A 53,079-nucleotide genomic window follows, 5' to 3' on the forward strand; every position below is an offset into this window, starting at 1 on the left:
GATCGTCGAGACGCCGATCCAGGACCTGTCGATGGACGACATCGCCGCGGAGGCCGGCATCTCGCGCGGACTACTGTTCCACTACTTCCCGACCAAGACCGACTTCTACCTCGCCTGCATCGCGGCGGCCGGTCGCCGGATCCTGCGCAACACGGCTCCCGACGAGTCGCTGGCGGGGGAGGCGCAGGTCGAGATGACCACGCGCCTGATGATCGAGCAGATCGACCGCCGGCGCCGGTCCTACCTCGCGCTCGTCCACGGGCACGGGGTCGCCGACCCGCGGGTCAGCGAGGTGATGGACTCCGTGCGCGACGTCAGCACGGACCGCGTCGTGGCGGCGCTCGGCGTGCCGGAGTCGCAGCGCTCCTCGACCAGGATCGTCGTGCACGCCTGGTGGGCCTACACGGAGGACCGGGCGCTCACCTGGTCGGCTGTGCCGCCAGACGAGCGCCCGGTCCCGTTGTCGCAGCTGGTGGAGGAGTGCGTCGCCGCGCTCCACTCCCTGCTGCGGATCAGCTCCTGATCAGCTCCTGATCATCGGCGCGTCACTTCGTGGCGCGCGCTTTCACCGCGAAGCGCAGCCGGTCGTCGAGCGGCTTGCCCGCGCAGGCCAGCACCGTGTTGCGCCCGCAGCGGAAGCGGGTCGAGGCGTTGACCAGCGTCACCGACACCGCGGCGACCTTGCGGTTGTCGAAGGGCACCCTGGTGGTGCCGTCGCCGCGCCGGTTGAGCTTGACCAGCTTGACCTTGCGCTTGCCGTCGAGACGGTGGACGACCACCACGGCGGCCGGCGAGGTGCGCTTGTCCGGGCCTGTGATGCGCAGCGCGAGCTTCCACTTCTTGCCGTCGAGGCCCTTGCCGGGGCCGTAGACGTAGGACGCGGAGGCCAGGTGGTCGATCTTGGTGCCGAACCGCTTGGCGCGCTTGCGCTTGCTCAGCAGCTTGGCGCCGCGGACCTTGGGGCCGGGATACTCGGCGCCCTCGGGGAAGTTGGCGGCGGGCGTGAGGTTGCCGGCGGCGAACAGGGCGTAGTTCTTGGTGAAGCCACCCTTGCGCTTGAGCACCTTCTGCAGGGCCTGGAGGCTGTACTTCTTGCCGTCCTTCTTCAGGCTGCCGGCCTGCTTCCAGGTCTTGAGCATCAGCCCGTTGCCGTAGCGCGAGGTGAGGTACTCCCAGAACACCCAGTTGCCGTACTGGAACCCGTTGGTGCGGCTGAAGGCGTCGAGCGGGATGTTGGGGGCGTAGATCTGGCTGACCGGGAGGTACTGGCGGTTGTCGTTGACCGCGGTCGCGATCCGCTCCTCCATCCAGGTCGCCGTGGACTCCATCATCCACGGGTCCTCGGCGTAGTCGTAGGCGTACTGGACGGCGTGGAAGAACTCGTGGCCTGCCGTGACGGTCAGGTTGTCCAGCGGCGTCCCGTTGGGGAACTGCGACGCGGCGAAGTCGTTGTCGAGCACGCAGTAGCCCGACGCGGTGCGCTTCTTGGCCCGCTTCTCGCCGGCGCAGAAGCCGTAGAGGGAGCCGCCGAGGTCCTTGAGGTAGACGTCGAACTGCGGGCCGCCGCCCCTGCTGCCGTCGGTCACCGGCGCGCGGAAGCCCATCTGGTCGACGATGGTCGACCACACCGAGTCCATCACCGCGAGGTTCTGGGCCGGCCAGTCGGGCGACGGCGGGGCGTCGATCCCGGTCGGGACGTAGTGGACGCAGATGCGGGTGTTGCACAGCGGCGCTGCCTCGGCCTCGGTGTAGCCGAACCCCTGGGGGTCGGTGACGCCGTCGGTCGGGCGCGCGAGGAGCGCGTCGGCCTGCCGACGCTGGTCGCCCTCGAGCTGGGTGCGCTTCATCCAGAGGTCGCGCAGCACCAGGGTCGCCGACGGGTCGCCCGCCCGGGCGTCGCCGGCGAGCACGCGGCGAGCGGTCGCGAGGGTCTCGGAGGCGGTGGGCTCGAGGTCCTCCTCCAGCACGGGCAGGGCCGGCTCCGGAGTGAGCTCGAACAGGTCAGAGGGGTCGAGGACCCCGGATGTGCCGGGCGTGCTGCCCGGACGGTCGTTGGCGGCCGCGACGGCCGGAGCGCCGAGCGCCCCGCCCACCAGTGCGATGGCCACAGCGGTGGTGACGAATCTGCGCATGGTTCCCCTCGTGTCGATCATGTCGTGCCCGACCCTAACCCCGCCGCGCCCCGACGAGGGTGTCGACGGGCGGGTGTGGCCGGGGGTCTCGGCGGCTCAGAGGTCGGCTCAGAGGTCGGCTCAGAGGTCGGCTCAGAGGTCGGCTCAGAGGTCGGCGATGTGCTCGATGATGGCCGTGGTGGAGATGGCGGGCGTGCGGGGCAGGTAGACGACCTCGCAGACGTCGGCCAGGTCGTCGAACCTCCCGGCCCAGTCGTCGCCCATCACCAGCACGTCGGCGCCGTGCTCGAGGAGGTAGTCACGCTTCTGCTCGAGGCTCTCCTCGACGAACACCTCGTCGACGACCTTGAGCGCCCCGACGATCGCGAGGCGCTCGCGCTGGCTGAAGATCGGCGCACGACCCTTCTTGCGCTCGTTGAGCGCGTCGGCGGAGACGCCGACGACCAGTCGCTCGCCGAGCTCGGCGGCACGCTCGAGCACGCGCAGGTGTCCGACATGGAACACGTCGAACGTGCCGAAGGTGATCACGGTGCGAGGCATGCGCGGCATTCTGGCACGCGGTGCGTGACGGGTGGTGGGGGAGGATGGCCCGCATGGTCGCCACCTCCGCCACCTCGCCGGCCGGCTCGTCCCCGAGCCCCCCGCCGATCACGCTGATCACCCCCGACCCGGGCGCCGACGAGGCCCGGCGACGAGGGCTGCGCCGGATGCGCACGGTCGCGGTCGGGCTGCTGCTGCTCGCCGCCTGCGTCTACGTCGCGACTCTCGGTCGCGACGGCTTCTGGGGGTTCGTCAACGCCGGCGCGGAGGCGTCGATGGTCGGCGCGATCGCCGACTGGTTCGCCGTGACCGCGCTGTTCAAGCACCCCCTGGGGCTGCCGATCCCGCACACCGCCCTCGTGCCCAAGCGCAAGGACGAGCTGGGCAGGGGGCTCCAGGAGTTCGTCGGGGAGAACTTCCTCCAGGAGGACATCATCCGCGAGCGGGTGGCCGCCGCGACGATCTCGGCGCGGGTGGGCGCATGGCTGGGGGACCCCGCCCACGCGCGCCGCGTGGTCGACGAGGCCGCCGAGGTGGCGGTGATCGCCCTCGGGAAGGTGCGCGACGACCACGTCGCCGACCTGGTCAGCCAGGCGCTCGTCCCGCGGTTCCGCGACGAGCCGATCTCGCCGCTGCTGGGCACGACCCTGATGGAGGTGCTGCGCGACGACCTGCACCACGGGCTGGTCGACCTCGCCGTCGACGAGCTGCACACCTGGCTGCGCGACAACCCCGACACGTTCATCCGGGTGCTGGAGGAGAGGGCGCCCTGGTGGGCGCCGCCCCGGCTCAACGACGTCGTCACCTCGCGGATGCACGTGCAGGCGATGGCCTGGCTGGAGGACATCCGCGACGACCCGCACCACCGGGCCCGCGAGGCACTCGACTCGATGCTCGGCCAGCTCGCCCACGACCTGCTCAACGACGAGGAGACGGTGCGCCGCACGGAGGCCCTCAAGGAGCGCCTGCTCGAGCACCCCCAGGTCGTCACGACGGCGATCTCGCTGTGGAAGGCGATGCGCTCGGCGCTGCTCGGCTCCATCCGCGACCCCGAGGGCGCCGTGCGCCAGCGGGTGCTCGAGGAGCTCGGCGTGTTCGCCGAGCGGCTGCGCGACGACGCGGCACTGCGCGAGCGGCTCGACCGCGTCGCGGCCGACCTCACGGTCTTCGCGGTCGAGCGCTACGGCGCCGAGGTGACGACGGTCATCACCTCGACGATCGAGCGGTGGGACGGCAAGGAGGCGGCGCGGCGCATCGAGCTGCACGTCGGGCGCGACCTCCAGTTCATCCGCATCAACGGCACGATCGTCGGCGGCCTCGTGGGCGTCGTGATCCACGCGGTGAGCCTGGCGGTGCACTGACCGGACCACCGACGCCCCACCCGCGGTCGGCGGGGGGTCAGCGCCGGCAGGGCTTCATGACCGGCATGACCCGCGAGCGGCTCTGGTGCGCACGGGCGTACGCGTCGTCGAAGTGTGCGAGGTACTGGTCGTGCAGCCACCGGTTGCCCACCACGCGCAGCATGACCTCGTCGTTGTAGAGCAGGCCGCCGCAGGTGGTGTTGGAGGTGCCGGTCACCACGAGGTGCGTGGTCCTGCCCCGGAAGCGCGCGTGCGCGACGAGCATCTTGTCGTGGGTGAGGACGGTGCGGACCCGGCCGTCGGGGATGTCGCCGCTGGGCAGCGCGCGCTGCACCCAGTTCTCCACCGTGTCGCGCGAGGTCACGATCCGCACCCGGCAGCCGCGGGCGGAGAGCCGGGCCAGCTGGGCGCGCACGTCGGCGCGCTGGATCACCGCGATCATCGCCGACACGTCGCGGGCGCCCGGGGTGCACCGGAGGGACCTGAGCGTCGAGAGGAGCAGGTCGCTGCGGTTGGGGTAGACGGCCGCCGTGACGTCGCCGCTGGACCACACCTTGCGTCGGTCGTCCCAGCGCTCGCCGTCCACCGTCAGCCGCTGGGCCTGCAGCCGGGCGAAGTAGTCGACGCCGAAGGCGTGGAGCCCGGGGTCGTCGATCTTGATGAACGAGTTGTACTGGCGGTACTGACGGTCCTCGAGGTTGGCCGAGGACGTGATGAAGGACTGCACCCCGCCGATGTCGGTCAGGAAGAACTTCAGGTGCTGCACGTCCTGGCTGTCGGGGAAGGGTCCCGGGGCGCGCCACGGGAGGCAGGCGCCCTTGCAGATGGTCACGTTGCGGATCGCGGGGTCCTGCTGCTCGAGCGTCTCGATCAGCCGGCGGCCCTGCTTGTTGAGCCGCAGGTCGTCGTCGCCGACGAGCAGCACCGTCGCGCCGCGCCGCTGCGCGGCCAGGATCGCGTCGGTCGGCGGCTTGATGTCCCACCGGAACATCGCGATGCGGATCGTGTCACCCGGGCCCGCGGTGTCGAAGAGCCGGCTGGGCCGGTCGAGCACGGTCGGGTCGCGCGGCACGGTCGGCGGCGAGGTGAAGCACACCTCGATGCCGCCCTCGGCCCGGCACCCGCTCTGCCCGGGCGCGGCGACCGGGCGCTCGCCCGGGGCCGGTGCGGTGCTGGCCGGTGCGGTGCTGGCGGGTGCGGTGCTGGCGGGTGCGGTGAGCGCCAGGAGCGGCGCGAGCAGGCACGACAGGATCCCTGCCACCAGTCCCACACGTCGCACCACCCGCACACCTTGGCACGGAACGCGCCCGGGCTGGTTCACTGGCCTCATGTCGCCCGAGTCGCCGTCGTCCCCGTCCGCACAGCCCGAGCCGGTCGACGTGCCGATCCGCGACGAGTCGATCCGGCTCGGTCAGTTCCTCAAGCTGGCCAACCTCGTCGAGAGCGGTGCCGATGCCAAGCCGGTGCTCGCCGACGGCGCGGTGCTCGTCAACGGGGAGGTCGAGACGCGCCGGGGCCGCCAGCTCGCCCCCGGCGACGTGGTCGCGTTGGGCGGGCAGGCGGCCCGGGTCGCCACCGGAGAGGTCGAGATCGACGTCCCCTGGTGACGTCCCCTGTGACGTCCCCCGCGGTCGTCTCCGGTAGCGGGCTACTTCACCTCGCGCGCCAGCACCCGCCAGGTGCCGACGGCCAGGGGCAGCAGCACCCACACGCCGACCCCGGTGCCGAGCTGCGCCCAGTCGCGGGCGGTGATGTCCCCACTCAGCAGGGGGCGGGTGACAGCGTTCAGGTCGAGCCACGCGCCGACGCCGGAGAGCGAGCCGACGACCTGGGTGACGATGGTCCACGCGGTCGGCAGGACGAGCACCGTCACGATGGCGACCGGTGTGTTGAGGAACAGCAGCCCGAACGCGACGCCCTGCAGGACGAAGATCAGGAGGGCCAGGACGAGCTTGCCGGCGGCGCCCGCCCCGAGGTCCCAGGTGCCGCCGCTGGCCAGATTGGCGAGCGCGGCCGCGGCGAAGGCGACGGCCATGACGACGAGCCCGAGCACCAGTGCGCCCAGCGCCTTGGCGAGCACGACGCGCCCGCGGCGCGGCTCCAGGGTGAAGGTGACCAGGCCGGTGCGCTGGGACCACTCGGCGGTGGCGGCCATGATGCCGATCACCGGGAGCAGCATCGCGAGCGGCTGGATGGCGATCTGCACGAGGTCGGTGAACGACGCGTCGTCCGTCGGGCCCCAGATCACGAACGCGCCCAGGATCAGCACGGTCAGCGCGGCCATCACGATGACCATCCACCGGCCGGCGCGGGTGTCCACCATCTTGCGCACCTCGGCGTGCAGGGTGCGCGAGAACGGCACGCCGGGGCGGCCGGCCAGCGGCGTCGGGTCGCCCGGTCGGCCGGTGGACCCGTCGCCGACGGCGGGGGTGGTGGTGGCGGTGTCGGTGCTCATGCTGCGTCTCCTTCACGAGAGGTGGCGGCGGTGAGGTCGAGGAACATCTCCTCCAGGCCGTCCGAGCCGCCGCTGCGCAGCTCGAGGAGCACGACGGACTCGCGGGCGGCGATCTCGCCGACCACCCGGGGCTCGGCGTCGACGACGAGGCCGGCGCCGGTCCGCGTCACGTCGACCCCGTCGTCCTGCAGGAGCCGGGCCAGTCGGTCGTCGTCGGTCGAGGTGACCGAGGTGCCGCCGCGCCGGAGGAGCTCGTCCTTGGAGCCCATCGCCACGATCCGCCCGCGGCCGATCATCACCAGGTCGTCGGCGACGACCTGCACCTCGTGGAGCAGGTGGCTCGAGAGCAGCACCGTCCCGCCACCGTCGGCGAAGCGGCGCAGCAGGCCGCATCCAGTGGATGCCCTGCGGGTCGAGCCCGTTGGCCGGCTCGTCGAGGACGAGCACCTGCGGCTCGCCGAGCAGCGCGGCGGCGAGGCCGAGGCGCTGGCGCATGCCGAGGGAGTAGTTGCGCACCCGGCGGCCGGCCTCCTCGTCGGTCAGCCCCACGAGGGCGAGGGCCTCCTCGACGCGGGCCTTGGAGACGCCGAGCGAGATCGCGGCGACCCGCAGCACCTCGCGGCCGGTCCGGCCGGGGTGCTGGGCGGACGCGTCGAGCATGACGCCGACCTGGCGTCCGGGGTTGTGGAGGTCGCGGTAGGGGCGACCGAGGATGGTGGCGCGTCCGGACGTGGCCGGCGTGAGGCCCGTCATCATCCGCATGGCGGTGGACTTGCCGGCCCCGTTGGGTCCGAGGAAGCCGACGACGCTGCCCGGGCGGACCTCGAACGAGATGTCGTCCACGGCGGTGAACCCGCCGTAGCGCTTGGTGAGGTTCTCGACTCTGATCATGGGCCCAGTCTTGCGGACCGAAGGCGTCCGTCGGGGAGGACCCTGTCGGGCGGTGTTCACCGAGCTGGGCGTCGAGGACCGGGTGCAGGTCGCGATCCCGGTCCACGACGCCCAGGCTGGGTGAGCGGTCGGGGGCTCAGCGCACGTCGAGCAGGTCGACCACGAAGATCAGCGTCTCGCCCGGCTTGATGGCACCGGGGGCGCCGCGGTCGCCGTAACCCAGGTGCGGCGGGATGACCAGGCGGCGGCGGCCGCCGACCTTCATGCCCTGCACGCCGGTGTCCCAGCCGGAGATGACCTGGCCGATGCCGAGGCGGAACTCCAGCGGCGTGCCGCGGTTGTAGGACGCGTCGAACTCCTCGCCCGTGGAGTGGGCGACGCCGACGTAGTGCACGGAGACGGTGGAGCCGGCTGTGGCCTCGGCACCCTCTCCCTCGACGAGGTCGGTGACCTCCAGGTCGGCGGGCGCGTCGCCCATGTGGGGGTCGACGTCGGGCTTCTCGCTCACGATCTCTCCATTCGAGTCAGGCAGGTGGGTCAGGTCTGGTGGACGTAGCTGTCGAGCTGGTCGCGCTCGAACTCGAGCTCACCGATCCGGCTCTTGACCACGTCACCGATGCTGATGATGCCGGTGAGCCGTCCGGAGTCCACCACCGGGACGTGCCGGACGCGGTGCTCGGTCATGGTCTGCATCAGCTCGGTGAGCCCGTCGTCGGCCGTGCACGTGCGCACGTCGGCGGTCATGATCGAGCTGACGGTGCTCTCCAGCACGCCGGAGTCGTCGTGCAGGCGGCGTACGACGTCGCGCTCGCTGACGATGCCCGCCACGTGCTCGCCGTCCTCGCTCACCACCAGGGCGCCGACGTTGTGCTCGGCCAGCAGGGCCACCAGCTCGCGCACGGAGGCGTCGGGGCCGATCGTCACGACCTCCTGGCTGCCCTTGCCCTGGATGACGTCCTTGATCTTCATGGTCTCGACCTCTCGTCCGGCAGAACGGGTGAGAGGTCACCGTAGCCAAGCCCGGCACCGAGGGACAGGGGTGCCGCGTCCCCGTCAGTCGAGCACCGGCGGCGCCTGCCGGGTGCGCAGGGTGCTGACCGAGCCGGGCCCGCGACGGGGCACGTCGGGGTCGGTGTCGTCGTCCGCCGCGCCCAGGAACGACAGGGCGGCGTCGTGGAGGTGGCCGTTGGAGGCCAGCGCGTTGCCGCCCCACGGCCCGTCGGTGCCGTCGAGCGAGGTGAACCGGCCGCCCGCCTCGCGCACGATGACGTCGAGGGCGGCCATGTCGTAGAGCTCGAGCTCCGGCTCGGCCGCCAGGTCGACGGCCCCCTCGGCGAGCAGCATGTAGGACCAGAAGTCGCCGTAGGCGCGGGTGCGCCAGCAGCGCCGGGAGAGGGAGACGAAGTCGTCGAGGCGGTCGCGCTCGTCCCAGCCCGACAGCGAGGAGTAGCTGAGCGACGCGTCCTCGAGGCGTCGCACGTCGGACACCTCGCACCGCGTGGCCTTGAGCAGGGAGCGGCCCGTCCACGCGCCGTTGCCCGCCGAGGCCCACCACCGGCGCTGCAGCTGGGGCGCGGAGACCACGCCGAGCACGACCTCGTCGTCGATGGCGAGCGCGATCAGGGTCGCCCAGACCGGCACGCCGCGCACGAAGTTCTTCGTGCCGTCGATCGGGTCCACGATCCACCGCCGCTGTCCGTGCCCGGTCGTGCCCTGCTCCTCGCCGACCACGGCGTCGCGCGAGCGGACCCGCGAGAGGGTGCGCCGGATCCCCTCCTCGACGGCCCGGTCGGCGTCGGTGACCGGGGTCAGGTCGGGCTTGCTCATGACGTGGAGGTCGAGGGCCTTGAAGCGGGACTGGGTCAGCGAGTCCGCGTCGTCGGCCAGGACGTGGGCCAGGCGCAGGTCGTCGGTGTGATCGGTCGAGCCGGTGCGGGGCATGTTCACAGGCTATTCCCAGCCTCGCGCCCTAGCCTGCACCCCATGGAGCTCAACGGGGTGCCGCTGCACCCGCTCGTCGTCCACGCCGTCGTCGTGCTCGGGCCGCTGGCCGCCCTGACGGGACTGGCGTACGCCGCCGTGCCGCGGTGGCGCTGGCTGCTGCGGTGGCCGCTCGTGGTCCTCGCGGTCGTGGTGGCCGGCGCGGCGCTCCTCGCGGTGCAGGCCGGGGAGGACCTGCTGGCGTCGCGCCCCGAGCTCGCGCCCATCGTGGCCGACCACGAGGATGCGGGGGGGATGCTGCGCAACGTGGTCCTCGGCTACGTCGTGGTCGCCGGACTCGCCGCCTGGGCCCTGGGCGGCGCCTCGGCGCTCGCCTCCGGCCGGGGTGCCCGCGAGACCCGCTTCGGCGTCCCGGTGGCGGTGCTGCTCGTCGCCGCGTCGGTGGCCGTCCTCGTCACGGTCTACCTCGCCGGGGACTCCGGCACGACGGCGGTCTGGGGCTAGGCGCTCCGGTCCGGCGCCGGGCGCTCACCAGTCGGTGGAGGCCTCACGGGCGGCGAGCAGCCGCCGGAACGACTCCACCCGGTCGGGGTCGGCCTCGCCCGCCGCGATCGCCTCGTCGAGGCCGCACTCCGGCTCGTCGCCGCCGTGGGTGCAGCCGCGCGGGCACGTCTCGGTCATCTCGTCGAGGTCGGGGAACGCCTCGATGAGGTTCTCCGGCCGCACGTGGGCGAGCCCGAAGGACCGGATGCCGGGGGTGTCGATGATCCAGCCGTCGCCGTCGGGCAGCTCGAGCAGGTAGGCGCTGGTCGAGGTGTGGCGCCCGCGGCCGGTCACGGCGTTGACGATGCCGACCTCGCGGCCGGCGTCGGGGATCAGCGCGTTGACCAGGGTGGACTTGCCGACGCCGCTGTGGCCCACCAGCACGCTCGTGCGCCCCCTCAGCCGCTCGCGCAGCTCGGTGAGGTCGCCGGCGCCCTCGCCCTTGAGCTGGGTCACCACCCACGGCACCCCCAGCGACCGGTAGGTCGAGAGCAGCGTCTCGGGGTCGGCCAGGTCGGCCTTGGTCAGGCACAGCAGCGGCGCCATCCCGGCGTCGTAGGCCGCCACCAGCGCACGGTCGATCAGCCGCGGGCGCGGCTCGGGGTCGGCCAGGGCGGTCACGACGACCAGCTGGTCGGCGTTGGAGACGATGACCCGCTCGACCGGGTCGTCGTCGTCGGCCGTGCGGCGCAGCGTGGTGGTGCGCTCGACCACCTCGACGATGCGGGCCAGCGACCCGTCGGCGCCACTGGTGTCGCCGACGACCCGCACCCGGTCGCCCACCACGACGCCCTTGCGTCCGAGCGGGCGCGACTTCATCGCCATCGCGCGGTGGCCGTCGACGAGCAGCGTGAAGCGGCCGCGGTCGACGGTGACCACCCGGGCCTCGACGGCGTCGTCGTAGGTGGGCCGGTCCTTGGTGCGGGGACGGGTGCGGCGCCGTGGCCGCTCGTAGTGCTCGTGGTCGTGCTCGGAGTAGCGACCCGTCACGAGCTCGCCCCGACGCCGCTCGGGGCGGCGCCCACGGCCCGGCTCCAGGCCCCGGCGAAGTCGGGGAAGGTCTTGGAGGTGGTGGCGATGTCCTCCACGAGCACGTCGTCCACGGCGAGGCCGAGGATGACGCCGGCGTGGGCCATGCGATGGTCGGCATAGGTGCGGAACGTGCCGCCGTGCAGGGGCGCCGGCCGGATGGTCAGTCCGTCCTCGCGCTCGGTCACGTCGGCCCCGAGCCGGCCGAGCTCGGCGGCGAGCGCGGCGATCCGGTCGGTCTCGTGGCCGCGGATGTGCGCGACGCCGCGCAGGTGGGAGGGCGAGTCGGCCAGCGCGCAGAGGGCGGCCACGGCGGGAGTCAGCTCGCCGACGTCGTGCAGGTCGAGGTCGACACCCGAGAGCCGCGGCGGCCCGACCACGGTGAGGCCGTTGTCGCCGAGGGCGACGTCGCAGCCCATCAGCGTGAGGATCTCGCGCAGCTCGTCGCCTGGCTGCGTGGTCGAGGAAGGCCAGTCGGTGACGGTCACGCGGCCTCCGGTCGCGGCCGCGAGGGCGAGGAACGGCGCGGCGTTGGAGAGGTCGGGCTCGATGTCGTGGTCGACCGCCCGCACCGGGCCGGGGGAGACCGCCCAGCGGTTGGCGTCGCCGTCGTCGACCTCGACACCGTGGCGGCGCAGCATCTGCACGGTCATCTCGATGTGGGGCAGCGACGGCACGGGCTTGCCGACGTGGCGCACGTCGACACCGTGCTCGTAGCGGGCGCCGGCGAGCAGCAGGGCGGATACGAACTGCGACGAGGCGCTGGCGTCGATGGTGACCGTGCCGCCGGGCACCGATCCCGTGCCCGCCACCGCGAAGGGCAGCGCTCCCCGGCCGCCGTCGTCGACCCGCACCCCGAGCGCGCCCAGCGCCGCGAGCATCGGGCCGACGGGGCGCTGCCGCATGTGCGGGTCGCCGTCGAAGCGCACCGTGCCGCGCGCCAGGCCGGCGATCGGCGGCACGAAGCGCATCACCGTGCCGGCCAGGCCGCAGTCGACGTCGGCGTCGCGGTCCCAGGGGGCGGGGGAGACGGCCCAGTCGCCCGAGCCGGGGCCGCTGGTGTCGTGGACCTCCGTGCCGAGCGCGGTGAGCGCGCCCACCATGAGCAGGGTGTCGCGCGAGCGCAGCGGACGTCGTACGACGCTGGGGCCGTCGGCGATCGCCGCGAGCACGAGCGCGCGGTTGGTCAGCGACTTGCTGCCGGGCAGCGACACGACCCGGTCGACGGGGGCGTGGGGGCGCGGGGCCGGCCAGAGCTCACTCACCCGCGCACCCTATCGAGAGCTCAGGTCAACTGGGCCCTGGCGAGCTTGGCCTCGCGGCGGGCGTTCTTGGCGACGTGCCGGGCCTCGCGGCGCACGTCGGACGCGGCGCGCCGGGCCCGCCAGGCCAGCCCGGGCCTGCCCTCGGTGTCGACCGCGGCCAGCAGGAGGCCACCGAGGACGGAGGTGTTCTTGAAGAACTGCAGGCGCTGGGCGTTCTTGGCCTGCGGCTCGGTCTCGTTCCAGAAGGCGTGCCCCGCCAGCGTGGTCGGCACGAGCGAGGCCGCGAGCACGGTCGCGCTCAGGCGCGGCGCCCGGCCGGTGGCGAGGGCGGCGGCGGCGACGATCTGGGCGCCGGCGTTGATCCGGACCAGCGTGGCCGGGTCGGTGGGGATCGGCGCGCCGGGCGCGACCTGCTCCACGACCGGCACGACCTGGTCGACCACCTTCTTGGCCCTCTGAGCGTGCCCCTCGGTGTTGCGGAGGGCGTTGATGCCGCCAGCGACGAAGATCGTGGCCAACATGGGGCGTGCGAGCAACCGGGTGATCGTCATGCGCCCTGTCTACACGATGTCCTCGCGGCGCTGCCGCGCCCGCAGGGGTGCGCCGGTGCCGCGCGGTGCCACTCGCGCCGTGCCACTGAGGCCGACGCCCGGCTCCCCTAGGGTGGGCCACGTGTGTGGTCGCTATGCGTCGTCCCGGAGCGCCGACGACCTCGTCGAGGAGTTCGAGGTCGTCGAGAGCCGCATCGCTGCTCCCTTGGCGGCCGACTACAACGTCGCGCCCACCAAGGAGGTCTACGCCGTCGTCGAGCGGCCGCCGTCGCGCGACTCCGACGAGCCCCCGCAGCGCCAGCTGCGGGTCCTCACCTGGGGCCTGGTGCCGTCGTGGGCGAAGGACCCCTCCATCGGCAACCGGATGATCAACGCGCGGATGGAGACGGTGGCGGACAAGCCGGCCTACCGCAAGGCGTTCGCGTCCCGTCGCGCGCTGCTGCCCGCCGACGGCTACTTCGAGTGGTATCCCACCTCGCGCACCGACGCGAAGGGCAAGCCGGTCAAGCAGCCGTTCTTCATCCGTCCCAAGGACGGCGGGGTGCTCGCGATGGCGGGGCTCTACGAGATCTGGCGCGACCCGTCGAGGGCCGAGGACGACCCCGACCGCTTCCGCTGGACCTGCACGGTGCTGACCACGGAGGCAGAGGACTCGCTCGGGCACATCCACGACCGGATGCCGCTGATGGTGGAGCGCGAGCGCTGGCACGAGTGGCTCGACCCGACGACGCCGGGCGACACCTCCCTCCTGGTGCCGGCCGCACCGGGCCGCCTCGAGGCCTACGCCGTGCCGAGGCTGGTCAGCAACGTGCGCAACAACGGCCCCGAGCTGATCGAGCCGCTGCCCCTGGAGGACGAGTGAAGAAGGCCTCCGTCCGCACCGTCGCCACCCCGCACGGGGAGGGCCGCCTCCACACCCGGCGCGCCAACCGGCCGATCGCCACCCTCCTGCTCAGTCATGGCGCCGGCGGGGGCGTGGACGCCCGCGACCTGTGGGCCCTGGCCGACGCGCTGCCCGCGCAGGGCTTCTCCGTCGTGCTGTTCGAGCAGCCGTGGCGCGTCGCGGGGCGCAAGATCGCCACCGCACCGCCGACCCTCGACGTCGCGCTGACGTGCGCCGCCGACGCGATGCGGGTGCGTACGCCCCTCGTGGTCGGCGGACGCTCCGCCGGCGCCCGCTCGGCGGCCCGCACGGCCCGCTCGCTCGGCGCCAGCGGCTGCCTGGCGCTGTCGTTCCCGCTCCACGCGCCCGGTCGCGCCGAGCCCACCCGCCTCCCCGAGCTGCGGTCCGTCGGCCTGCCGACGCTCGTGGTGCAGGGCGAGCGCGACGCGATGGGGCGGCCCGAGGAGTTCCCCGGCGACCTCGGCGGGCTCGACCTGGTCGTGGTCCCGGGGGCCGATCACGGGCTCAAGGTCCCCGCGCGGGGTGACATCAGCCAGGACGAGGCGATGGGCATCGTGGTCGAGTCGACCCTGGAGTGGCTGGTGCGCGAGATCGTCGGGAATCCCCGGGCGGGGTGAGGTGTTGGGTCGGTGTGACTGCGACGACCCTGGATCCACCCACGGCGGTACTCTGGGACGCGATGACTGAATCGCTCCGGGACGAGACGTCCCCCCCTGTCGAGATCGCCGTCGAGGACGAGAGCTCCGACGAGCGCACCACGCGCTTCGAGCGCGATGCGCTGCCCTACCTGGACCAGCTCTACGGCGCGGCGATGCGGATGACCCGCAACCCCGCCGACGCCGAGGACCTCGTGCAGGAGACCTTCGCCAAGGCCTACAGCGCCTTCCACCAGTTCAAGCCGGGCACCAATCTCAAGGCCTGGCTCTACCGCATCCTCACCAACACCTACATCAACACCTACCGCAAGAAGCAGCGGCAGCCGCAGCAGTCGATGTCGGAGGACGTGGAGGACTGGCAGCTCGCCCGCGCGGAGTCGCACTCCTCGACCGGGTTGCGGTCGGCCGAGATGGAGGCGCTCGAGCACCTGCCCGACTCGGAGGTCAAGGACGCCCTGCAGCGCCTTCCCGAGGAGTTCCGCCTCGCGGTCTACCTCGCCGACGTCGAGGGATTCCCCTACAAGGAGATCGCGGAGATCATGGACACGCCCATCGGCACCGTGATGTCCCGCCTGCACCGCGGTCGTCGCCAGCTCCGCGACATGCTGGCCGACTACGTGCGGACCAACGACCTCCTGCCGGCGTCCACGGTGCCCGGACCGGGAGAGGGGAGCAAGGCGTGAGCAGCCACGAGCACCACGGCCCCGACGACAGCGACGACGACTGCGTCGACTACATCGAGCGCATCGTCTACCTCCTCGACAACGAGCTCGACCAGGCCGACTGCACCGTCGTCGAGATGCACCTGCGCGAGTGCGGTCCCTGCCTCGAGCGCTACGACCTCCAGCGTGCGGTCAAGCAGCTCGTCGCGCGGTCGTGCTCGGAGTCGGCGCCGGAGTCGCTGCGCGACCGCGTACGACTGCAGCTGCACCAGGTCCACGTCCGGATCACGGACGCCGGCGCCTGAGCCGACAGGCCCCGAGGCCGACCCGATTCGCCGCCTCCGGGCGGATTTGAGACACTGCTCCGAGCACCGACTCCAGGAGGACCACCATGGGCAAGACCGGACGCAAGCGCCGCGCTCGCAAGAAGAAGGGCGCGAACCACGGCAAGCGCCCCAACGCCTGACGCGCACCCGCGCCGTCATCTCGTAGAAGTCCCCGCTGCGGCGGGGACTTTTGCACGTCCGGGCACGGGCCGGGTGGCTTGTACGGTGGCGAGATGAGCGAGAAGACGATGCGCGATCGGATGCTCGCCGGCGAGCCCTACATCGCCGACGACCCCGTCCTGGCCGAGGAGTCCCGGCGCGCCCAGCTGCTGGCCCACCGGATCAACACGCTGAGCCCGAACGACACGGTGGGGCGTCGCGAGCTGCTGGAGGAGCTGTTCGAGGGCTTCGGGGAGGGCAGCCAGCTGCGCCCGCCCCTGCACTGCGACTTCGGCTACCAGACGACGATCGGCGCCCGCACCTTCATCAACTGGGGCGTGGTGCTCCTCGACGTCGCGCGGATCACGATCGGCGACGACGTGCAGATCGGCCCCCACGTCCAGCTGCTCACCGCCACGCACCCGATCGAGCCCGGCCCGCGGCGCGACAAGTGGGAGGCCGCGGAGCCCATCACGATCGGCGACAACGTCTGGCTCGGCGGCGGGGTGATCGTGTGCCCCGGAGTGACGATCGGGGCAGACACGGTCGTCGGGGCGGGGTCGGTCGTGACCCGCGACCTGCCCTCCGGAGTCGTCGCGGTGGGCTCTCCGGCCCGGGTGGTCCGCGAGCTCTGACGGGCGCCGTCGGCCTCGGTCGGTGTGTCCCGGGTGGCCACCCCGGACGTGCAGGCTCAACGCACGAAGTCGATGTAGCGGGACTGCGAGTCCGTGATCCGGGGTGGCCGGTCGCCTCCGCCGAGGAGCATCGTCGCACCAGCCCATTGACCTGCCGCAGCACTTCTGTTTCACTAGGTTCATAGGAAAGCAGAGGTGGTCCGCATGTTCGTCTTCCGGCTCGACAGCGGCTCGGGGGTCCCGCCGTACCTCCAGCTCGTCCACCAGGTCCGGCAGGCCGTCCTCCTGGGATACCTGAAGGACGGCGACCAGCTGCCGATGATCCGTGAGGCGGTCGAGCAGCTCGCCATCAATCCCAACACCGTCTCCAAGGCCTACCGGCAGCTGGAGCAGGAGGGCCTGGTCTCCGCGAAGCCCGGCGTCGGCACGTTCGTGACCGGCGCGCCGCGGACCACGATCGCTCCGGCACGCTACGCGGCCCTGCGCCGCGGTCTCGAGCGTTGGCTCGTGGACGCTGAGCAGGCGGGGCTGGACGACGAAGGGGTCGCGGCGCTGATCGCCGTCGTCCGCCGGGAGCTGGCCGAGGAGGGCGCGGCATGAACGCGGCGCTGGTGACGTCGGGGCTCGGCAAGAGCTACAGCGGGACCTGGGCGCTGCGGGACTGCGAGCTGGACCTCCCCACGGGTGGCGTGATCGCGCTGGTCGGCCCCAACGGGGCCGGCAAGACGACGTTGCTCCAGCTGGCGGCCGGCCTGATCCGGCCGACGACCGGATCGATCGCACTGTTCGGCGAGCTGGCGCCGGCCGAGTCGCCCCGGGCGCTGTCCCAGCTGGGCTTCGTCGCCCAGGACCATCCGCTCTACCGACGCTTCCGCATCCGGGACCTGCTGCGCATGGGCAGGGGCCTCAACGAGACGTGGGACCAGGAGCTGGCCGAGCGCCGGCTCGCCGACCACGGCATCCCGATCGATCGGCCCGCCGGTCGGCTCTCCGGTGGCCAGCAGGCGCAGGTGGCACTGGCGTTGGCCCTCGCCAAGCGGCCACGGCTGTTGATCCTGGACGAGCCGGTGGCCAGCCTCGACCCGCTCGCGCGACGAGAGTTCATGCAGACGCTGATGGCGAGCGTCGCGGACGGCGAGATGACCGTTCTGCTGTCCTCGCACAACGTCGGCGAGCTCGAGCGGGTGTGTGATCACCTGGTGCTGGTCGCGGACGGCTGTGTGCAGCTCGCCGGCGAGATCGACGACCTCCTCGCCCGCCACAAGGTGCTGACCGGGCCCGGTGCGGACGTGCCCGCTTGGCCGGGCGTGGTCCACGTCGACCGCGGCGACCGCCACGCCCACGTCCTCGCCCGCGTCGATCCCTCCCTGCCGATGCTGGGGTGGCAGGCGCACCCGGTCGGCCTCGAGGAGCTCGTGCTCGGCTACCTCCGGCGCGCGTTGTCCGAGCATCCCCAGTCCGGTGCGAAGGAGCTCGTGCCATGACCTGGCTGGTCTGGCGACAGCATCGCGGTGAGCTGGTCGGCGCGCTCGTCGTGCTGGGGGCGCTCGGCCTGCTGCTGCTGATGCACGGGCTGCCGATGCACCGTGCCTTCGACCGCGACGGCATCGCCGCCTGCAACGCGTTGATCACGTCGTCGAACCGCACCCCCGACTGTCTCGATGACGTGATCGCCTTCGAGGCCAGGTACGCCACCCTTCCCCAGGTCTTCGCCAACTGGTTGCCGCTGTCGCCGGCACTCGTCGGCATGCTCGTCGGCGCGCCACTGCTCGCCCGGGAGTACGAGCAGCGCACCTGGCAGCTGGTCTGGACGCAGGGGGTGACCCGGACCCGGTGGCTCGTCGTCAAGCTCGCCGCGGTGCTCACCGGCACGGTCATGGTCGCCGTGGCCTTCGCCGCCGGCCTGAGCTGGTGGATGGCGCCGACGGCAAGCGGAGGGTTCGAGACCGACGTGTTCAACCACACCGTGCTGGTGCTCCCGGGCTACGTGCTGGTGTCGGTCGCGATCGGCATCCTCGCCGGCGCCGTCGTCAAGCGAACCCTGTTCGCGGCGGCGCTCGTCGTGCCGGCCTACCTGGCGGTCCGGCTGTTCATCGAGTTCGTCCTGCGCCCCCGCTACCGGGAGCCGCTCGTGACGAGCGTCCCCGCCGACCTCGTCGGAGGCTGGGTCGTCCGGGGGACCCCGATGGTCACTGACGACGCCGAGCTGCGAGGGGGTCCCATCGGCCCCGGCTCGATCCGGCTGCTGGAGCCGGTCGGCTACCACCCGGCGGATCGGTTCTGGGCCTTCCAGCTCATCGAGACCGGGATCCTCCTCGCGGTCACGGTCGCGCTGCTCGTCATCACCTGGCGGCTCGTGCTCGGACGCCGGAGCGCAGCGGTGAGCGCCCCGGCAGACTCGGAACCGGCGCTCAGCTCCCGCCCCTGAACCCGTGCCACGACCCACGTGGCCGAGCGGACCCGTCGACCGGATGGGATGGCACGGCGACGTCCCAGGCCGACGTACTGAATCGTGCGGTCGTCAGAGGCGCGAGAGGAACCGCTCGGCGTCGACGACGACGCGGGTGATCTCGCCGGCCGCGAGCACCTTGCCGGTGGTGGTGTCGCGGGCGCTGACGGTGAAGCGGTGCAGCCGGCCGTCCGCGTAGGCGCTGGAGGCGCTGACCTCCACCTCGGCGCCGACGGGGCTGGCCGCGAGGTGCTCGACCTGCACCCGCGTGCCCACGCTGGTGGACCCCTCGTCGAGCGCGGGGTCGAGGCTGGCGCAGGTGGCGGCCTCCAGCCAGGCGAGCAGCCGCGGGGTGCCGAGCACGGGGAGGGACCCGCTGCCCACCGCGGCTGCGGTGTCGTCGTCGGTGACGGTGTAGGTCAGCGTGGCGGGCGCGAGGTCGGGCATGGGCAGGCCTTCCGGGGAACGTGAGGTCGGTGCGGCAACCTGAGGAGCACACACACGTCTACCAGACATGAGCGCGAGGACCGCAGGGGTGGGGATGGGGATGGAGCCGTCCGTGGACATCACCGAGCTCTACGCCGCCCACCGACTCGGCCTGGTGCGGCTCGCCGTGCTCCTCGTCGACGACCTCGCGTCCGCGGAGGACGTCGTGCAGGACGCCTTCGCCGCGCTCGCCCGTCGCCCCGACGCGGTCCGGGACCCGTCGAGGGCGCTGGCCTACCTGCGGGTCTCGGTCGTCAACACCGCCCGTTCGGCGCTGCGCCGGCGGCGTACGGCGCGGGCGTACTCGCCACCGCACGATCCCTCGCCGCCGACGCCGGAGGACAGCGCCGTGCTGGCGGAGGAGCACCGCGAGGTCATCGAGGCGTTGCAGCGGCTCGCCCCGCGGCAGCGGGAGGTCCTGGTGCTGCGCTACTGGTCCAACCTGTCGGAGGCGGAGATCGCCCGGACGCTGGACATCAGCCCGGGCACCGTGAAGTCGACCGCCAGCCGTGCGCTGGTCGCGCTCGAGAAGGCCATGACGTCCGCCCACGACCTGGGGGAGGAGCAGCGATGAGCACCACACCCGGCGCCGGTCCCGCCATCGAGGACCGGCTGCGCGCCGCCCTGGCCGCTCGCGCCGAGCTGGTCCGCCCCGAGGACCTCGCGCCACCCGCCCCGGTGGCGCCGCTGCGCCCGCACTGGCGCTCGCCGTGGGTGCTGCTGGCCACGGCCGCCGCGGTGCTGCTCGTGCTGGGCATCGTCGTCCAGGGCCTCGGCCGCGACACCCGGTCCGACGACGTCGCGCCGAGGCCTGATGCGCCGGAGGTGGAGCTGCCCGCCGACGTCGGGCGCGACTGGAAGGCCGACGACCTGTCGAGCCCGGCCCGGCTCGACCTCGACGGCGACGGCTCCCGCGAGAAGGTCGTCTTCCTGTCCGAACGGTCCGAGGACTTCGACGGCCGGGTCCGGATGCAGACCACGCTCAGCAGCACCGGCCAGGAGGCCTACGGCATCGCCGAGCTCGGCTCCACCATCGGCACCACTGCCCTCGAGCCCGTCGACGCCGACGGCGACGGCGACCAGGAGCTGGTGCTCTACTACGACGACCTCGGCGAGGGCGGCCCCGGAGGGCTGGGCCACCCGCTGGTCTTCGACCTGCGCGCCGGGCTGCTCGTGCAGGCGGTGCCCGAGGAGCCCGACCTGCTGGTGCGCGGCTACGTCCCCGTCGGGGGGAGCGAGACCGAGCACTACCGGATGGTCCACCTCCACGACTACTGGATCGAGGACGGCACGCTGTGGTCGAGCCGGTCGGTCGACGCGTACGCCGAGGGCGGCATGAGCCTGCTGCGGCCCGAGACCATCGTGGTCGACGCGTGGCGGTGGGGCCTCGACGACGACGGGGTGCTCCGGGCGACGGAGGCGGGGTGCCTGCGGATGGGTCTCGCGCCGCCGTCGTCGGATCGGCCGTGCGGCGACGACACGGAGGACGCGCTGCCCGACCTGGCCCCTGCGTCGCAGGACACCTTCGGGCCGGGGGAGGGCGCCGCCTTCGACATCGGCTACCGCTTCACCGCCCGCATCGAGGCAGGCGCCCCCCCGGTGCTCGTCGTCGAGGGGGGCGAGGGCACCGCACGCCACCGGCTCGACGTGGCCGACCCGCGCGTCTCGACGGTGCAGCCGGCCTCGGTCCTGTCCGACGGTGCCGCGTTGGTGGTGACCTCGGCCTCGGACCCGTCGCGGGTCCAGGTCGTGGTGCAGGACGGCGACCGGCTGCGTGTCCTCGTGCCGACCGGCGAGATCGCGCTCACCGCCGACGGCACCCGCACGTGGCTGACCACCGACGGTGACCTCGTCTCGACCGTCGAGGGCGAGGACGGCACCTGGGGGGCGTGGCGGTGGCAGATGGTCTCCGGCACCGAGATGGCCGCGCTGCCGTGGGTGACCGTCTGCCTCGACGACGTCGACGACCCGACGACGGCCCGCTCCTGCTGAGGCCTCAGAGCGGCTTGGTGAAGGCGAGCAGGTCCACGCCGGGCCGCGGCGACCAGTCGCGGCCCGGGTCACGGGCGTAGCCCCGGCGCTCGTAGACGCGGTGCGCCGCCGACATGACCGCCAGCGACGACAGCACCATGGACGTGGCACCGTCCTCGCGGGCGCGGTCCTCGCACAGGCGGGCGAGCGCCGTGCCGACCCCGCGGCCCTGCGCGGCCGGGGCGACCGCCAGCATCCGGAACTCACCCTCGTCGTCACGCGCGATCTCGCGCCAGCGCGACCCGAGCGGGCAGTAGGTCACGTTGCCGAGCACCTGGTCGCCGTCGAGCGCCACCCACACCTCGGCCTGCTCGTCGCGGGTGGCCACGTCGTGCAGGCGGCGGCGGTAGTCGTCGCCGGCGCGGGCGAGGAACGGCCCGTAGGCCGCCACGCACACGTCGCCGGCGGCGGACGTCTCCGGGCGGTGGATCCTGCGCAGCTCCAGCCCGGTCACCGACGCAGCCTCAGATGCCGAAGGTGTTGCGCGGGTAGGCCGCGTCGACGTCGGTGATGACGTTGACGAGGTAGGGCACGCCGGAGGCGTACGCCCGGTCCAGCGCGGGCCCGATCTGGCGGGGGTCGGTCACGGTCTCCCCGGCGCCGCCGAGCGCCGTGACCACCTGGTCGTAGGGCGTGCGCTGGGCCAGGTCGGCGGCGACGTCGTAGCCGTAGAGCATCTGCATGGGGCCCTTCTCCAGGCCCCAGGCGGAGTTGTTGCCCATCACCATGACGACCGGCAGGTCGTGGCGGACCAGGGTGTCGACGTCCATCAGTGAGAAGCCGGCCGCGCCGTCGCCGAGCAGCAGGGTGACCTGGGCGTCGGGGCGGGCGATGCGGGCCGCGATCGCGGCGCCGAGTCCGGCGCCGAGGCAGCCGTAGGGGCCGGGGTCGAGCCAGCCGCCGGGACGCTTCGGCTCGACGTACTTGCCGGCGAACGACACGAAGTCGCCACCGTCGCCGATCACCACCGAGTCGTCCTCGAGGCGGGGCACGAGCTCGCCGTAGATCCGCGCGGGGTGGATCGGGTCGGCCTCGGCCGTGAGGAGCTGGGCGTCGCGCTCGGCGGCGGCCTTCACCTGGTCGGCGAGCTGGTCGGACCAGGCCCGCCAGTCGGGCTTGTCGCCGCGCTCGATCGCGGCCTGCAGGCCGTCGAGCACCGTGGTGAGGTCGCCCGAGACGGACGCCGCGAGGTCGGCGTGGTGGGAGACCTGGCCGGGGGAGTCGGCGATGTGGACGACCCGGGCGAACGCGCCCGTCGGGCTCTTGTCGGGCCCGCCGAAGACGCCGTAGCCGAGGCGGAAGTCGAGGGGCGTGCCCACCACGACCACGAGGTCGGCACCGGCGAGGGCGGCGCCGCGGGCCTTGGCGACGAGACTGCGGTGCCCGCCGGGGATCAGGCCGCGTCCCATGCCGTTGGTCAGCGTGGGGATGCCGAGGTCGTCGACGAAGCGGAGGGCTGCCGCCTCGGCGTGGTCGGCCCACACGTCGGTGCCCAGCACCAGCACGGGCCGCTCGGCGCGGGCGAGCAGGCGCGCGACCGTCTCGATCGCGTCGCCGTCGGGCTCGATGCGGGTGCCCTCGCCCGAGCCGACGGTGCCGGAGGCGGAGTTGAAGAACTCGTCCATCGGCACGTCGACGAAGACCGGACCGCGGTGGCTGGAGCGCGCGAGGGTGAACGCCTCGTCGATGCCGGCCGCGACCTCGCCGGCCGTCATCAGCGTGGTCGCCGCCTTCGCGACGGGCGCGATGATCGGCGGCTGGTCGAGCTCCTGGAGCGAGCCGGTGCCCCAGCGGTTCTGCGGGGCGCGACCGCCGACCACGACCATCGGCGAGCCGGCGAACTGGGCCTGCGCGATCGCGCTGATGCCGTTGGTGACGCCGGGGCCGGCGGTGAGGACGGCGAGGCCCGGCACGCGGGTGAGCTTGCCCGTGGCCTCGGCGGCGAACGCGGCGGTCTGCTCGTGGCGCACGTCGATCAGGCGCATCGGCGGGTCCTGGCCGTCCTTGTTGATCCGCACCACGCCGTCGTACATCGGGAACACGTGGGCCCCGGAGAGGGTGAACATCGTCTGGACGCCGTGGGCGCGGGCGACATGGACGGCGAGCTCGCCGCTGTGGCCGGTGATCTCGGTCATGCGAGCAGGCTAGTGGGTGGGTGCCTGCAGGTAGTGCACGTTGGTCAGGCGCAGCGCCTCGATGACCGTGAGCAGCAGGTCGGAACGCACCTCGGGCGGGTCGGGCGCCAGGGAGAGGTGGACGAACAGGGCACGGAGGTACGCCTGGGGCATCGCCGTCGTCAGGAAAGGGTCGGAGTCGCCACCCTTGCCGAACGCGTTGCCCGCCGCGGCGATGCGGTGCACCCACGGCTCGAGCGCGTCGCTGCCGAGCGTGTCGCGGCGCAGGACGCGCATCGCGGCGTGGGCCATCCGGTCGAGCTCGCCGGACGCCAGTGGCTCGTCGGCAGGCTGCCGCAGCACGCGCTCGGCGAGGACGTCGAGGAGCACCTCGTGCTCGGGCCCGCCGAGGTGGGGCGACTCGGCGAGGGCGCCGAGCGCGTCGGCGCCGTGAGCCACCGCGTGCGCCCAGCCCTTGCCCGGCACGAAGCCCCGCGTGTCGCGCTCGGCGAGGAACCACACGGCGATGCGGTCGCCCCAGTCGAGGATCCTGGCGGCCGGCAGGAGGCGGTGCGCGGTGTCGCGCTCGAGGCACTCGGCGACGATGAGCGCGCTGAAGCTGCGGCGGAAGACGGTGTCGGTGCCGGACTCGCCCAGCCCGACCGCGAGCCCCGCGACCATGCCGTCGCCGAGCCCGGCCAGCAGGTCGTCGTAGACGCCGTTGTCGATCCAGGTCGCCAGGGCGGGGTAGGCGGTGCCGTCGCGGACCTCGGCCCGGGTCGAGCCGAGCATGGTGGTCAGCTCGGCGGTGAGGTCGTCGAGCGGACGGTCCGAGGGCACCTCGAACCCGGTGGCCTGCACCTGGTTCCAGTACCCGAGCGACATGGGGGCCATCCTGCCAGCCGCCTCCCGCACCGCCCTAGTCTGGGCGGGTGCCCTCCCTCCCCGAGCTCGTGCGAGCCCACACCGACCTCGTCGAGGACGACATCGCCTGGCTCCAGCGGCTCATGGCGGACTGGCAGATCCTGGCCGACCTGTCGTTCGCCGACCTCGTGCTCTGGCTGCCGGACCGGGAGGGCAAGGGCTACTGGGCGGGCGGCCAGATGCGGCCGACCACCGGGCCGACCGCCCTCGTGGACGACGTGCTGGGCACCTTCGTCCCCGTCGGCCGGCGCCGGATGCTCGACGAGGCCTTCGGCACCGGCCGCGTCGTGCGCGAGGGCGACCCCGAGTGGCGCGACGACGTGCCGGTGCGGGTGGAGGTCATCCCGGTGCGCCGCGCGGGTCGGGTGATCGCCACCATCGCCCGCAACACCAACCTCATCGGCGTACGCACCCCGAGCCGGCTCGAGCTCAGCTATCTGCAGACCGCGTCCGACCTGACCCAGATGATCGCCGCGGGCCGCTTCCCGCTGAGCGGGCAGCGCAGCGACCACGCCGACTCGCCGCGGGTGGGCGACGGCTTCGTCCGGCTCGACGACACGGGGCGCGTCGCCTACGCCAGCCCCAACGGCCTCTCGGCCTACCGCCGCCTCGGCCTGCAGGGCGACCTCGCCGGGCTCGTCCTCACCGACCTGACCCGCGAGCTGGTGCCGGCGCGCAAGCGCCCCGACGAGGAGACGCTCAGCGCCGTGCTGGGCGGTCGCGACGGCCGGGCCACCGAGGTCGGCACCGACGAGGTGACCCTGATCGTCCGCAGCATCCCGCTGCGCCCGCAGGGCGAGCGCACCGGCGCGCTGCTGCTGGTGCGCGACGTCACCGAGCTGCGTCGCCGCGACCGCGAGCTGGTCACCAAGGACGTCACCATCCGCGAGATCCACCACCGGGTGAAGAACAACCTCCAGACCGTTGCGGCGCTGCTGCGCCTCCAGGCGCGGCGCACCCGCGCCGAGGACGCCAGGGCGGCCCTGGAGGAGGCGGTGCGCCGGGTGGGCTCCATCGCCATCGTGCACGAGACGCTGAGCCACGCCGTGGAGGAGACCGTCGACTTCGACGAGATCGCCGACCGGCTCGGCTCGATGGTCGTCGACGTCAGCGGGGTGGAGGTGCCGGTGCGCGTGGTGCGTGAGGGCTCCTTCGGCAAGCTGGCCTCGGAGGCCGCCACGCCGCTCGCGATGGTGCTCACCGAGCTGCTGCAGAACGCCGTCGAGCACGGCTACGCGGGCCAGGACCCGGCGACGCTCGAGCAGCCGGGGCGCGTGGTGGTCACGGCGCGCCGCATCACGGGCCGGCTGCACCTGGTGGTCGAGGACGACGGCCGAGGCCTGCCCGACGACTTCGACCCCGAGGCGTCCACCCAGCTCGGGCTGTCGATCGTGCGCACGCTCGTGGAGTCCGAGCTCGGCGGCGTGCTCGAGATCGGCCCCGGAAGCCGGGGCGCGCGGGTGCAGGCGGACCTGCCGGTCGACTGATCGTCCTCAGGCGGTGCGGATGCGCGCCCTGGCGTTGCGCCGCTTGAGCGCGCGGCGCTCGTCCTCGCTGAGGCCACCCCACACTCCGTGGTCCTGGCCGGCCTCGAGGGCCCACGCGAGACACTGCTCGCGTACCTCACATCGACGGCACACCTGCTTGGCCTCCTCGATCTGGAGGATCGCAGGACCGGTGTTGCCGATGGGGAAGAACAGCTCGGGGTCCTCGTCGAGGCATGCTGAGCGGCTGCGCCAATCCATGGGTCGGGGAATCCCTCTTTCACATCACGTCGGTTGCTGTTTACGGACGTTCAGCTGGCCCGGGCGCCGATGTGCGCAACGTCCAGACTCCCAACCTTTGAACGTTCCCACAACCCCCACCACCCGTCGCGTCCGTCACAACTACTGTTGTCCGGTGACCGTTACGCCCCCGCCAGGTCCCTCCCGTCCCGCGCTCGATGCCCCGCCCCCGCTCCTGGTCGCGGCGGCGCTGGTGGGGCTCGAGGCCCTCCTGCTGCTGGGCCTGGGCGTCGTCGAGCTGTTCCACCTGCGCGCCGTCCGGCTCGCCATGGGTGTCACCACCGCGGCGTTCTTCGTGGCCGGCGCGGCCGCGCTCGCCTGGTGCGCGTGGGCGCTGCGCAACGCACGCCGCTCGGCCCGCGGGCCGGTCGTGATGGCGCAGCTGATCCAGCTGGGCATGGCCTGGAACCTCCGCGACGTCTGGTCGGTCGTGCTGCCGGGAGGGCTCGCGCTGGCCGCGCTGCTGGTCATCGGCGGGCTGCTCCACCCCGCGACGACGCGGGTGCTGGAGGAGAACGACCGGCTCGACGCCTAGCTGGGATGTCTAGCCAGGCAGGCGTGGGGAGACGGATGCTCAGTCGGCCTCGAGAGAGGTGCGCAGCTGGGCGAGCGTGCGGGTCAGCAGCCGGGAGACGTGCATCTGGGAGACGCCGATCTCCTCGGCGATCTGCGACTGGGTCATGTTCTTGAAGAAGCGCAGCAGCAGGATCCGCTTCTCCCGCTCCCCGAGGCCGTCGAGCAGCGGCTTGATCGACTCGCGGATCTCGACGTGCTCGATGTTGGCGTCCTCGATCCCCAGCGTGGCGAGCATCGCGGGCGGGCCCTCGTCGTTGTCGTCGGAGGCGTCGAGGGAGAGCGTCGCGTAGGCGTGGGACGACTCGATGCCCTCCATGATCTCCTCGACCGTGCAGCCGATGACCTCGGCGAGCTCACGGGGCGTGGGGGAGCGGCCCAGCCTCTGGGTCAGCTCACCGGTCGCCCCGCCGATCTGCATCCGCAGCTCCTGGAGCCGGCGCGGCACCCGGATCGCCCAGCCCTTGTCGCGGAAGTGGCGCTTGATCTCGCCGATCACCGTCGGCGTGGCGTAGGTCGAGAACTCGACGCCGCGGTCGGTCTCGAAGCGGTCGACCGCCTTGATCAGGCCGATCGTGCCGACCTGCACGAGGTCCTCGAACGGCTCGCCGCGGTTGCGGAAGCGGCGCGCGCAGTGCTCGACCAGCGAGAGGTGCAGGTGCACCAGGTCGTCGCGTGCCGCCGCCCGCTCGGCGCTGCTCGCCTCGTCGTCGCGCATCACCGCGAAGAGCTCGGCGCTGCGCGCGCGCACGTGCTCCAGACCACGAGGCACGACGTCGTCGTCGAGCCCGTGGTCGACGGTGGCCTCGAGCCCCGTCTCGCCCCCCGTGTCCCCCGTGTCTGTGCTCATGTCAGAGCTCGGCACCTGTCATTCCCGCGCCGACCGCCGACGAGACCGTGAAGCGGACGCGGAAGCGTCCTCCCTCCGGTCCCGCCGACGCTTCCTGCGCCATCGTGTCGAGCACCTGCCAGGCGAAGCTCTCGGTGTCGAGTGGCGGGTCGTCCACCGCGTCGGCCAGCAGCTCGACGGTCATCGAGCCCCGGCCGAACCAGAAGGAGGCCACGAGGTCGGTGCCGGGGTCGGCCTCGGGGATGACGAGTGCGGTCGCCTCGCCGATGGCGATGCGGAGGTCCTCGATGTCGTCGATGGTGAAGTCGAGGCGCGCCGCGAGCCCGGCCGCGGTCGTACGCACGATCGTCGCGAACGCACTCTCCGCGGGCAGCCTCAGCTCCACGTCGGCGCGCGAATCCCCCGTGTTGTCTGCCATCTGCGTCAATGTCCCATCCTCGAGGCCGATGCTGCGCACACCCTAGCCGTGCCGCTCAGTCGAACCACGGACACACCTGGTCGCGCGTGTGCAACGCGTGGCGCTGCTCGGCGTCGCCCACGAGCGCGGGGGCTCGGGCCTCCTCCTCGGGCGGCGCCGTCGGGGGCGCCGGTCGGCCTGCCTGCGCGACCGCGTCCGTCGCTGCCGGGCGCGCTTCCCCGGTTGCTTCCTCGTCCGACAGGGGCTCGAGCTCGACGACCACGCTGTAGACCCCGCTGCCGTCGTCGCGCAGGCTCAGCCGGCCGAGCCTGCGCAGCATCGCGAGCGACGCCGGGTTGTCGCGCAGCACCTCGGTCACGATGCGGTGCACGCCCGCGGGTCGGTGCCGCATCAGCACCGAGAGGAGCGCCGTGGCCACGCCGCGGCCCTGCCACGCGTCCTTGACGGTGACCGCCAGGTCGGCGGCCTCGGAGGCGTCGGTGTAGCGCACGAGTCGCGCCAGGGCGACAGGGTCGTAGACGTCGGGACTCGTCTCCGCGCACAGCACGAGAGCGATGTGGTTGATGCCGTCGACGTCGTCGACGAGGTGCGCCAGCATGGCGTCGGACAGGTGCCGCACGGGCGCCAGGAACCTGCGGCGCTGCGACTCAGGCGACAGCGAGTCGAACTCGGCCGCGAGCGTCGCCCGGTCGGTGCGCTCGAGCGGCACGACGAACGCGTCGGTGCCGTCGCGCAGCGCGACCTGCTCGATCATCGGGCCTCCGTCCCTCGTCTCGAGCCTAGCCAGCGGCGAGAAGCCGGACGCCGCCTCGGTCCACAGGGGACCGGGGCGGCGTCGGAGGGTGCGGGTCAGGCCTCGAGGGCCCTCACTTCGTTCAGGCCTTCTTCCGCGGTCGCGACCTCGCAGGCTCGCTCGCGCTGGATGACTCGAGGGCCTTCACTTCGTTCAGGCCTTCTTCGTCTCCCAGAAGATCTCGGCGATCTCGTCGATCTTGGCGAGCAGCTCGTCGGCCTTGGCGGCGTCGAGCTCACCCTTGGTGCCCGAGGCGCCGGCCAGCTTGGTGGCCTCGTTGACCAGCGTGTGCAGCTGGGGGTACTTCTCGAAGTGCGGGGGCTTGAAGTAGTCGGTCCACAGCACCCACAGGTGGTGCTTGACGAGCTCCGAGCGCTGCTCCTTGATCAGGATGGCGCGGGTGCGGAAGTCAGGGTCGTCGTTGTCGGCGACCTTGGCGATGATCGCCTTGATCGACTCCGCCTCGATGCGGGCCTGGGCGGGGTCGTAGACGCCGCAGGGAAGGTCGCAGTGCGCGGAGACCTCGACAGTGGGGGCGAGCAGGTGGCGAAGCATCGGGTTCCTCTCGATCGGGAAGATGTGCATCTGCTGCGACACTACTCCGCGTGGAGTGGCGTCGGCAGCGGGGTCTCGCCCCGCGGGGTGGGCGGTCCGGACCCCCCTTCGGGACCGCCGTCGTGCGTGGTCGCTCGATGCTCCCGACGCTGCGCGAGGGAGACCTGCTCCTCGTCCGGCACGGCGTCCCGCCCCGCCCGGGAGACCTCGTGGTCGCCCGCTTCCCCGACGGCACCGTGGCGGTCAAGCGGGCGGTGGAGGAGCGGCGTACTCGATCGGGCGGGGCGGGCTGGTGGCTGCTGAGCGACAACCCCGCCGAGGGCGTCGACTCGCGCCACCGCGGCACCGTGCCGGAGGGCGACGTGCTGGGTGTCGTACGACTGCGGGTGTGGCCTTCCCCACGTGTGGGACGCGCGCTTCGGGGCCACTGAGCTGTGCGAGTATCGCCAGCATGGCTTCGCACCCGCACGCCGGCGACCCCGTGTTCGACCTGCACGTCGGCGGCAAGATGGAGATCGTCTCGACGGTCGCACTGACCGGTCCCGACGAGCTGTCCCTCGCCTACACCCCCGGCGTCGCCCGGGTGTGCGAGGCGATCGCCGCCGACCCGTCGATGACCCAGCACTACACGTGGGTGCCCAACACGGTCGCCGTCGTCACCGACGGCACCGCCGTCCTGGGCCTCGGTGACATCGGCCCGGCCGCCGCGATGCCGGTCATGGAGGGCAAGGCCGTGCTCTTCAAGCAGTTCGGCGGCGTCGACGCGGTGCCGATCTGCCTCGACACCACCGACGTCGAGGAGATCATCGAGACCGTCGTGCGGCTCGCCCCGAGCTTCGGCGGCATCAACCTCGAGGACATCTCGGCGCCCCGCTGCTTCGAGATCGAGGCGCGGCTCAAGGAGCGCCTCGACATCCCCGTCTTCCACGACGACCAGCACGGCACCGCCGTCGTCGCCCTGGCCGCGCTGACCAACGCGCTGCGGCTCACCGGTCGCGACGCGGCGACCGCGCGGGTGGTGGTGCAGGGAGCCGGCGCCGCCGGCGTCGCGGTCGCGCGCATCCTCCTCGAGGCCGGGATCACCGACATCGCGGTCCTCGACCGCAAGGGCGTGCTCCACTCCTCGCGCTCCGACCTCACGGAGGTCAAGGCGGCCCTCGCCCGCGACACCGCCGACCACTTCGACCGCCGCGGCACGCTCGCCGACGTGATGGCCGGAGCCGACGTCTACATCGGCGTCTCCGGTGGCCAGGTGCCCGAGGAGATCGTCGCCTCGATGGCCGACGACGCGATCATCTTCGGCCTCGCCAACCCGACGCCCGAGGTGCACCCCGACCTGGCGCACAAGTACGCCCGCGTCGTCGCCACGGGGCGCTCCGACTACCCCAACCAGATCAACAACGTGCTCGCCTTCCCCGGCATCTTCCGCGGCGCCTTCGACGTCCACGCCACCGCGATCACCGAGGGCATGAAGGTCGCCGCGGCCACGGCCCTGGCCGAGCTGGTCGGCCACGACCTGAGCGAGGAGCTGGTCATCCCGTCCCCGTTCGACCCGCGGGTGCCCGGCGCCGTGCGGCAGGCGGTCGCCGACGCGGCGAGGCGCGACGGGGTCGCCCGGCGCTGATCCGCGCTGCGGGCACTCGTCCCGGCCGCCCGCGTGCGGGACGGTTCCGGTGGGCGCGCGCTCGGGCCATGATGGGGCGATGACGACCCCTGCGGACCCCCAGGACTTCGAGGGCGTGACCTTCACCGGGACGAGCTTCAAGGGCGCGACCCTGCGCTTCTCCGACGTCAGCGGCGTGACCATGCGCGGCGTCGACGTCGACGGGCTCGACATCGACAGCCACGACCTGTTCACGGGCAGCCTGGTCGTCAACGGGGTCGACGTGGTGCCGCTGGTCGACGCCGAGCTCAACCGCCGCTTCCCGGGCCGCGAGCTGCAGAACGCCCAGACGCCCGACGGGCTCCGTGACGCGTGGGTCGCGGTGCAGGCCGCGTGGGCCGACACGGTGGCGAGCACGCCGCCCGAGCTGGTGGACGCCCACGTCGAGGACGAGTGGTCCCTCGCCCAGACGCTGCGGCACCTCGTGCTGGCGACCGACACCTGGCTGCGCGGCGCGATCCTGCGGGTGGAGCAGCCGTTCCACGAGGTCGGCCTGCTCTTCACCGGAGCCGAGGAGATGGGCGTCGACACCTCCGCCTTCCGCACCGATCCGCCCGACTACGACGAGGTCCTCGCCGTGCGCGCCGAGCGGCAGCAGCTGGTGACCGACTTCCTGGCCACGGTCACACCGGAGGTGCTCGCCGAGGAGCGCGACGACCCGTGGGGCTTCGACTGGCACCCCAGCGTCGGCGACTGCGTGCGCGTGGTCCTGGAGGAGGAGTGGGCCCACCTGCGCTACGTCCGGCGCGACCTCGAGCGGCTGGCTGAGCGGTCGGGCTGAGCGATCTGGCTGAGCGATCTGGCTGATCGCTCAGAACCCGATCGACGGCTCCGGCGCGACCAGCGTGCGCATCGCCCGGGCCAGCTCGGCGTAGGCCCCCGCGCGGTGCTCGGCGACGAGGCCGGCCCGGAGCAGCGCACCGATCCCGTGCCCCAGGTAGCCCGCTCCCAGCACGCCGATGTCGAGGGTGACGTCGGCGGGGGTGCCGGCGGGGGAGCCGGCGGGGGACGCCGTGCCGCGGCCCGCGGAGGCCGTCAGGCGCCAACGCCCGGCGTTGCCCGGCACGTGGCGGTCGGCCACCTCGACGACCACGTCGCAGTCGGCCTCGTAGGACCGCAGTGCCCACGCGGCCTCCAGGTCGACCAGGCGCACCCAGGTGCTGTCCCAGGTCTTGAGGTCACCGGTGCTGCGGTGGCCGCCGATCCAGGCCAGCAGCGGGTCGTCGAGGCCGATGCTCTCCAACCTGGTCGTCCCCATCAGGTCGAGGTCGACGACGCGGCGGGCGAGGGCGAGCCTGGCCGCGGGGTCGCCGAAGAAGGTGCCGACCACCACCGTGCCCGCGGGCCGGGCGTTGTCCCACTTGTGCTGGCGGCGCAGGCCGACGAAGCCGACGTCGGCGCCCGCGCGGCGGGCGATGAGGACGCGACGGGGCTCCCTGTCGCGCAGCTGCTCGGGCGCCTCGTGGCCCAGGAGCGAGACGTAGTCGGGGGAGCCGACGACGGTGCCGGGGAAGTGGGGTGCCGACGCCAGCTGGCAGGCGCGCATCCGCTCGGCGATGCCGGGCGCGGCCATGTCGTGGAGGTGGGTCGTCACGCCGGCGACCTCGTCCTCGAGGTGCGGCGCGGTGAACGTCGTGCCGCGGCCCAGGTCGACCTGGTGCGTCAGCACGGCGTTGCCGTAGCCGAAGCGGCCGTAGATCGCCGCCTCGCTGGCGTGCAGCACCGAGATCGCGGTGCCGGCCGCACGGGTGCGGTCGAGGTGGTCGCGGATCATCGCCGCGAGCACGCCGCGGCGCCGCGCGTCGGGGTGGACGCCGACCCAGGTGAGGCCGGCGACCGGGACGACGCTGCCGCCGGGCAGCGACATCGACATCGGCCGCACGCCGTAGATCCCGCTGTGCAGGTCGTCGGGGCCGTCGGGCAGGTCGACGACGAACCGCTGGTCCTCGGGCAGGCCGAGCCGCAGGTGCTCGGCGTCGTCGTCGGTGACCTCGCCGAACCAGACGAGCTGGTCGGTGGCCAGGTACTTCGCGGCGTCCTCGGACGGGCGTACGACAATGCTCACCGGCCCAGCCAATCTGCGCCGGTGCCGACCTGCAACCGGTTAACGGGGGTCACTCGCTAGGGTCGGTGCATGTTCGCCGTCTACGCCGAGTCCTTCTCCCCTGCCGACCCCCTGAGCGGCCTGGTGGTGGGGGAGCGGCCCGCACCGGAGGCCCCAGACGGGTGGGCCACCGTGACCGTCAGGGCCGCGAGCCTCAACCACCACGACCTGTGGTCGCTGCGCGGCATCGGACTGCGCGAGGAGGCGCTGCCGATGATCCTGGGCTGCGACGCCGCCGGCGTCGACGACGAGGGCAACGAGGTCGTGGTGCACGGGGTGATCGGCGACCCGCGCTGGACCGGCGACGAGGCCGACGACCCCGGCCGGTCGCTGCTCTCCGAGCGCCACCAGGGCACCTTCGCCGACCAGGTGGTCGTGCCGCGGCGCAACCTCGTGCCCAAGCCCGAGTCGCTGTCGTTCGAGGAGGCGGCCTGCCTGCCCACCGCGTGGCTCACCGCCTACCGCATGCTCTTCGTGCAGGGCGCCTGCAAGCCGGGCGAGACGGTGCTGGTGCAGGGTGCCGGAGGCGGCGTCGCCACCGCGCTCATCACGCTGGGCCGTGCCGGCGGCCTGCGGGTCCTCGCGACCAGCCGCGACGAGGCCAAGCGCGCACGTGCGCTGGAGGTCGGCGCCCACGAGGTCTTCGAGTCCGGCACCCGCCTGCCCGTCAAGGTCGACGCGGTCATGGAGACCGTCGGCCGGGCGACCTGGAGCCACTCGGTCCGCTCGCTGCGCCCGGGCGGCCGCATCGTCATCAGCGGCACGACGTCGGGTCCCGACGTCGACGACGCCGGTCTGACCCGCATCTTCTTCACCCAGCTCTCGGTGATCGGCTCGACGATGGGCACCCGCGGCGAGCTCGACCTGCTGGTCAAGTTCCTCCACGCCACCGGCGCCCGGCCGGTCATCGACCGCACCCTGCCCATGGAGCAGGCCCGGGAGGGGTTCGCCGCGATGGCGGACGGTGACGTCTTCGGCAAGGTCGTCTTCACGCGATGACGCGCCGGCACGTCCTCACCGGGGCGGGCTCGGGCATCGGGCTCGCGCTCGCGCACCGGCTCGTCGGGCGCGGCGACGAGCTGGTGCTCCTCGCCCGCAGCGAGGCACGTGCCGCCGAGCTCGCGCGCACCTTCCCCCAGGCCCAGCTCCTGGTCGCCGACCTGGCCGACCCGGGCACCCTCAACGGTGTCGGCCGCCTGGTCGACGGTCCCGTCGACTCGGTGGTCCACGTGGCGGGGGTGGTCGACCTGGCCCCGGTCGAGCGGCTGCGGCTGGCGGAGTGGGAGGAGCAGCTCACGGTCAACCTCACCGCGCCGGCGGTGCTGACCCGCGAGATGCTGCCGCACGTGCGCGCCGGCCGCGGCACGGTCGTCTTCGTCAACTCCTCCGCCGCCCTGGTCGCCCACGCCGACTGGTCGGCGTACGCCGCCTCCAAGTCGGGCCTGCGCTCGCTCGCCGACGCGCTGCGGGCCGAGGAGGCCGAGCACGGCGTGCGGGTCAGCACGGTCTACCCCAGCCGCACCGCGACGCCGATGCAGGAGAAGGTGCACGGACAGGAGGGCCGCGACTACGACGCCTCCCGGTGGCTCAGCCCGGAGGCCGTGGCCGACACGATCCTGCACGTCGTCGACCTGCCGGCCGGCGCCACGATCCCCGACGTGACCCTGCGCCCGGTCGCGCCGCGACCGGGCTCCTGATCAGGCTCCTGATCAGGCCGGCTCGAGCACGAACACCCGGATCCGCCGGGCCTGGCCGACCCGGGCGCGGTAGCGCAGGTAGCCGGGGTAGAACCGCTCAGCCCGCGTGAAGACCTCCTCGGCCTCCGCCGGTGTCGCCGCCCGGGCCACGACCTCGCGCGACGTGCCGCGGTAGGACACCCGGCCCCGGGGGTCGGCCTCGAGGTTGAGCGCCCACGCCGGTGTGGCCTGCTGGCCGAAGTTGCTGCCGATCAGCGCCAGCCCGCCGGCGTACGGCGTCGCGATGAGGTGGCTGGTGCGCGGCTGGCCGGAGCGCCGGCCGGTGGTCGTGACGTCGAGCACCGCCAGGCCCGCCAGCAGGCCCGGAGCGCTGTGCCGGCCGCGGGAGAACCGGGCGACCAGGTCGTCGAGGTGGCGCAGCGTGCGGGAGAACAGCCACCCGCCCGCGGCGGTGCCGGCGCCCCAGCGCACGAGCCGGTGGATCGGGTTGGCCGTGCTGTGCGCGTAGCCGAGCTCCGCGGCCAGGCCCGCGTCAGGGGGTCGCACCGGGGCTCAGTCCTCGGGGTCGTCGAGGCGCGCCAGCCACGTGGCGAGCCGCTCGATCGGCACCTCGAAGTCGGGGTGGGCGTCGACGAAGGCCTGCAGCTGCTCGGCGAGCCACGCCAGGGTGACCTCCTCGTCACCCCGGCGCCGCTCGAGCTCCTCGATCCCCCGATCGGTGAAGTACACCGCCCGCTCCGCCTCAGTAGTCGTTGCCGACGCTGCGCGGCGACTCGAAGGCGGCGTCGAGCAGCGTCTTCTGCTCCTCGACGTGGCGCTTGACCGTGCCCACCGACGGGGACGCCGACGACGGGCGGGTCACCGGCTCGACCTCCACGTCGAGCTGCGGCCACACGTTGAGCTGGTAGTGCGGCCACGGGCCCATGTTGCGCGGCTCGTCCTGCACCCAGCGGACCGCCTTGAGGTTGGGGTACTTCGCCAGCTCGGCGCGGATCTCCTCGACCGGGTTGGGGTAGAGGCGCTCCACGCGGCCGATGGCGAACTTCTCGCCGTTCTCGCGCTTGGCGCGGTCGACCATGAGGTCCCACGTCACCCGGCCCGAGCACATGATGAGCGTCTCCACCTTGTCGCGGTCGGCCGCGTCGTCGCCGATGAACGGGCGGAAGGTGGTGTCGCCGACGAAGTCGGCCGGCTGCGAGGCGGCCTCCTTGCGCTTGAGCATCGACTTGGGGGTGAAGACGATCAGCGGGCGGTGCTCCTCGCCGAGGGAGTGGCGGCGGAGCAGGTGGAAGTAGGACGCGGGCGTCGAGGGCTGCGCGACGACCATCGCGTCCTCGGCGCACATGGTCAGGAAGCGCTCGATGCGCGCCGACGAGTGGTCGGGACCCTGGCCCTCGTAGCCGTGGGGGAGCAGCAGCACGACGCCGGACTGCTGGCGCCACTTGGTCTCGCCGGCGGAGATGAACTCGTCGATGATGGTCTGGGCGCCGTTGACGAAGTCGCCGAACTGCGCCTCCCACAGCACCAGCGCCTCGGGACGCGCCACGGAGTAGCCGTACTCGAAGCCGAGGGCGGCGTACTCGGAGAGCAGCGAGTCGTAGGCGTGGAACTTCGCCTGGTCCTCGGTGAGGTTGGTCAGCGGCGTCCACTCGTCGGCGTTGGTGCGGTCGATGATCGTCGCGAACCGCTGCACGAACGTGCCACGGCGCGAGTCCTGGCCGGCCAGGCGGACCGGGCGGCCGTCCATGAGCAGCGAGCCGAAGGCGAGGATCTCGCCGGTGCCCCAGTCGATCGGGCCATCGGTGATCGCGGCGGAGCGACGCTGCAGCTGCGGCATCACCTTGGGGTGGACGGTGAAGTCCTGCGGAGGCGTGATGTAGCTGTCGGCGATGCGCTTGAGCACCTCCGGCGTGACGGCGGTCGAGAAGTCGCCGGCCGGCTTGTCCGGGTAGTCGGGGACGGTCGTCCACTCGGTGGGCGCCTCCGAGCTGGCCTGGCGCACCTCGGTGAAGACCCGCTCGAGCTGCTGCTGGTAGTCCTTGAGGACCTGCTCGGCCTCCTCGATCGTGATGTCGCCACGACCGATGAGCGACTCAGTGTAGAGCTTGCGCACCGAGCGCTTCTGCTCGATCAGGTCGTACATCAGCGGCTGGGTGTAGGACGGGTCGTCGCCCTCGTTGTGGCCGCGGCGGCGGTAGCACACGAGGTCGATGACGACGTCCTTGTTGAAGGTCTGGCGGTAGTCGAAGGCGAGCCGCGCGACGCGGATGCACGCCTCGGGGTCGTCGCCGTTGACGTGGAAGATCGGCGCCTGCACCATCCGCGCCACGTCGGTGGCGTAGAGGGACGAGCGCGACGAGCCCGGCGCGGTCGTGAAGCCGACCTGGTTGTTGATCACCAGGTGCACCGTGCCGCCGGTGCGGTAGCCGCGCAGCTGCGAGAGGTTGAGCGTCTCGGCGACCACGCCCTGCCCGGCGAAGGCGGCGTCGCCGTGCACCAGGAGCGGGAGGACCGGGAACTTCTCGCCCTGGTCGAGGATGTCCTGCTTGGCGCGGGCGATGCCCTCGAGGACCGGGTTGACGGCCTCGAGGTGCGAGGGGTTGGCCGCCACGGAGACCTTGATCTTGTCGCCGGAGCCGGCGACGAACTCGCCCTCGGCGCCGAGGTGGTACTTCACGTCGCCGGAGCCCTGGACCGTGCGCGGGTCGATGTTGCCCTCGAACTCGCGGAAGATCTGGCTGTACTTCTTGCCCACGATGTTGGCCAGCACGTTGAGCCGGCCACGGTGCGCCATGCCGATGCAGACCTCGTCGAGCCCGGTCTCGGCCGCCGCCTCGCAGATCTCGTCGATCAGCGGGACGGTCGTCTCGCCACCCTCGAGGCTGAAGCGCTTCTGGCCGACGAACTTGGTCTGCAGGAACGTCTCGAACGCCTCGGCCTGGTTGAGCTTGAGCAGGATGCGCAGCTGCTCCTCGCGGGGCGGCTTGACGTGCGGCTGCTCGACGCGCTCCTGGATCCACTTGCGCTGCTCGGGATCCATGATGTGCATGTACTCGATGCCGGTGGTGCGGCAGTAGGAGTCGCGCAGGATGCCGAGGATGTTGCGCAGCTTCATGAACCGGCGGCCCTCGCCGCCGAACGAGCCGGTGGCGAACTCGCGGTCGAGGTCCCACAGGGTCAGGCCGTGCGACTCGATCTCGAGGTCGGGGTGGGTGCGCTGGCGGTACTCCAGCGGGTCGGTGTCGGCCATCAGGTGGCCGCGCACGCGGTAGGCGTGGATGAGCTCGAGGATGCGCGCCTGCTTGACGATGTCGTCGTCGTGCGTGGCGACCACGTCGCGAGCCCAGCGGATCGGCTCGTAGGGGATGCGCAGCGAGCGGAAGATCTCGTCGTAGAAGCCGTCCTCGCCGAGCAGCAGGCTGTGCACCCGCTTGAGGAACTCGCCCGACTGGGCGCCCTGGATGACGCGGTGATCGTAGGTCGAGGTCAGCGTCATCGACTTGCTGATCGCGTTGCGGTTGATCGCCTCCTCGGAGGCGCCCTGCCACTCCGGGGGGTACTCCATCGCGCCGACGCCGATGATCGCGCCCTGGCCGGCCATCAGGCGGGGCACGGAGTGCACCGTGCCGATGCCGCCGGGGTTGGTCAGCGAGATCGTGGTGCCCTGGAAGTCGGCGACGGTGAGCTTGTTGTCGCGGGCCTTGCGGACCACGTCCTCGTAGGCCGTCCAGAACGCCGCGAAGTCCATCGCCTCGGCGCCCTTGATGCTCGGCACCAGCAGCTGCCGGGTGCCGTCGGGCTTCTTCATGTCGATCGCGAGACCGAGGTTGATGTGCGCGGGAGTGATCAGGTTGGGCTTGCCGTCGACGACCTCGAAGCCGACGTTCATCTCCGGCATCGACCGGAGCGCCTTGACCAGCGCGTAGCCGATGAGGTGGGTGAAGGACACCTTGCCGCCGCGGGCGCGGGCGAGGTGGTTGTTGATGACGGTGCGGTTGTCCCAGAGCAGCTTGACCGGCACCGAGCGCACCGACGTCGCCGTCGGGACCGACAGCGAGGCGTCCATGTTGGCGGCGGTGCGCGCCGGTGCGCCGCGCAGCACGGTGTAGGTCGGCTCGTCGGCCGAGGCGGCCGGCTTGGCGTCCTTGGCGACCGGGCTGCTGGTGCCCTTGGCCGGCTCGTCGGCGGTGGCCTTCGGGCGCGGGGTCGCGGAGGCGGGCTCGGTGTCGGGCTTGGTGTCGGCCTTGCTGTCGGGCTTCGCGTCGGTCTTGGTGGCGGTCGCGGCGGGCTTGGCGGCCGGCTTCGGGGCCTGCTGCTGGCCCTGCTGCGCGGCGCGCGGGGGAGCCGCGGCGGGCGCCTTCGAGGCGGTCGGGGCCGAGGCGGTCCGCGCGCCGGTGGCGGAGCCTGCGCCGGAGGCGCTGCTCGACACGGCGGCCGAGCTGCCGTTGCCGAAGTAGCGTGCCCACTCCGGACCCACGCTCGAGGGATCCTTGTCGTACTGCTCCTTCATCTCCTCCACGAGCCACTCGTTGGCTCCCAGGTCAGATGACGGTGCAACCGAGGACTGGTTGCCGGACTGCCCGTTGGGGGACTGCGCCACGCTTGTTTCGCCTCTTCCAGATCTCATCGCGCGAGAGTTAGACCACGTAGCCGACAAGGCTAGTCGCACACGCAGGCAAATGCAGGAGCGGGCTCGACCTTTGGGGCATGGTGTGGACCACAGGCACCGGCCGCTCGTCCACCCCGCGTGCACCGCCCGTCCGTCGCTCGTTCATCCTTCTTCCCGGGTCTGCCCCGTTCCGCGCTCATCCTTCGTCGTACGCACCGCTGGAGTCCTCATGCCCCGCCCCGCACCGGGCCGTGCCCACCGGGCCCGTCGTCGCCTCGTGGGACTCGCGCTCGTCCTGCTCGTCCCCCTCGCCTCCTGCCAGTCGGCGGACGAGCCCGCGTCCGCACCCGAGCGGCTCAGCCGCAACGACGCCCAGGCGACGCTGACCTCCCACCCGGCGCCCACCAGGACCGGGATCCACCGGGTCCACGGTCGGCTGCCGGTGGCCCGGCGCAAGGCCGTGCGTCGCCAGGTCGGGGCCGTGGTCGACCGGTGGTGGGAGGCGTCCTACCTCGGCGGCACCTACCCCCGCAGCAGGTTCCCCGCGGCGTTCCCCGGCTTCACCGCCGCGGCCGAGCAGCGCGCCCGCGCCGACAAGGCGCTGCTGACCAACCAGACCGGCGGGCCGCGCATCGAGTCGGTGGCCCCCCGCAAGCGCAGGATCACCCTCGACATCCTCGCCACCGGCGGCCGGGCGCGCGCCGTGACCGCCCACTTCGTGCTCGCGTTCGACACCACCGGGCCCAAGACCGGCACCACCACGGTGCGGGGGCGCCTGTTCCTGACCCACAAGCGCGGGGCATGGCGGATCTTCGGCTACGACGTCGCGAAGGGAGCCCGGTGATGAAGCGGTCGATGAGGCTGGTCAAGGCGACCGTGCTGGCGGCCGTGCTCGCGGTGACCGCGCTGGTCGTGCCCCCGTCGGCGGTGCAGCCGAGCGACGTCAGCCTGGTCAGGATCCGGCACGCCCAGGGCGTCGCCACCGGCGGCAAGGACGTGGTGTGGATCCTCGCGGTCGGCTCCGACGCCCGTCCGGGCCAGGCGATGACCCGTGCCCGCGGCGACGCCATCCAGCTCGTCGGCATCAACACCCGCACGGGTGCCGCGACCGCGATCGGCGTCCCCCGCGACTCCTGGGTCGCCATCCCCGGCCACGGCCGGGAGAAGATCAACTCCGCGCTCTACTTCGCAGGACCGCGCGGCATGGCCGGGGCGGTGCGCAACCTCGTCGGCATCGAGCCCGACTACGTGGTCGTCTCGCGCTTCCCGTTCTTCGAGGACATGGTCGACGACATCGGCGGCATCACCGTCACCAACCCGCGCCGCTTCGCCGATCCCTACCTCAAGAAGGAGGGCTTCAAGCAGGGTCGCATCCACCTCGACGGCTACAACGCGATGGCGTTCTCCCGGATCCGCAAGGGGCTGGCCGGGGGCGACTTCGACCGCTCGGCCAACCAGCAGCGCACGCTGCGCGGCATCCACGCCCGGATCCGCGCGCAGGCCGCCGTGCCCGGGTTCATCGAGCGCGGCGTGATGACCGTGATGGCCCACACCGACACCAACGCCTCGCCGGCCGAGCTGTTCGAGATCGCCCAGGCGGTCGCCCAGGTCGACCCGCGTCGGATCACCACGTGCGTCGTACGCGGTCGCGTCGGCTTCGTGGGCGCCGCGAGCGTGGTCTTCCCCGACGTGGCGCAGGCGCGGCGCCTCGGGGGCGCGGCCCGGCCCGACGCCACCCTCCGCGGGTGCTGAGCGGGTTCGTCCCCGCCTGGCGCGAGCCGAAATGACGAACGGACCCACGTCTCGTGGGTCCGTCCGGAAAGCGCCTCCGGCAGGATTCGAACCTGCGGCACCTGGTACCGGAAACCAGTGCTCTATCCCCTGAGCTACGGAGGCCCGCACCGGTCCGGGGTGACCCGGGGCCGGTGCGCGGTGAAGACTACCGGTCCTCGGTCGCGGTGGTGAAACCGCCTCAGCGCAGGGCCATCGACCCCGAGGTCGCGACGGTGAGGGGCAGGGCCTTGTGCTCGGCGATCCGGGCGTCGAGCTTGGCCGCGACGTCCTCGGGCCAGGGCGCGGTGCGTCGGGTCTCGAGGTCGATGTGGAGGAAGATCTCCTCCACGACGCACGCCACCTGCTGGTGGGTCTCGTCGAGCAGGTAGATCAGCACGTGCGCCGCGCGCTCGGAGCGGCCGAGCAGGATCACCCGCGCCGACATCGTGTCGCCGGTGCGCAGCTCGTGGAGGTAGGTGACGTGGTGCTCGGCCGTGAAGCAGGCGTGCCCGTCGGTGAGCGGCCACATCTGCGGGATGCCCACCTCGACGAGCGACTCGTCGAGGCCCTCGCTGGCGATGCCGATGTAGTGCCGGACGTTGAGGTGGCCGTTGATGTCCTCGAAGGGCATCGGCACGGGCTGCTCGACGTAGGCGGGGAGCTCGAGGAGCTGGTCGTAGGTCGGGTGCGTCGTCACGCCGGCAAGCCTAGGCCAGCCTTGTGGGCGCTCCGCGGGCCAGGGCGGGAAACCCGATCGGCTCGCCGGAGGCGGCGCCGATAGGCTTGTCAGGTGAACCCCGAACAGCTCTCCTCGACCATCGTCGATGCGCTGGAGGCCCTCGTGGCCGACGGCGCGGTCACGCTGCCTGACGGCGTGCCGGCCCAGGTCACGGTGGAGCGACCCCGGCAGAAGGGGCACGGCGACTACGCCACCAACGTGGCCCTCCAGCTGGCCAAGAAGGCAGGCACCAACCCCCGTGCCTTCGCCGACCTGGTGGCCGAGCGGCTCCGGGCGTCCGACGGCATCGCCGAGGTGGAGGTCGCCGGGCCGGGCTTCCTCAACATCACCGTCGAGGCCGGCGCGCAGGGCCAGGTGGCCGCCGACATCGTCGCCGCCGGGGCCGACTACGGCTCCTCCGACGCCTTCGCGGGCGAGAAGATCAACCTCGAGTTCGTCTCCGCCAACCCGACGGGACCGCTGCACCTCGGTGGCGTGCGCTGGGCCGCGGTCGGCGACGCGCTGGGCCGGATCTTCGAGAAGACCGGCGCCGACGTGACGCGGGAGTACTACTTCAACGACCACGGCGCGCAGATCGATCGCTTCAGCTCCTCGCTCCTGGCCAGCGCCAAGGGCGAGCCGCCCCCGGAGGACGGCTACGGCGGGCAGTACATCCACGACATCGCCGCCGCGGTCGTCGCCAGGCGCCCCGACGTCAAGGACCTCGACGACGCTCAGGCGCAGGAGGTCTTCCGCGAGGTCGGCGTCGACATGATGTTCGAGGAGATCAAGAAGTCGCTGCACGACTTCGGCGTCGACTTCGACGTCTACTTCCACGAGAAGTCGCTCCACGACTCCGGCGCGGTCGAGCGCGCGATCGAGCGGCTGACCGAGATGGGCAACACCTACGAGGCCGACGGCGCGCTGTGGCTGCGCACCGAGAAGTACGGCGACGACAAGGACCGCGTGATCATCCGGTCCAACGGCACCCCGGCCTACATCTCCGGCGACCTCGGCTACTACCTCGACAAGCGCGAGCGTGGCTTCGACCGCTGCTTCATCATGCTCGGCGCCGACCACCACGGCTACGTCGGCCGGATGAACGCGATGTGCAGCGCGTTCGGCGACGAGCCGGGCAAGAACCTCGAGATCCTCATCGGGCAGATGGTCAACCTGCTCAAGGACGGCGAGCCGATGCGGATGTCCAAGCGCAACGGCACGATCGTGTCCATCGACGACCTGGTCGACGCGATCGGGGTCGACGCCAGCCGCTACGCCCTGGCGCGCTACCACAGCGACAGCCCCATCGACATCGACCTCGACATCTGGTCGCGGGCGACCAACGACAACCCGGTCTACACCGTGCAGTACGCCCACGCCCGGGTCTCGAGCCTGATGCGCAACGCCGCCGACCTCGGGGTCACGGCCGAGTCGCACCCCGAGCTGCTCACCCACGAGAAGGAGGGTGAGCTGCTGCGCGCGCTGGCGGAGTTCCCGCGCGTGGTCAAGGCGGCCGCCGAGCTGCGCGAGCCCCACCGCGTCGCGCGCTACCTCGAGGAGCTGGCCGGCACCTACCACCGCTTCTACGACAGCTGCCGGGTGCTCCCGCGCGGCGACGAGGAGGTCAGCGACCTGCACCGGGCGCGCCTGATGCTCGTCGACGCCACCCGGGTGGTGCTGGCCAACGGCCTCGACCTGCTCGGCGTCTCGGCTCCCGAGAGGATGTGAGCGGGCGTGCCCACCGCGCACCCGTCCGGTTGGGCCCACGCTGACGGTGCGCTCCGCGGGCCCCAGTGGCTGCGCGAGCCGAGTGACCCCGACGCCCTCGTGCCGCTGCTCTGGTCGCGCACCGCGGCCAAGGCCGACGGCGTCCTGAGCGTCGGGGGCGTGCCGCTGCCCGAGCTCGTCCGCGAGCACGGCTCCCCGGCCTACGTGCTCGACGAGGCCGACTTCCGCAGCCGCGCCGCTGCCTTCCGCGACGCGTTCTCCGGCTATGACGTCTACTACGCCGGCAAGGCCTTCCTCTGCACCACCGTCGCCGGGTGGCTCGCCGACGAGGGCCTCTCGCTCGACGTCTGCTCGGGTGGGGAGCTGGCCGTCGCCGAGCGGGCCGGCTTCCCGATGGAGCGGGTCGGCTTCCACGGCAACAACAAGACGCTGGGCGAGCTCGAGCGCGCCGTCGAGCTCGGTGTGGGCCGGGTCATCGTCGACTCCTTCCACGAGGTCGAGCGGCTCGCGTGCGTCACCGCGGAGCTCGGCCGCACGACGGGGGTCATGGTGCGGGTCACCGCGGGGGTGGAGGCCCACACCCACGAGTACATCGCCACCGCCCACGAGGACCAGAAGTTCGGCTTCTCGATCGCCAGCGGCGACGCCCTCGAGGCCGTACGACGCGTCCACGAGGCCCCGGGGCTGCGACTGCTGGGGCTGCACTCCCACATCGGCAGCCAGATCTTCGACACGTCCGGCTTCGAGGTGGCGGCCCGCCGGGTGCTCGCGCTGCACGCCCGGATCGGCGCCGAGCTGGGCGTCGAGATGCCCGAGATGGACCTCGGCGGCGGCTTCGGCATCGCCTACACGACCCAGGACGACCCGTCCGACCCCGCGCGGCTGGCCGCCGAGATCACCGCGATCGTCGAGCACGAGTGCCGCGCGCACGGGGTGGCCGTCCCGCGCCTGTCGATCGAGCCCGGCCGGGCGATCGTGGGGCCGTCGATGTGCACCGTCTACGAGGTCGGCACGGTCAAGGAGGTCGCCCTCGACGGCGGCGCCCGGCGCACCTACGTCTCGGTCGACGGTGGGATGAGCGACAACATCCGCACCGCCCTCTACGACGCCGACTACTCCGCGACGCTCGCCTCCCGGGCCTCCGCGGCGCGGCCCGCGCTGTCGCGGGTCGTCGGCAAGCACTGCGAGGCCGGCGACATCGTCGTCAAGGACGAGTTCCTGCCCGCCGACGTGCGCCCCGGCGACCTCGTCGCGGTGCCCGGCACGGGCGCCTACTGCAGATCCATGGCGTCCAACTACAACCATGTGCTGCGTCCTCCGGTGATCGGAGTGCGGGACGGGAAGACTTTCACCGTGCTGCGACGAGAGACTGTGGCCGACCTGTTGGCGACCGATGTGGGTGTTCTCTGATGAGTGAGGGTGACAAGCGGCGGCTCGGCGTCGCGGTCCTGGGCTGCGGTGCGGTCGGGTCGCAGGTGGTGCGGCTGCTGGCCGAGCAGCACGACGACCTGGCCGCGCGCGTCGGCGCGCCGGTGGAGCTGGTGGGGGTGGCCGTACGACGCCTCGACGCGCCCCGCGAGGTCGACGTGCCCGAGGGACTGCTGACCACCGACGCCCACGGCCTGGTGGCGCGTGACGACGTCGACCTCGTCGTGGAGGTGATCGGGGGCATCGAGCCCGCCCGGTCGCTGATCCTCGCCGCGCTCGACAACGGCGCCAGCGTGGTGACGGCCAACAAGGCCCTGCTCGCCGAGGACGGGCCGACACTGTTCGAGGCGGCCGCCGAGGCCGGGCGCGACCTCTACTACGAGGCGTCCGTGGCCGGCGCCATCCCGATCCTGCGGCCGCTGCGCGAGTCGCTCGCCGGCGACCGGGTGACCCGCGTGCTGGGCATCGTCAACGGCACGACCAACTTCATCCTCGACAAGATGGACACCTCCGGCGCGGGATTCTCCGAGGCGCTCGAGGAGGCCCAGGAGCTCGGCTACGCCGAGGCCGACCCGACCGCCGACGTGGAGGGCTTCGACGCCGCGGCCAAGGCCGCGATCCTGGCCAGCCTGGCGTTCCACTCGCGGGTGACGGCGGCCGACGTGCACCGCGAGGGCATCTCGGAGGTGACCGCGGCCGACGTCGCGAGCGCCCGCGACATGGGCGCGGTCGTCAAGCTGCTCGCGATCTGCGAGCTGCGACGGGGGCCCGACGGGCAGGAGCAGGTGGCCGCCCGCGTCCACCCGGCGATGATCCCGCGCTCCCACCCGCTGGCCAGCGTGCGCGAGGCGTTCAACGCGGTCTTCGTCGAGTCGGAGGCCGCGGGGCAGCTGATGTTCTACGGGCCGGGCGCCGGCGGCGCGCCGACCGCGAGCGCGGTGCTCGGCGACCTCGTCACGGTGGCCCGCAACAGGCTCGCCGAGACCCGCGGCGCGGGCGAGTCGGCCTACGCCGACCGGACCGTCCAGCCGATGGGGGAGACCCTCACGCGCTACCACGTGGCGATCGACGTCGACGACCGCGCCGGCGTGCTGGCCGCCGTGGCCAACGCGTTCGCCGACCACGACGTCTCGATCCAGACGGTGCGCCAGGAGGGCCGCGGCGCCGACGCGCAGCTCGTCGTCGTCTCGCACACCGCACCCGACGCCGCCCTCCGGGCGACCGTCGACCAGCTCCGCAGCATGGAGATCGTGCGCGAGGTCACCTCGGTGATGCGCGTCGAGGGAGGAGACGAATGAGCACGCAGGCGAGCACGACCACCCACCAGTGGCGCGGGGTGATCGAGGAGTACCGCGACCTGCTCGACCTTCCCCAGGACATGCCTGCGGTGACCCTCCGCGAGGGCGGCACGCCGCTCGTGCACTCCGAGTGGCTCTCGGGGCTGACCGGTGGCCAGGTGTGGCTCAAGGTGGAGGGCGACAACCCGACCGGCTCCTTCAAGGACCGGGGGATGACCGCCGCGATCTCCCACGCCCGCCACCTCGGGGCCGAGGCGGTCGTGTGCGCCTCGACGGGCAACACCTCGGCGTCGATGGCCGCCTACGCCGCCAAGGCGGGCCTCAAGCCACTGGTGCTGATCCCCGAGGGCAAGATCGCGGCCGGCAAGCTGGCCCAGGCGGTCGTGCACGGCGCGCAGGTGATCATGGTGCGGGGCAACTTCGACGACTGCCTGGCGATGGCGATCGGGCTGTCGAAGGGCTACGCCGTCGAGCTGGTCAACTCCGTCAACCCGGTGCGCCTCCAAGGCCAGAAGACCGCGTCGTTCGAGATCGTCGACTTCCTCGGCGACGCCCCCGACCTGCACCTGCTGCCGGTCGGCAACGCCGGCAACATCTCCGCCTACTGGCTGGGCTACCAGCAGTACGCCGAGCTCGGCCGCGCGACCCGGAGGCCCCGGATGCTCGGCTTCCAGGCCGAGGGCGCCGCCCCGCTGGTGACCGGCGAGCCGTTCCCCGACCCCGAGACCAGGGCGACCGCGATCCGCGTCGGCAACCCCGCCTCGTGGCACCTCGCCGAGCAGGCGGCCAAGGAGTCCGAGGGCGGCTTCGCCGCGCTCTCGGACGCCCAGATCCTCGCCGCGCAGCTCGAGCTGGCCCGCAACGACGGCGTCTTCGTCGAGCCCGCCTCGGCGGCGGGTGTCGCCGGGCTGCTCGCAGCGCTGGAGTCCGGCCAGGTGTTCACCGGCGCCACCGTGGCGATCACGGTCACCGGGCACGGCCTCAAGGACACCGCGACCGCGTTGGAGTCCTGCGGCGACATCGTCGACACGGTGATCGACGCCGACGTGGACGCCGCCGCCGCAGCCGCCGGCCTGGCCTGATGGGACGGTTCGTCGACGGTCCCGTGCGGGTCTCGGTCCCGGCGACGTCGGCCAACCTGGGCCCCGGCTTCGACTCCCTCGGCCTGGCGCTGTCGCTGCGCGACGAGCTCGAGGCCGAGGTGCTGCCCGAAGGCCTGGTCGTCGAGGTCGACGGGGCCGGTGCCGACGGGGTGCCGCGCGACGAGTCGCACCTGGTGGTCCGCTCCATGCGGGCGGCGTTCGAGCTGATGGGCCAGCAGCCGCCCGGCCTGCGGCTGTCGTGTCACAACGTCGTCCCGCACGCCCGCGGCCTGGGCTCCTCCTCGGCGGCGATCGTCGCCGGCGTCGTGCTCGCGCGCGCGCTCGTGCCGGGCGGGCAGCTGCTGGCCTCCGACGACGCGCTCTTCGACCTCGCCGCCGACCTCGAGGGCCACCCCGACAACGTCGCGCCCGCGTTCTACGGCGGCTTCGTCGTCTCGGGCCGCGAGGACGGGCACTGGTACGCCGTGCGGGTGGGCGTCGACCCGCGGGTCACCGCGGTCGTCTTCGTCCCGCCCACCGGGGTCGAGACGTCGGTCGCCCGCGGGCTGCTGCCCGCGACGGTGCCCCACGCGGACGCCGCCGCCAACGCCGGTCGGGCCGCGCTGCTCGTGGCCGCCCTGGCCGGGCAGCCCGAGCACCTGCTCGCCGCGACCCGCGACTGGCTGCACCAGGACCAGCGCGAGCCGGCGATGCCCGACACGCTGGCGCTGGTGCGCCGCCTGCGCGCCGCCGGCGTGCCGGCCGTGGTGTCGGGAGCGGGGCCGACGGTGCTGGCCTTCGGCACCGCCGACACCTCGGCGCTCACCGCCGCCTGCCCGGACGGCTGGGCCTGCCACGCCCTGTCGATCGAGCCCCACGGCGCGCTCCTGCTAACCTGACCGCGCGCCGCTCGGCGTACCTGCTCGTCCCGGATCCCGTGCCTCCTCGGGGTCCGCGTGGACGGGCGCCCACCATCCGCCTCGCGCACCGCCTTCGCGGCGTCGCGGGCGACGCAACGTGCGAAGGATCCACGTGACCGAGACCCCCGCCACCCCTGCGGAGAACGCCGCCCCCGAGACGGCCGGCACCACCGGGGCGCCCAAGCCCGCCAAGCGATCGGGCGGCCTCAGCTCGATGCTGCTCGCCGACCTCAAGTCGATGGCCGCCGGCCTCGGCATCCCCGGCGCCGGTGCGATGAAGAAGGCCCAGCTCGTGGAGGCCATCCGGACCCACCAGTCGGGAGGCGCGCCCGCCGAGAGGACCCGCACCGAGACCCGGCCCGAGCGGGATGCCGCCGAGCAGGCACCGCAGGCGCAGTCGCGTCCCGAGGCGCGCACGGTCGAGACCGCCGGCGGCGAGGAGTCGGCCGCCCCGACGACCGTGCAGACGACCGTGCGCACCCGCACCCGCAAGCAGCGCCAGGCCGAGCAGCAGGCCGACCGTCAGCAGTCCGAGCAGGCACCGGAGCAGCCGGGCCGGTCGTCCGAGCAGTCGTCCGAGCAGTCGTCCGAGCAGTCGTCCGAGCAGGGGGCCGACCAGGCGTCCGAGCAGGGGTCCGAGCAGGGGTCCGAGCAGCGCGCGGGCGCCCGGCAGGGCAAGCAGCAGGACCAGAAGCAGGACCAGAAGCAGGACCAGAAGCAGGGCAAGCAGAAGCAGCAGCAGGGCCAGCAGGGCCAGCAGGGCCAGGGCAAGCAGAAGCAGCAGGACCAGCAGGGCCAGGGCAAGCAGGACCGCCAGGACCGCCAGGACCGACAGGACCGACAGGACCGACAGGACCGGCAGGACCGGCAGGACCGGCAGGACCGGCAGGACCGCCAGGACCAGCAGGACCAGGGCCAGCACCCCGACGACGACGACGACGGCGAGGGCGGCAGCCGCCGCAACCGGCGCCGTCGCGGGCGTGACCGGACGGTCGCGCGCCAGGGCAGCCGCAACGAGCCCGACACCACGATCCTCGAGGACGACGTGCTCGTGCCGGCCGCGGGCATCCTCGACGTCCTCGACAACTGTGCGTTCGTGCGCACCTCGGGCTACCTCCCCGGACCCGAGGACGTCTACCTGTCGCTGTCGATGGTGCGGAAGTACCACCTGCGCCGTGGTGACGCCGTCGTGGGCCAGGTGCGCCAGCCCCGCGAGGGAGAGCGCCGCGAGAAGTTCAACCCGATGGTCCGCATCGACAGCGTCAACGGCACCGAGGCCGACGGCGCCAAGGAGCGGCCGCAGTTCTCCGACGCGGTGCCGGTGCACCCCCACCAGCGGCTGCGCCTGGCCACGGCCGACGACAACCTCACCGGCAAGGTCATCGACATCGCCGCGCCGGTGGGCAAGGGCCAGCGCGGGCTGATCCTGACCCCGCCCCGCACGGGCGCCACGTCGCTGCTGCAGTCGATCGCGCAGTCGGTGACGACCAACAACCCCGAGTGCCACGTGATGGTGGTGCTGGTCGACGCGCGGCCCGAGGAGGTCACCGACTTCCAGCGCGCGGTCAAGGGCGAGGTCGTGGCGTCGACGTTCGACCGGCAGCCCGCCGACCACACCCTGGTGGCCGAGCTGGCGATCGAGCGGGCCAAGCGACTCGTCGAGCTCGGCCACGACGTGGTCGTGCTGCTCGACTCGCTGACCCGCCTCGGCCGCGCCTACAACCTGGCCGCCCCCGCCAACGGCCGGGTGCTGGCCGGCATCGTGGACGCGTCCGCCGTGCACCCCACCAAGGAGTTCTTCGGCGCCGCCCGCACGATCGAGGACGCCGGCTCCCTGACCGTCCTCGCGACGGTGGCGGTGGGCACCGGGTCGGCGACCGACGAGTTCTTCCTCGAGGAGATCGCCGGCACCGAGAACTGGGAGCTCGCGCTCAGCGCCGAGCGGGCCGCCAAGGGCATCGTCCCCGCCGTCGACGTGACCGCCTCGGGCACGCGACACGAGGAGCGGCTGCTCGCCCCGGCCGAGGGCGCGGTGGTCGGCGACATCCGCAAGAAGCTGGCCGCGGCCGACTCGCAGCAGGCCGTGGCCAAGGTCGTCAGCGGCCGCTGACGATCGCAGGCGGCGCCGGCCCCGGGCCGGGAATCTCGGGATTGGCGCTGTTGTTCAGACCGGTGGCACACTTGTGCGCCGGTTCCGGTTCACGTCAGTACGCGATCCACGCGGGCGACCCGGAACACTTCGAGAGGACACCCATGAAGAAGGACACCCACCCCGAGTACGTCGAGACCCAGGTGACCTGCACCTGCGGCGCGTCGTTCACGACCCGCAGCACCGCGACCTCCGGCTCCATCCACGCCGACGTCTGCTCGCAGTGCCACCCGTTCTACACCGGCAAGCAGAAGATCCTCGACACCGGCGGCCGCGTCGCCCGCTTCGAGGCCCGCTACGCCAAGAAGGCCCCGGCCGAGAAGAAGTAGCCCACGTCAGGCGCCGGTCGCCCGCTTCGAGCGGGTGGCCGGCGCCTTGTCGTCTGCCGTCTCGCACCCCGGCCAGACCAGCCACACCGTCCCCGCCACGAGTCCGACCCCGAGGAGCCCACCCGATGTTCGAGGCCGTCGAGGGCATGCGCGAGGAGCACGCCGACCTCGAGCGGCGCCTCTCGCTCCCCGAGACCCATGCCGACCAGCGCCTGGCCAAGCAGCTCAACCAGCGCTACGCCGAGCTGACGGCGGTCGTCTCGACCTGGCAGGAGTGGCTGCGGCTCGGCGACGACATCGAGGCCGCGCGCGAGCTCGCCGCCGACGACCCCGCGTTCGCGGCCGAGGCCGACGACCTCGCGGCTCGCCGTGAGGCAGCGGGCGAGCGCCTCCGGCGGTTGCTGGTGCCCCGCGACGCTGCCGACGGCAAGGACGCGCTGCTCGAGATCAAGTCGGGGGAGGGCGGCGAGGAGTCGGCGCTCTTCGCCGGCGACCTGCTGCGGATGTACTCCCGCTACGCCGAGACCCGCGGCTGGAGCGTCGAGATCCTCGACGCGACCGAGTCCGACCTCGGCGGCTACAAGTCCGTCACCGCCGCGGTCAAGGCCCGCGGCGCCGTCGAGCCCGGCCGCGCGCCCTACGCGCTCCTCAAGTTCGAGGGCGGCGTGCACCGCGTCCAGCGCGTGCCGGTCACCGAGTCGCAGGGGCGCGTCCACACCTCGGCCGCCGGCGTGCTCGTGATGCCCGAGGCCGAGCAGGTCGACGTCACGATCGACGACAACGACCTGCGCATCGACGTCTTCCGCTCGAGCGGGCCCGGTGGGCAGAGCGTCAACACCACCGACTCGGCCGTGCGGATCACCCACCTGCCGACCGGGATCGTGGTGAGCTGCCAGAACGAGAAGAGCCAGCTGCAGAACAAGGAGCAGGCCATGCGCATCCTGCGCGCGCGGCTGCTCCAGGCCGCGCAGGACGCCGCCGACGCCGAGGCCAGCCAGGCCCGGCGCTCGCAGGTGCGCACCGTCGATCGCTCCGAGCGGATCCGCACCTACAACTACGCCGAGAACCGGATCAGCGACCACCGCACCGGCTACAAGGCCTACAACCTCGACCAGGTGCTCGACGGCGACCTCCAGCCGGTGCTCGACTCGTGCGTGGAGACCGACATGGCCGCCAGGCTCGCGGCGCTCGAGTCGTGAGGCAGCTGCGCCGCGCCGCGGCCGAGCGCCTGCGCGAGGCGGGGGTGGCCTCGCCCGAGCGCGACGCCGACCTGCTGCTCGCCCACGTCCTGGACGTCCCGCTCGGTCGACTGCCGCTGGTCGACGCCCTGGCTCCCGAGCAGGAGGCGGCGTACGACGCGCTGGTGGCGCGCCGGGCCGCCCGCGAGCCGTTGCAGCACCTGACCGGCACCGCCGCCTTCCGCCACGTCGAGCTGGCCGTCGGCCCCGGGGTCTTCGTGCCGCGACCCGAGACCGAGCTCCTCGCCGGCTGGGCCGTCGAGGAGGCGAGCGCCGTCCCCGGTGTGCCGGTCGTCGTCGACCTGTGCACCGGCTCGGGGGCGATCGCCGCGGCCGTCAAGGACGAGGTGCCGCACGCCGACGTGCACGCCGTCGAGCTGAGCCCGGAGGCCCACGCCTACGCCCGGACCAACCTCGCCGACGTCGACCTGCGCCTCGGCGACGCGTTCGCCGCCTTCGACGACCTGGCCGGCACCGTCGACGTGGTGGTCTGCAACCCGCCCTACATCCCGCTGGAGGCATGGGAGTCGGTGGCCGTCGAGGCCCGCGACCACGACCCGCACCTCGCACTGTTCTCCGGCCAGGACGGCCTCGACGCGATGCGGCTGCTCGAGCGGCGCGCGGCGGTGCTGCTGCGGCCCGGGGGAGTGGTGGGAGCCGAGCACGCCGACGTCCAGGGCGAGTCGGCTCCGGGCGTCTTCGCCGCCACCGGGCGGTGGGTCGAGGTCCGCGACCACACCGACCTCGCGGGTCGGGCGCGCTTCCTCACGGCTCGGCTGGCACGATGAGCGTCGTGGACAGGCGTGCGACCTCGACCGAGGAGGAGCGGGAGGCGGCGGTCAGCGCCGCCGCGGCCGCCGTACGCCGTGGCGAGCTGGTGGTCATCCCCACCGACACCGTCTACGGCATCGCCGCCGACGCGTTCTCCCACGACGCCGTGCGGGCACTGCTCGAGGCCAAGGGGCGCGGCCGTGACATGCCGCCGCCGGTGCTCGTCTCGGCCGCCACCACCCTCGACGCGCTCGCCGAGCGGGTGCCGCCGTGGGCGCGCACGCTGGTCGAGGAGTTCTGGCCCGGCCCGCTGACCCTCGTGTGCCACCAGCAGGGCTCGCTGATGTGGGACCTCGGCGAGACCCGGGGCACCGTCGCGGTGCGGATGCCCGACGACGAGGTGGCGCTCGCCGTCCTCGAGCGCACCGGCCCTCTCGCGGTCAGCTCGGCCAACCTCACCGGCCGTCCCGCGGCCACCGATGCCGACCAGGCCGAGGAGATGCTCGGCGACGCGGTGGCCGTCATCGTCGACGCCGGCCCCTCGC

At 72.8% G+C, this 53,079-nt stretch carries 59 protein-coding genes, 1 tRNA gene and 1 pseudogene (2 of these 61 cut by a window edge); 34 read left to right on the top strand and 27 right to left on the bottom strand.

Annotated features, from left to right (window positions below):
• A protein-coding gene (locus AC3X7Z_RS16210; RefSeq protein ID WP_489976593.1) for a TetR/AcrR family transcriptional regulator crosses the window boundary here: on the top strand, positions 1-523 show its 3' portion. The gene continues 101 nt to the left of window position 1, outside the view; only the last 523 of its 624 coding nucleotides appear in the window; its start codon lies beyond the left edge, outside the window; its stop codon occupies positions 521-523.
• A 22-nt stretch (positions 524-545) separates the two neighbouring features.
• Here AC3X7Z_RS16210 and AC3X7Z_RS16215 read toward each other — a convergent pair whose 3' ends face one another.
• Positions 546-2,132 (bottom strand): MXAN_6640 family putative metalloprotease, encoded by a 1,587-nt coding sequence (locus AC3X7Z_RS16215; protein ID WP_489976594.1) that lies wholly within the window; start codon positions 2,130-2,132, stop codon positions 546-548.
• A gap of 144 nt (positions 2,133-2,276) precedes the next feature.
• Positions 2,277-2,672 (bottom strand): FAD synthase family protein, encoded by a 396-nt coding sequence (locus tag AC3X7Z_RS16220; RefSeq protein WP_186341588.1) that lies wholly within the window; start codon positions 2,670-2,672, stop codon positions 2,277-2,279.
• Positions 2,673-2,725: 53 nt separating this feature from the next.
• On the opposite strand from AC3X7Z_RS16220, the gene AC3X7Z_RS16225 reads away from it, so the two are divergent.
• Positions 2,726-4,033, top strand: a complete 1,308-nt coding sequence (locus tag AC3X7Z_RS16225) for a DUF445 domain-containing protein (protein WP_489976595.1) — start codon at positions 2,726-2,728, stop codon at positions 4,031-4,033.
• A 37-nt stretch (positions 4,034-4,070) separates the two neighbouring features.
• On the opposite strand, the gene AC3X7Z_RS16230 is transcribed toward AC3X7Z_RS16225, so the two are convergent.
• Complete coding sequence (locus AC3X7Z_RS16230; RefSeq protein ID WP_489976596.1) at positions 4,071-5,294, bottom strand: phospholipase D-like domain-containing protein; 1,224 nt, start codon at positions 5,292-5,294, stop codon at positions 4,071-4,073.
• Between the two features lie 67 nt (positions 5,295-5,361).
• Here AC3X7Z_RS16230 and AC3X7Z_RS16235 point away from each other — a divergent pair, with 67 nt between their 5' ends.
• Positions 5,362-5,640, top strand: a complete 279-nt coding sequence (locus AC3X7Z_RS16235; RefSeq protein ID WP_186341591.1) for an RNA-binding S4 domain-containing protein — start codon at positions 5,362-5,364, stop codon at positions 5,638-5,640.
• Positions 5,641-5,681: 41 nt separating this feature from the next.
• Here the strand turns inward: AC3X7Z_RS16235 and AC3X7Z_RS16240 are convergent, their stop codons facing one another.
• The 6 genes and pseudogenes from AC3X7Z_RS16240 to AC3X7Z_RS16265 form a co-directional block, all read right to left on the bottom strand.
• Entirely contained in the window at positions 5,682-6,488 is an 807-nt protein-coding gene (locus tag AC3X7Z_RS16240; protein WP_186341592.1) for an ABC transporter permease, read from the bottom strand.
• On the bottom strand, positions 6,485-6,841 hold the full coding sequence (locus tag AC3X7Z_RS16245; RefSeq protein WP_489976597.1) for a DUF8746 domain-containing protein: 357 nt from the start codon (positions 6,839-6,841) through the stop codon (positions 6,485-6,487). The genes AC3X7Z_RS16240 and AC3X7Z_RS16245 overlap by 4 nt, the downstream gene beginning before the upstream one ends.
• A 103-nt stretch (positions 6,842-6,944) precedes the next feature.
• Positions 6,945-7,379: pseudogene (locus tag AC3X7Z_RS16250) on the bottom strand (ABC transporter ATP-binding protein); the annotation flags it as partial.
• Between the two features lie 136 nt (positions 7,380-7,515).
• Positions 7,516-7,857: an FKBP-type peptidyl-prolyl cis-trans isomerase gene (locus AC3X7Z_RS16255; RefSeq protein ID WP_186341817.1), complete on the bottom strand. Its 342-nt coding sequence runs from the start codon at positions 7,855-7,857 to the stop codon at positions 7,516-7,518.
• 59 nt (positions 7,858-7,916) lie between these two features.
• Positions 7,917-8,348 carry a CBS domain-containing protein gene (locus AC3X7Z_RS16260; protein WP_489976598.1) on the bottom strand — a complete coding sequence of 144 codons (432 nt, stop codon included), beginning with the start codon at positions 8,346-8,348 and terminating at the stop codon, positions 7,917-7,919.
• 84 nt (positions 8,349-8,432) lie between these two features.
• Positions 8,433-9,320 carry an inositol monophosphatase family protein gene (locus AC3X7Z_RS16265; RefSeq protein ID WP_186341594.1) on the bottom strand — a complete coding sequence of 296 codons (888 nt, stop codon included), beginning with the start codon at positions 9,318-9,320 and terminating at the stop codon, positions 8,433-8,435.
• A 42-nt stretch (positions 9,321-9,362) separates the two neighbouring features.
• On the opposite strand from AC3X7Z_RS16265, the gene AC3X7Z_RS16270 reads away from it, so the two are divergent.
• Positions 9,363-9,824 carry a DUF2231 domain-containing protein gene (locus tag AC3X7Z_RS16270; protein ID WP_186341595.1) on the top strand — a complete coding sequence of 154 codons (462 nt, stop codon included), beginning with the start codon at positions 9,363-9,365 and terminating at the stop codon, positions 9,822-9,824.
• Between the two features lie 24 nt (positions 9,825-9,848).
• On the opposite strand, the gene rsgA is transcribed toward AC3X7Z_RS16270, so the two are convergent.
• From rsgA to AC3X7Z_RS16285, 3 genes are read right to left on the bottom strand one after another with little or no spacing between them, the layout of a single operon-like run.
• Positions 9,849-10,853 carry a ribosome small subunit-dependent GTPase A gene (gene rsgA / locus AC3X7Z_RS16275; RefSeq protein ID WP_489976599.1) on the bottom strand — a complete coding sequence of 335 codons (1,005 nt, stop codon included), beginning with the start codon at positions 10,851-10,853 and terminating at the stop codon, positions 9,849-9,851.
• The gene (gene aroA, locus AC3X7Z_RS16280; RefSeq protein WP_489976600.1) at positions 10,850-12,157 is read right to left on the bottom strand and encodes a 3-phosphoshikimate 1-carboxyvinyltransferase; all 1,308 of its coding nucleotides are present in this window, start codon (positions 12,155-12,157) and stop codon (positions 10,850-10,852) included. Before aroA ends, rsgA begins: the two co-directional genes overlap by 4 nt.
• Before the next feature lie 20 nt (positions 12,158-12,177).
• Complete coding sequence (locus AC3X7Z_RS16285; RefSeq protein WP_489976601.1) at positions 12,178-12,708, bottom strand: DoxX family protein; 531 nt, start codon at positions 12,706-12,708, stop codon at positions 12,178-12,180.
• A 121-nt stretch (positions 12,709-12,829) separates the two neighbouring features.
• Here AC3X7Z_RS16285 and AC3X7Z_RS16290 point away from each other — a divergent pair, with 121 nt between their 5' ends.
• The 9 genes from AC3X7Z_RS16290 (at position 12,830) to AC3X7Z_RS16330 (ending at position 18,478) form a co-directional block, all read left to right on the top strand.
• Complete coding sequence (locus AC3X7Z_RS16290) at positions 12,830-13,570, top strand: SOS response-associated peptidase (protein WP_489976602.1); 741 nt, start codon at positions 12,830-12,832, stop codon at positions 13,568-13,570.
• Positions 13,567-14,229 (top strand): alpha/beta hydrolase family protein, encoded by a 663-nt coding sequence (locus AC3X7Z_RS16295; RefSeq protein WP_186341599.1) that lies wholly within the window; start codon positions 13,567-13,569, stop codon positions 14,227-14,229. The genes AC3X7Z_RS16290 and AC3X7Z_RS16295 overlap by 4 nt, the downstream gene beginning before the upstream one ends.
• Positions 14,230-14,291: 62 nt before the next feature.
• A complete protein-coding gene (locus AC3X7Z_RS16300) occupies positions 14,292-14,951 on the top strand; it encodes a sigma-70 family RNA polymerase sigma factor (protein WP_186341600.1) in 660 nt (219 codons plus the stop codon).
• Entirely contained in the window at positions 14,948-15,235 is a 288-nt protein-coding gene (gene rsrA / locus AC3X7Z_RS16305; protein WP_186341601.1) for a mycothiol system anti-sigma-R factor, read from the top strand. Before AC3X7Z_RS16300 ends, rsrA begins: the two co-directional genes overlap by 4 nt.
• An 86-nt stretch (positions 15,236-15,321) precedes the next feature.
• Entirely contained in the window at positions 15,322-15,396 is a 75-nt protein-coding gene (locus AC3X7Z_RS16310) for a 50S ribosomal protein bL37 (RefSeq protein ID WP_369759046.1), read from the top strand.
• 93 nt (positions 15,397-15,489) lie between these two features.
• A complete protein-coding gene (locus tag AC3X7Z_RS16315) occupies positions 15,490-16,050 on the top strand; it encodes a sugar O-acetyltransferase (protein ID WP_489976603.1) in 561 nt (186 codons plus the stop codon).
• Between the two features lie 204 nt (positions 16,051-16,254).
• The gene (locus tag AC3X7Z_RS16320; protein ID WP_489976604.1) at positions 16,255-16,650 is read left to right on the top strand and encodes a GntR family transcriptional regulator; all 396 of its coding nucleotides are present in this window, start codon (positions 16,255-16,257) and stop codon (positions 16,648-16,650) included.
• On the top strand, positions 16,647-17,534 hold the full coding sequence (locus tag AC3X7Z_RS16325) for an ABC transporter ATP-binding protein (RefSeq protein WP_489976605.1): 888 nt from the start codon (positions 16,647-16,649) through the stop codon (positions 17,532-17,534). Before AC3X7Z_RS16320 ends, AC3X7Z_RS16325 begins: the two co-directional genes overlap by 4 nt.
• The gene (locus AC3X7Z_RS16330; RefSeq protein WP_489976606.1) at positions 17,531-18,478 is read left to right on the top strand and encodes an ABC transporter permease; all 948 of its coding nucleotides are present in this window, start codon (positions 17,531-17,533) and stop codon (positions 18,476-18,478) included. Before AC3X7Z_RS16325 ends, AC3X7Z_RS16330 begins: the two co-directional genes overlap by 4 nt.
• Positions 18,479-18,571: 93 nt before the next feature.
• Here the strand turns inward: AC3X7Z_RS16330 and AC3X7Z_RS16335 are convergent, their stop codons facing one another.
• Complete coding sequence (locus tag AC3X7Z_RS16335; protein WP_186341605.1) at positions 18,572-18,946, bottom strand: thioesterase family protein; 375 nt, start codon at positions 18,944-18,946, stop codon at positions 18,572-18,574.
• Positions 18,947-19,046: 100 nt separating this feature from the next.
• On the opposite strand from AC3X7Z_RS16335, the gene AC3X7Z_RS16340 reads away from it, so the two are divergent.
• Positions 19,047-19,559, top strand: a complete 513-nt coding sequence (locus tag AC3X7Z_RS16340) for a SigE family RNA polymerase sigma factor (protein WP_489976607.1) — start codon at positions 19,047-19,049, stop codon at positions 19,557-19,559.
• Complete coding sequence (locus AC3X7Z_RS16345) at positions 19,556-20,977, top strand: hypothetical protein (protein ID WP_489976608.1); 1,422 nt, start codon at positions 19,556-19,558, stop codon at positions 20,975-20,977. Before AC3X7Z_RS16340 ends, AC3X7Z_RS16345 begins: the two co-directional genes overlap by 4 nt.
• A gap of 4 nt (positions 20,978-20,981) precedes the next feature.
• Here the strand turns inward: AC3X7Z_RS16345 and AC3X7Z_RS16350 are convergent, their stop codons facing one another.
• From AC3X7Z_RS16350 to AC3X7Z_RS16360, 3 genes are read right to left on the bottom strand one after another with little or no spacing between them, the layout of a single operon-like run.
• The gene (locus AC3X7Z_RS16350; RefSeq protein WP_186341608.1) at positions 20,982-21,470 is read right to left on the bottom strand and encodes a GNAT family N-acetyltransferase; all 489 of its coding nucleotides are present in this window, start codon (positions 21,468-21,470) and stop codon (positions 20,982-20,984) included.
• 10 nt (positions 21,471-21,480) lie between these two features.
• Positions 21,481-23,151 carry an acetolactate synthase gene (locus AC3X7Z_RS16355; protein ID WP_186341609.1) on the bottom strand — a complete coding sequence of 557 codons (1,671 nt, stop codon included), beginning with the start codon at positions 23,149-23,151 and terminating at the stop codon, positions 21,481-21,483.
• Between the two features lie 9 nt (positions 23,152-23,160).
• Positions 23,161-24,015, bottom strand: coding sequence for a DUF2785 domain-containing protein (locus tag AC3X7Z_RS16360; RefSeq protein ID WP_489976609.1), 855 nt, complete (start codon positions 24,013-24,015; stop codon positions 23,161-23,163).
• Between the two features lie 47 nt (positions 24,016-24,062).
• On the opposite strand from AC3X7Z_RS16360, the gene AC3X7Z_RS16365 reads away from it, so the two are divergent.
• Positions 24,063-25,541: a sensor histidine kinase gene (locus AC3X7Z_RS16365; protein WP_489976610.1), complete on the top strand. Its 1,479-nt coding sequence runs from the start codon at positions 24,063-24,065 to the stop codon at positions 25,539-25,541.
• A gap of 6 nt (positions 25,542-25,547) precedes the next feature.
• Here AC3X7Z_RS16365 and AC3X7Z_RS16370 read toward each other — a convergent pair whose 3' ends face one another.
• Positions 25,548-25,799 carry a WhiB family transcriptional regulator gene (locus AC3X7Z_RS16370; protein WP_056601527.1) on the bottom strand — a complete coding sequence of 84 codons (252 nt, stop codon included), beginning with the start codon at positions 25,797-25,799 and terminating at the stop codon, positions 25,548-25,550.
• 154 nt (positions 25,800-25,953) lie between these two features.
• On the opposite strand from AC3X7Z_RS16370, the gene AC3X7Z_RS16375 reads away from it, so the two are divergent.
• The gene (locus tag AC3X7Z_RS16375; protein WP_186341612.1) at positions 25,954-26,373 is read left to right on the top strand and encodes a hypothetical protein; all 420 of its coding nucleotides are present in this window, start codon (positions 25,954-25,956) and stop codon (positions 26,371-26,373) included.
• Positions 26,374-26,412: 39 nt separating this feature from the next.
• On the opposite strand, the gene AC3X7Z_RS16380 is transcribed toward AC3X7Z_RS16375, so the two are convergent.
• The 4 genes from AC3X7Z_RS16380 to sodN form a co-directional block, all read right to left on the bottom strand.
• Positions 26,413-27,261, bottom strand: a complete 849-nt coding sequence (locus AC3X7Z_RS16380; RefSeq protein WP_186341613.1) for an RNA polymerase sigma factor SigF — start codon at positions 27,259-27,261, stop codon at positions 26,413-26,415.
• Between the two features lies 1 nt (position 27,262).
• Positions 27,263-27,679: an anti-sigma factor gene (locus AC3X7Z_RS16385; RefSeq protein WP_489976611.1), complete on the bottom strand. Its 417-nt coding sequence runs from the start codon at positions 27,677-27,679 to the stop codon at positions 27,263-27,265.
• Between the two features lie 55 nt (positions 27,680-27,734).
• Complete coding sequence (locus AC3X7Z_RS16390; protein ID WP_489976612.1) at positions 27,735-28,433, bottom strand: GNAT family N-acetyltransferase; 699 nt, start codon at positions 28,431-28,433, stop codon at positions 27,735-27,737.
• Between the two features lie 192 nt (positions 28,434-28,625).
• Complete coding sequence (gene sodN / locus AC3X7Z_RS16395) at positions 28,626-29,057, bottom strand: superoxide dismutase, Ni (RefSeq protein ID WP_241005361.1); 432 nt, start codon at positions 29,055-29,057, stop codon at positions 28,626-28,628.
• Positions 29,058-29,149: 92 nt separating this feature from the next.
• Here sodN and AC3X7Z_RS16400 point away from each other — a divergent pair, with 92 nt between their 5' ends.
• The 3 genes from AC3X7Z_RS16400 to AC3X7Z_RS16410 all read left to right on the top strand — a co-directional run bounded on the left by AC3X7Z_RS16400 (position 29,150) and on the right by AC3X7Z_RS16410 (position 31,471).
• A complete protein-coding gene (locus AC3X7Z_RS16400; protein WP_277395315.1) occupies positions 29,150-29,458 on the top strand; it encodes a S24/S26 family peptidase in 309 nt (102 codons plus the stop codon).
• A 20-nt stretch (positions 29,459-29,478) separates the two neighbouring features.
• Positions 29,479-30,651, top strand: coding sequence for an NAD(P)-dependent malic enzyme (locus AC3X7Z_RS16405; RefSeq protein ID WP_489976613.1), 1,173 nt, complete (start codon positions 29,479-29,481; stop codon positions 30,649-30,651).
• Positions 30,652-30,730: 79 nt separating this feature from the next.
• Complete coding sequence (locus AC3X7Z_RS16410) at positions 30,731-31,471, top strand: DinB family protein (RefSeq protein WP_186341618.1); 741 nt, start codon at positions 30,731-30,733, stop codon at positions 31,469-31,471.
• 30 nt (positions 31,472-31,501) lie between these two features.
• Here the strand turns inward: AC3X7Z_RS16410 and AC3X7Z_RS16415 are convergent, their stop codons facing one another.
• On the bottom strand, positions 31,502-32,755 hold the full coding sequence (locus AC3X7Z_RS16415) for a GNAT family N-acetyltransferase (RefSeq protein ID WP_489976614.1): 1,254 nt from the start codon (positions 32,753-32,755) through the stop codon (positions 31,502-31,504).
• A gap of 69 nt (positions 32,756-32,824) precedes the next feature.
• Between AC3X7Z_RS16415 and AC3X7Z_RS16420 the strand changes: the two genes are divergently transcribed.
• Both AC3X7Z_RS16420 and AC3X7Z_RS16425 read left to right on the top strand, forming a co-directional pair.
• Entirely contained in the window at positions 32,825-33,793 is a 969-nt protein-coding gene (locus tag AC3X7Z_RS16420; protein ID WP_489976615.1) for a zinc-binding dehydrogenase, read from the top strand.
• Positions 33,790-34,491, top strand: a complete 702-nt coding sequence (locus AC3X7Z_RS16425; RefSeq protein ID WP_489976616.1) for an SDR family oxidoreductase — start codon at positions 33,790-33,792, stop codon at positions 34,489-34,491. Before AC3X7Z_RS16420 ends, AC3X7Z_RS16425 begins: the two co-directional genes overlap by 4 nt.
• A gap of 12 nt (positions 34,492-34,503) precedes the next feature.
• Here AC3X7Z_RS16425 and AC3X7Z_RS16430 read toward each other — a convergent pair whose 3' ends face one another.
• From AC3X7Z_RS16430 to AC3X7Z_RS16440, 3 genes are read right to left on the bottom strand one after another with little or no spacing between them, the layout of a single operon-like run.
• Positions 34,504-35,037 (bottom strand): nitroreductase family deazaflavin-dependent oxidoreductase, encoded by a 534-nt coding sequence (locus tag AC3X7Z_RS16430; RefSeq protein WP_489976617.1) that lies wholly within the window; start codon positions 35,035-35,037, stop codon positions 34,504-34,506.
• A gap of 6 nt (positions 35,038-35,043) precedes the next feature.
• On the bottom strand, positions 35,044-35,220 hold the full coding sequence (locus AC3X7Z_RS16435; protein ID WP_168218509.1) for a DUF6104 family protein: 177 nt from the start codon (positions 35,218-35,220) through the stop codon (positions 35,044-35,046).
• 13 nt (positions 35,221-35,233) lie between these two features.
• A complete protein-coding gene (locus AC3X7Z_RS16440) occupies positions 35,234-39,001 on the bottom strand; it encodes a multifunctional oxoglutarate decarboxylase/oxoglutarate dehydrogenase thiamine pyrophosphate-binding subunit/dihydrolipoyllysine-residue succinyltransferase subunit (protein ID WP_489976711.1) in 3,768 nt (1,255 codons plus the stop codon).
• Positions 39,002-39,329: 328 nt separating this feature from the next.
• Between AC3X7Z_RS16440 and AC3X7Z_RS16445 the strand changes: the two genes are divergently transcribed.
• Positions 39,330-39,944, top strand: coding sequence for a hypothetical protein (locus tag AC3X7Z_RS16445; protein ID WP_489976618.1), 615 nt, complete (start codon positions 39,330-39,332; stop codon positions 39,942-39,944).
• Positions 39,944-40,852, top strand: a complete 909-nt coding sequence (locus AC3X7Z_RS16450) for an LCP family protein (RefSeq protein WP_186341625.1) — start codon at positions 39,944-39,946, stop codon at positions 40,850-40,852. The genes AC3X7Z_RS16445 and AC3X7Z_RS16450 overlap by 1 nt, the downstream gene beginning before the upstream one ends.
• A gap of 71 nt (positions 40,853-40,923) precedes the next feature.
• Here the strand turns inward: AC3X7Z_RS16450 and AC3X7Z_RS16455 are convergent.
• Positions 40,924-40,996, bottom strand: a tRNA-Arg gene (locus AC3X7Z_RS16455).
• Positions 40,997-41,072: 76 nt separating this feature from the next.
• On the bottom strand, positions 41,073-41,570 hold the full coding sequence (locus AC3X7Z_RS16460; protein ID WP_489976619.1) for a thioesterase family protein: 498 nt from the start codon (positions 41,568-41,570) through the stop codon (positions 41,073-41,075).
• Between the two features lie 93 nt (positions 41,571-41,663).
• On the opposite strand from AC3X7Z_RS16460, the gene argS reads away from it, so the two are divergent.
• The 10 genes from argS to AC3X7Z_RS16510 form a co-directional block, all read left to right on the top strand.
• Entirely contained in the window at positions 41,664-43,319 is a 1,656-nt protein-coding gene (argS, locus tag AC3X7Z_RS16465; RefSeq protein WP_489976620.1) for an arginine--tRNA ligase, read from the top strand.
• 6 nt (positions 43,320-43,325) lie between these two features.
• Positions 43,326-44,729 carry a diaminopimelate decarboxylase gene (lysA, locus tag AC3X7Z_RS16470; RefSeq protein ID WP_489976621.1) on the top strand — a complete coding sequence of 468 codons (1,404 nt, stop codon included), beginning with the start codon at positions 43,326-43,328 and terminating at the stop codon, positions 44,727-44,729.
• The gene (locus tag AC3X7Z_RS16475) at positions 44,729-46,045 is read left to right on the top strand and encodes a homoserine dehydrogenase (RefSeq protein WP_186341629.1); all 1,317 of its coding nucleotides are present in this window, start codon (positions 44,729-44,731) and stop codon (positions 46,043-46,045) included. Before lysA ends, AC3X7Z_RS16475 begins: the two co-directional genes overlap by 1 nt.
• Complete coding sequence (gene thrC / locus AC3X7Z_RS16480) at positions 46,042-47,127, top strand: threonine synthase (protein ID WP_186341630.1); 1,086 nt, start codon at positions 46,042-46,044, stop codon at positions 47,125-47,127. The genes AC3X7Z_RS16475 and thrC overlap by 4 nt, the downstream gene beginning before the upstream one ends.
• Complete coding sequence (thrB, locus tag AC3X7Z_RS16485) at positions 47,127-48,026, top strand: homoserine kinase (RefSeq protein WP_489976622.1); 900 nt, start codon at positions 47,127-47,129, stop codon at positions 48,024-48,026. The genes thrC and thrB overlap by 1 nt, the downstream gene beginning before the upstream one ends.
• Positions 48,027-48,159: 133 nt before the next feature.
• Complete coding sequence (gene rho / locus AC3X7Z_RS16490) at positions 48,160-50,157, top strand: transcription termination factor Rho (protein WP_489976623.1); 1,998 nt, start codon at positions 48,160-48,162, stop codon at positions 50,155-50,157.
• Between the two features lie 143 nt (positions 50,158-50,300).
• Positions 50,301-50,525 carry a 50S ribosomal protein L31 gene (gene rpmE, locus AC3X7Z_RS16495; RefSeq protein WP_186341633.1) on the top strand — a complete coding sequence of 75 codons (225 nt, stop codon included), beginning with the start codon at positions 50,301-50,303 and terminating at the stop codon, positions 50,523-50,525.
• Between the two features lie 125 nt (positions 50,526-50,650).
• A complete protein-coding gene (prfA, locus tag AC3X7Z_RS16500) occupies positions 50,651-51,724 on the top strand; it encodes a peptide chain release factor 1 (RefSeq protein ID WP_186341634.1) in 1,074 nt (357 codons plus the stop codon).
• Positions 51,721-52,551, top strand: a complete 831-nt coding sequence (gene prmC, locus AC3X7Z_RS16505; protein WP_489976624.1) for a peptide chain release factor N(5)-glutamine methyltransferase — start codon at positions 51,721-51,723, stop codon at positions 52,549-52,551. Before prfA ends, prmC begins: the two co-directional genes overlap by 4 nt.
• Positions 52,548-53,079, top strand: the 5' portion of a protein-coding gene (locus AC3X7Z_RS16510) for an L-threonylcarbamoyladenylate synthase (protein WP_489976625.1). Its footprint extends 134 nt past the window's final position; only the first 532 of its 666 coding nucleotides appear in the window; it begins with the start codon at positions 52,548-52,550; the stop codon falls past the right edge of the window. The genes prmC and AC3X7Z_RS16510 overlap by 4 nt, the downstream gene beginning before the upstream one ends.

The sequence above is a fragment of the Nocardioides sp. Z24_21 genome (assembly GCF_058134345.1).

What these genes read in the sequence shown, in the direction of transcription:
- AC3X7Z_RS16270 (WP_186341595.1), top strand. Translation starts at nt 9,363, where the DNA reads ATGGAGCTCAACGGGGTGCCGCTGCACCCGCTCGTCGTCCACGCCGTC.
- AC3X7Z_RS16325 (WP_489976605.1), top strand. Translation starts at nt 16,647, where the DNA reads ATGAACGCGGCGCTGGTGACGTCGGGGCTCGGCAAGAGCTACAGCGGG.
- AC3X7Z_RS16235 (WP_186341591.1), top strand. Translation starts at nt 5,362, where the DNA reads ATGTCGCCCGAGTCGCCGTCGTCCCCGTCCGCACAGCCCGAGCCGGTC.
- AC3X7Z_RS16285 (WP_489976601.1), bottom strand. Translation starts at nt 12,708, where the DNA reads ATGACGATCACCCGGTTGCTCGCACGCCCCATGTTGGCCACGATCTTC.
- AC3X7Z_RS16370 (WP_056601527.1), bottom strand. Translation starts at nt 25,799, where the DNA reads ATGGATTGGCGCAGCCGCTCAGCATGCCTCGACGAGGACCCCGAGCTG.
- AC3X7Z_RS16445 (WP_489976618.1), top strand. Translation starts at nt 39,330, where the DNA reads ATGCCCCGCCCCGCACCGGGCCGTGCCCACCGGGCCCGTCGTCGCCTC.
- AC3X7Z_RS16335 (WP_186341605.1), bottom strand. Translation starts at nt 18,946, where the DNA reads ATGCCCGACCTCGCGCCCGCCACGCTGACCTACACCGTCACCGACGAC.
- AC3X7Z_RS16355 (WP_186341609.1), bottom strand. Translation starts at nt 23,151, where the DNA reads ATGACCGAGATCACCGGCCACAGCGGCGAGCTCGCCGTCCATGTCGCC.
- AC3X7Z_RS16405 (WP_489976613.1), top strand. Translation starts at nt 29,479, where the DNA reads ATGGCTTCGCACCCGCACGCCGGCGACCCCGTGTTCGACCTGCACGTC.
- AC3X7Z_RS16450 (WP_186341625.1), top strand. Translation starts at nt 39,944, where the DNA reads ATGAAGCGGTCGATGAGGCTGGTCAAGGCGACCGTGCTGGCGGCCGTG.
- AC3X7Z_RS16340 (WP_489976607.1), top strand. Translation starts at nt 19,047, where the DNA reads ATGGAGCCGTCCGTGGACATCACCGAGCTCTACGCCGCCCACCGACTC.
- AC3X7Z_RS16475 (WP_186341629.1), top strand. Translation starts at nt 44,729, where the DNA reads ATGAGTGAGGGTGACAAGCGGCGGCTCGGCGTCGCGGTCCTGGGCTGC.
- AC3X7Z_RS16320 (WP_489976604.1), top strand. Translation starts at nt 16,255, where the DNA reads ATGTTCGTCTTCCGGCTCGACAGCGGCTCGGGGGTCCCGCCGTACCTC.
- AC3X7Z_RS16260 (WP_489976598.1), bottom strand. Translation starts at nt 8,348, where the DNA reads ATGAAGATCAAGGACGTCATCCAGGGCAAGGGCAGCCAGGAGGTCGTG.
- thrC (WP_186341630.1), top strand. Translation starts at nt 46,042, where the DNA reads ATGAGCACGCAGGCGAGCACGACCACCCACCAGTGGCGCGGGGTGATC.
- AC3X7Z_RS16315 (WP_489976603.1), top strand. Translation starts at nt 15,490, where the DNA reads ATGAGCGAGAAGACGATGCGCGATCGGATGCTCGCCGGCGAGCCCTAC.
- AC3X7Z_RS16360 (WP_489976609.1), bottom strand. Translation starts at nt 24,015, where the DNA reads ATGTCGCTCGGGTACTGGAACCAGGTGCAGGCCACCGGGTTCGAGGTG.
- AC3X7Z_RS16225 (WP_489976595.1), top strand. Translation starts at nt 2,726, where the DNA reads ATGGTCGCCACCTCCGCCACCTCGCCGGCCGGCTCGTCCCCGAGCCCC.
- AC3X7Z_RS16420 (WP_489976615.1), top strand. Translation starts at nt 32,825, where the DNA reads ATGTTCGCCGTCTACGCCGAGTCCTTCTCCCCTGCCGACCCCCTGAGC.
- AC3X7Z_RS16330 (WP_489976606.1), top strand. Translation starts at nt 17,531, where the DNA reads ATGACCTGGCTGGTCTGGCGACAGCATCGCGGTGAGCTGGTCGGCGCG.
- AC3X7Z_RS16240 (WP_186341592.1), bottom strand. Translation starts at nt 6,488, where the DNA reads ATGAGCACCGACACCGCCACCACCACCCCCGCCGTCGGCGACGGGTCC.
- thrB (WP_489976622.1), top strand. Translation starts at nt 47,127, where the DNA reads ATGGGACGGTTCGTCGACGGTCCCGTGCGGGTCTCGGTCCCGGCGACG.
- AC3X7Z_RS16380 (WP_186341613.1), bottom strand. Translation starts at nt 27,261, where the DNA reads ATGAGCACAGACACGGGGGACACGGGGGGCGAGACGGGGCTCGAGGCC.
- AC3X7Z_RS16265 (WP_186341594.1), bottom strand. Translation starts at nt 9,320, where the DNA reads ATGCCCCGCACCGGCTCGACCGATCACACCGACGACCTGCGCCTGGCC.
- AC3X7Z_RS16220 (WP_186341588.1), bottom strand. Translation starts at nt 2,672, where the DNA reads ATGCCTCGCACCGTGATCACCTTCGGCACGTTCGACGTGTTCCATGTC.
- AC3X7Z_RS16410 (WP_186341618.1), top strand. Translation starts at nt 30,731, where the DNA reads ATGACGACCCCTGCGGACCCCCAGGACTTCGAGGGCGTGACCTTCACC.
- AC3X7Z_RS16440 (WP_489976711.1), bottom strand. Translation starts at nt 39,001, where the DNA reads ATGAAGGAGCAGTACGACAAGGATCCCTCGAGCGTGGGTCCGGAGTGG.
- AC3X7Z_RS16425 (WP_489976616.1), top strand. Translation starts at nt 33,790, where the DNA reads ATGACGCGCCGGCACGTCCTCACCGGGGCGGGCTCGGGCATCGGGCTC.
- prfA (WP_186341634.1), top strand. Translation starts at nt 50,651, where the DNA reads ATGTTCGAGGCCGTCGAGGGCATGCGCGAGGAGCACGCCGACCTCGAG.
- AC3X7Z_RS16300 (WP_186341600.1), top strand. Translation starts at nt 14,292, where the DNA reads ATGACTGAATCGCTCCGGGACGAGACGTCCCCCCCTGTCGAGATCGCC.
- sodN (WP_241005361.1), bottom strand. Translation starts at nt 29,057, where the DNA reads ATGCACATCTTCCCGATCGAGAGGAACCCGATGCTTCGCCACCTGCTC.
- rpmE (WP_186341633.1), top strand. Translation starts at nt 50,301, where the DNA reads ATGAAGAAGGACACCCACCCCGAGTACGTCGAGACCCAGGTGACCTGC.
- AC3X7Z_RS16345 (WP_489976608.1), top strand. Translation starts at nt 19,556, where the DNA reads ATGAGCACCACACCCGGCGCCGGTCCCGCCATCGAGGACCGGCTGCGC.
- AC3X7Z_RS16215 (WP_489976594.1), bottom strand. Translation starts at nt 2,132, where the DNA reads ATGCGCAGATTCGTCACCACCGCTGTGGCCATCGCACTGGTGGGCGGG.
- AC3X7Z_RS16390 (WP_489976612.1), bottom strand. Translation starts at nt 28,433, where the DNA reads ATGATCGAGCAGGTCGCGCTGCGCGACGGCACCGACGCGTTCGTCGTG.
- AC3X7Z_RS16385 (WP_489976611.1), bottom strand. Translation starts at nt 27,679, where the DNA reads ATGGCAGACAACACGGGGGATTCGCGCGCCGACGTGGAGCTGAGGCTG.
- AC3X7Z_RS16255 (WP_186341817.1), bottom strand. Translation starts at nt 7,857, where the DNA reads ATGGGCGACGCGCCCGCCGACCTGGAGGTCACCGACCTCGTCGAGGGA.